This window comes from Porphyromonas uenonis 60-3, from assembly GCF_000174775.1.
GTDB lineage: Bacteria > Bacteroidota > Bacteroidia > Bacteroidales > Porphyromonadaceae > Porphyromonas > Porphyromonas uenonis_A.
The window spans coordinates 1-57,671 of sequence record NZ_ACLR01000123.1; the positions used below are offsets into that span (position 1 = coordinate 1).

48 protein-coding genes, 1 tRNA gene and 1 pseudogene (1 of these 50 running past the window's edge) are annotated in these 57,671 nt (G+C 52.2%); 37 read left to right on the plus strand and 13 right to left on the minus strand.

Annotated elements, in window-relative coordinates; translation table 11 throughout:
* Positions 1-446 precede the first annotated feature (446 nt).
* The 24 genes and pseudogenes from PORUE0001_RS04070 to PORUE0001_RS04180 all read left to right on the plus strand — a co-directional run bounded on the left by PORUE0001_RS04070 (position 447) and on the right by PORUE0001_RS04180 (position 26,778).
* On the plus strand, positions 447-1,613 hold the full coding sequence (locus PORUE0001_RS04070; RefSeq protein WP_007365274.1) for an NAD(P) transhydrogenase subunit alpha: 1,167 nt from the start codon (positions 447-449) through the stop codon (positions 1,611-1,613).
* Between the two features lie 147 nt (positions 1,614-1,760).
* On the plus strand, positions 1,761-2,069 hold the full coding sequence (locus PORUE0001_RS04075; protein WP_007365250.1) for an NAD(P) transhydrogenase subunit alpha: 309 nt from the start codon (positions 1,761-1,763) through the stop codon (positions 2,067-2,069).
* Positions 2,066-4,609, plus strand: a complete 2,544-nt coding sequence (locus tag PORUE0001_RS04080) for an NAD(P)(+) transhydrogenase (Re/Si-specific) subunit beta (protein ID WP_007365234.1) — start codon at positions 2,066-2,068, stop codon at positions 4,607-4,609. Before PORUE0001_RS04075 ends, PORUE0001_RS04080 begins: the two co-directional genes overlap by 4 nt.
* A gap of 219 nt (positions 4,610-4,828) precedes the next feature.
* Positions 4,829-5,611 carry a Rossmann-like and DUF2520 domain-containing protein gene (locus tag PORUE0001_RS04085; RefSeq protein WP_007365273.1) on the plus strand — a complete coding sequence of 261 codons (783 nt, stop codon included), beginning with the start codon at positions 4,829-4,831 and terminating at the stop codon, positions 5,609-5,611.
* Entirely contained in the window at positions 5,608-6,189 is a 582-nt protein-coding gene (locus tag PORUE0001_RS04090; protein ID WP_007365249.1) for a Maf-like protein, read from the plus strand. Before PORUE0001_RS04085 ends, PORUE0001_RS04090 begins: the two co-directional genes overlap by 4 nt.
* A 497-nt stretch (positions 6,190-6,686) precedes the next feature.
* Positions 6,687-6,815 (plus strand): annotated as a pseudogene (locus PORUE0001_RS10030) (NAD-dependent epimerase/dehydratase family protein); the annotation flags it as partial.
* Positions 6,816-6,854: 39 nt separating this feature from the next.
* Positions 6,855-8,177, plus strand: coding sequence for a nucleotide sugar dehydrogenase (locus PORUE0001_RS04095; RefSeq protein WP_007365239.1), 1,323 nt, complete (start codon positions 6,855-6,857; stop codon positions 8,175-8,177).
* A 31-nt stretch (positions 8,178-8,208) separates the two neighbouring features.
* Positions 8,209-9,285 carry an NAD-dependent epimerase/dehydratase family protein gene (locus tag PORUE0001_RS04100; RefSeq protein WP_007365307.1) on the plus strand — a complete coding sequence of 359 codons (1,077 nt, stop codon included), beginning with the start codon at positions 8,209-8,211 and terminating at the stop codon, positions 9,283-9,285.
* Between the two features lie 37 nt (positions 9,286-9,322).
* Positions 9,323-10,366: a RimK family alpha-L-glutamate ligase gene (locus PORUE0001_RS04105; protein WP_007365302.1), complete on the plus strand. Its 1,044-nt coding sequence runs from the start codon at positions 9,323-9,325 to the stop codon at positions 10,364-10,366.
* Positions 10,363-11,259 carry an arginase gene (locus PORUE0001_RS04110; protein ID WP_007365243.1) on the plus strand — a complete coding sequence of 299 codons (897 nt, stop codon included), beginning with the start codon at positions 10,363-10,365 and terminating at the stop codon, positions 11,257-11,259. Before PORUE0001_RS04105 ends, PORUE0001_RS04110 begins: the two co-directional genes overlap by 4 nt.
* A 47-nt stretch (positions 11,260-11,306) precedes the next feature.
* Complete coding sequence (locus PORUE0001_RS04115; RefSeq protein WP_007365306.1) at positions 11,307-12,554, plus strand: oligosaccharide flippase family protein; 1,248 nt, start codon at positions 11,307-11,309, stop codon at positions 12,552-12,554.
* A gap of 254 nt (positions 12,555-12,808) precedes the next feature.
* The gene (locus tag PORUE0001_RS04120; RefSeq protein ID WP_262498090.1) at positions 12,809-13,279 is read left to right on the plus strand and encodes an HU family DNA-binding protein; all 471 of its coding nucleotides are present in this window, start codon (positions 12,809-12,811) and stop codon (positions 13,277-13,279) included.
* 181 nt (positions 13,280-13,460) lie between these two features.
* Positions 13,461-13,919, plus strand: coding sequence for a serine O-acetyltransferase (locus PORUE0001_RS04125; RefSeq protein WP_007365227.1), 459 nt, complete (start codon positions 13,461-13,463; stop codon positions 13,917-13,919).
* A 57-nt stretch (positions 13,920-13,976) separates the two neighbouring features.
* Positions 13,977-15,188, plus strand: coding sequence for a hypothetical protein (locus PORUE0001_RS04130; protein ID WP_007365219.1), 1,212 nt, complete (start codon positions 13,977-13,979; stop codon positions 15,186-15,188).
* Positions 15,185-16,312, plus strand: coding sequence for a glycosyltransferase (locus PORUE0001_RS04135; protein ID WP_039865578.1), 1,128 nt, complete (start codon positions 15,185-15,187; stop codon positions 16,310-16,312). The genes PORUE0001_RS04130 and PORUE0001_RS04135 overlap by 4 nt, the downstream gene beginning before the upstream one ends.
* A gap of 3 nt (positions 16,313-16,315) precedes the next feature.
* Complete coding sequence (locus PORUE0001_RS04140) at positions 16,316-17,473, plus strand: glycosyltransferase family 4 protein (RefSeq protein WP_007365280.1); 1,158 nt, start codon at positions 16,316-16,318, stop codon at positions 17,471-17,473.
* A 77-nt stretch (positions 17,474-17,550) separates the two neighbouring features.
* On the plus strand, positions 17,551-18,162 hold the full coding sequence (locus PORUE0001_RS04145) for a sugar transferase (RefSeq protein WP_007365286.1): 612 nt from the start codon (positions 17,551-17,553) through the stop codon (positions 18,160-18,162).
* Between the two features lie 7 nt (positions 18,163-18,169).
* Positions 18,170-18,817: an acetyltransferase gene (locus PORUE0001_RS04150; protein ID WP_039865580.1), complete on the plus strand. Its 648-nt coding sequence runs from the start codon at positions 18,170-18,172 to the stop codon at positions 18,815-18,817.
* An 822-nt stretch (positions 18,818-19,639) separates the two neighbouring features.
* On the plus strand, positions 19,640-20,785 hold the full coding sequence (locus tag PORUE0001_RS04155; RefSeq protein ID WP_007365265.1) for a DegT/DnrJ/EryC1/StrS family aminotransferase: 1,146 nt from the start codon (positions 19,640-19,642) through the stop codon (positions 20,783-20,785).
* 38 nt (positions 20,786-20,823) lie between these two features.
* Entirely contained in the window at positions 20,824-21,975 is a 1,152-nt protein-coding gene (locus PORUE0001_RS04160; protein ID WP_007365300.1) for an isochorismate synthase, read from the plus strand.
* A 25-nt stretch (positions 21,976-22,000) separates the two neighbouring features.
* The gene (gene menD / locus PORUE0001_RS04165) at positions 22,001-23,719 is read left to right on the plus strand and encodes a 2-succinyl-5-enolpyruvyl-6-hydroxy-3-cyclohexene-1-carboxylic-acid synthase (protein ID WP_007365214.1); all 1,719 of its coding nucleotides are present in this window, start codon (positions 22,001-22,003) and stop codon (positions 23,717-23,719) included.
* Positions 23,716-24,546, plus strand: a complete 831-nt coding sequence (menB, locus tag PORUE0001_RS04170) for a 1,4-dihydroxy-2-naphthoyl-CoA synthase (RefSeq protein WP_007365282.1) — start codon at positions 23,716-23,718, stop codon at positions 24,544-24,546. Before menD ends, menB begins: the two co-directional genes overlap by 4 nt.
* 6 nt (positions 24,547-24,552) lie before the next feature.
* A complete protein-coding gene (locus PORUE0001_RS04175) occupies positions 24,553-25,659 on the plus strand; it encodes an o-succinylbenzoate synthase (RefSeq protein ID WP_007365268.1) in 1,107 nt (368 codons plus the stop codon).
* 30 nt (positions 25,660-25,689) lie between these two features.
* On the plus strand, positions 25,690-26,778 hold the full coding sequence (locus PORUE0001_RS04180) for an AMP-binding protein (RefSeq protein WP_007365270.1): 1,089 nt from the start codon (positions 25,690-25,692) through the stop codon (positions 26,776-26,778).
* A gap of 97 nt (positions 26,779-26,875) precedes the next feature.
* On the opposite strand, the gene PORUE0001_RS04185 is transcribed toward PORUE0001_RS04180, so the two are convergent.
* Both PORUE0001_RS04185 and glyA read right to left on the minus strand, forming a co-directional pair.
* Positions 26,876-28,519, minus strand: coding sequence for a fumarate hydratase (locus PORUE0001_RS04185; RefSeq protein WP_007365253.1), 1,644 nt, complete (start codon positions 28,517-28,519; stop codon positions 26,876-26,878).
* 175 nt (positions 28,520-28,694) lie between these two features.
* A complete protein-coding gene (gene glyA, locus PORUE0001_RS04190) occupies positions 28,695-29,975 on the minus strand; it encodes a serine hydroxymethyltransferase (RefSeq protein ID WP_007365246.1) in 1,281 nt (426 codons plus the stop codon).
* Between the two features lie 209 nt (positions 29,976-30,184).
* Between glyA and PORUE0001_RS04195 the strand changes: the two genes are divergently transcribed.
* Both PORUE0001_RS04195 and PORUE0001_RS04200 read left to right on the plus strand, forming a co-directional pair.
* On the plus strand, positions 30,185-31,276 hold the full coding sequence (locus PORUE0001_RS04195) for a PCMD domain-containing protein (protein ID WP_007365218.1): 1,092 nt from the start codon (positions 30,185-30,187) through the stop codon (positions 31,274-31,276).
* A 12-nt stretch (positions 31,277-31,288) separates the two neighbouring features.
* A complete protein-coding gene (locus PORUE0001_RS04200) occupies positions 31,289-32,047 on the plus strand; it encodes a porin family protein (protein WP_007365208.1) in 759 nt (252 codons plus the stop codon).
* A gap of 399 nt (positions 32,048-32,446) precedes the next feature.
* On the opposite strand, the gene PORUE0001_RS04205 is transcribed toward PORUE0001_RS04200, so the two are convergent.
* Complete coding sequence (locus PORUE0001_RS04205) at positions 32,447-33,073, minus strand: hypothetical protein (RefSeq protein WP_007365225.1); 627 nt, start codon at positions 33,071-33,073, stop codon at positions 32,447-32,449.
* 280 nt (positions 33,074-33,353) lie between these two features.
* Here PORUE0001_RS04205 and PORUE0001_RS04210 point away from each other — a divergent pair, with 280 nt between their 5' ends.
* From PORUE0001_RS04210 to PORUE0001_RS04235, 7 genes are all read left to right on the plus strand, one after another.
* On the plus strand, positions 33,354-34,946 hold the full coding sequence (locus PORUE0001_RS04210; protein WP_007365283.1) for a lipopolysaccharide biosynthesis protein: 1,593 nt from the start codon (positions 33,354-33,356) through the stop codon (positions 34,944-34,946).
* 4 nt (positions 34,947-34,950) lie between these two features.
* Entirely contained in the window at positions 34,951-36,060 is a 1,110-nt protein-coding gene (locus tag PORUE0001_RS04215) for a polysaccharide pyruvyl transferase family protein (protein ID WP_007365259.1), read from the plus strand.
* A 191-nt stretch (positions 36,061-36,251) separates the two neighbouring features.
* Complete coding sequence (locus tag PORUE0001_RS04220) at positions 36,252-37,073, plus strand: polysaccharide biosynthesis/export family protein (protein ID WP_039865610.1); 822 nt, start codon at positions 36,252-36,254, stop codon at positions 37,071-37,073.
* A gap of 47 nt (positions 37,074-37,120) precedes the next feature.
* Complete coding sequence (locus PORUE0001_RS04225) at positions 37,121-38,821, plus strand: GumC family protein (RefSeq protein ID WP_007365264.1); 1,701 nt, start codon at positions 37,121-37,123, stop codon at positions 38,819-38,821.
* A gap of 50 nt (positions 38,822-38,871) precedes the next feature.
* Entirely contained in the window at positions 38,872-39,606 is a 735-nt protein-coding gene (locus PORUE0001_RS10850) for a CpsD/CapB family tyrosine-protein kinase (RefSeq protein WP_007365313.1), read from the plus strand.
* A gap of 36 nt (positions 39,607-39,642) precedes the next feature.
* Positions 39,643-40,389 (plus strand): tyrosine-protein phosphatase, encoded by a 747-nt coding sequence (locus PORUE0001_RS04230; protein WP_007365207.1) that lies wholly within the window; start codon positions 39,643-39,645, stop codon positions 40,387-40,389.
* A 38-nt stretch (positions 40,390-40,427) separates the two neighbouring features.
* On the plus strand, positions 40,428-42,455 hold the full coding sequence (locus tag PORUE0001_RS04235) for a UDP-N-acetylglucosamine 4,6-dehydratase family protein (protein WP_039865587.1): 2,028 nt from the start codon (positions 40,428-40,430) through the stop codon (positions 42,453-42,455).
* A gap of 42 nt (positions 42,456-42,497) precedes the next feature.
* Here the strand turns inward: PORUE0001_RS04235 and PORUE0001_RS04240 are convergent, their stop codons facing one another.
* The 10 genes from PORUE0001_RS04240 to PORUE0001_RS04280 all read right to left on the minus strand — a co-directional run bounded on the left by PORUE0001_RS04240 (position 42,498) and on the right by PORUE0001_RS04280 (position 54,549).
* Entirely contained in the window at positions 42,498-43,034 is a 537-nt protein-coding gene (locus PORUE0001_RS04240) for a shikimate kinase (protein WP_007365314.1), read from the minus strand.
* Positions 43,031-45,082: an HD family phosphohydrolase gene (locus PORUE0001_RS04245; protein WP_039865588.1), complete on the minus strand. Its 2,052-nt coding sequence runs from the start codon at positions 45,080-45,082 to the stop codon at positions 43,031-43,033. Before PORUE0001_RS04245 ends, PORUE0001_RS04240 begins: the two co-directional genes overlap by 4 nt.
* A 607-nt stretch (positions 45,083-45,689) precedes the next feature.
* Positions 45,690-46,514: a translation elongation factor Ts gene (gene tsf / locus PORUE0001_RS04250; RefSeq protein ID WP_007365248.1), complete on the minus strand. Its 825-nt coding sequence runs from the start codon at positions 46,512-46,514 to the stop codon at positions 45,690-45,692.
* Positions 46,515-46,525: 11 nt separating this feature from the next.
* Positions 46,526-47,419, minus strand: coding sequence for a 30S ribosomal protein S2 (gene rpsB / locus PORUE0001_RS04255; protein WP_007365206.1), 894 nt, complete (start codon positions 47,417-47,419; stop codon positions 46,526-46,528).
* A 224-nt stretch (positions 47,420-47,643) separates the two neighbouring features.
* Positions 47,644-48,030 carry a 30S ribosomal protein S9 gene (gene rpsI / locus PORUE0001_RS04260; protein ID WP_007365266.1) on the minus strand — a complete coding sequence of 129 codons (387 nt, stop codon included), beginning with the start codon at positions 48,028-48,030 and terminating at the stop codon, positions 47,644-47,646.
* A gap of 14 nt (positions 48,031-48,044) precedes the next feature.
* Positions 48,045-48,500 carry a 50S ribosomal protein L13 gene (gene rplM, locus PORUE0001_RS04265; protein WP_007365291.1) on the minus strand — a complete coding sequence of 152 codons (456 nt, stop codon included), beginning with the start codon at positions 48,498-48,500 and terminating at the stop codon, positions 48,045-48,047.
* Positions 48,501-48,540: 40 nt separating this feature from the next.
* Entirely contained in the window at positions 48,541-48,708 is a 168-nt protein-coding gene (locus PORUE0001_RS10580) for a hypothetical protein (protein ID WP_157750194.1), read from the minus strand.
* 183 nt (positions 48,709-48,891) lie between these two features.
* Complete coding sequence (gene ppdK, locus PORUE0001_RS04270; RefSeq protein WP_007365236.1) at positions 48,892-51,621, minus strand: pyruvate, phosphate dikinase; 2,730 nt, start codon at positions 51,619-51,621, stop codon at positions 48,892-48,894.
* Between the two features lie 407 nt (positions 51,622-52,028).
* Positions 52,029-52,102, minus strand: a tRNA-His gene (locus PORUE0001_RS04275).
* 134 nt (positions 52,103-52,236) lie between these two features.
* Positions 52,237-54,549, minus strand: a complete 2,313-nt coding sequence (locus tag PORUE0001_RS04280; protein WP_007365238.1) for a carboxypeptidase-like regulatory domain-containing protein — start codon at positions 54,547-54,549, stop codon at positions 52,237-52,239.
* Between the two features lie 500 nt (positions 54,550-55,049).
* Here PORUE0001_RS04280 and PORUE0001_RS04285 point away from each other — a divergent pair, with 500 nt between their 5' ends.
* The 4 genes in view from PORUE0001_RS04285 to secG are tightly spaced (at most 24 nt apart) and all read left to right on the plus strand, a layout consistent with a single transcriptional unit that may run on beyond the window.
* On the plus strand, positions 55,050-56,267 hold the full coding sequence (locus PORUE0001_RS04285) for a sigma-54 interaction domain-containing protein (RefSeq protein WP_007365289.1): 1,218 nt from the start codon (positions 55,050-55,052) through the stop codon (positions 56,265-56,267).
* A complete protein-coding gene (locus PORUE0001_RS04290; protein ID WP_007365294.1) occupies positions 56,254-56,775 on the plus strand; it encodes an LptE family protein in 522 nt (173 codons plus the stop codon). Before PORUE0001_RS04285 ends, PORUE0001_RS04290 begins: the two co-directional genes overlap by 14 nt.
* Positions 56,776-56,783: 8 nt before the next feature.
* Positions 56,784-57,494: a hypothetical protein gene (locus tag PORUE0001_RS04295; protein ID WP_039865611.1), complete on the plus strand. Its 711-nt coding sequence runs from the start codon at positions 56,784-56,786 to the stop codon at positions 57,492-57,494.
* Positions 57,495-57,518: 24 nt separating this feature from the next.
* Positions 57,519-57,671, plus strand: partial view of a preprotein translocase subunit SecG gene (gene secG, locus PORUE0001_RS04300; protein ID WP_007365254.1) — the 5' end (the start) only. Its footprint extends 243 nt past the window's final position; only the first 153 of its 396 coding nucleotides appear in the window; the start codon lies at positions 57,519-57,521; its stop codon lies beyond the right edge, outside the window.

A 57,671-nucleotide genomic window follows, 5' to 3' on the forward strand; every position in this document is an offset into this window, starting at 1 on the left:
CGGTCCTAAGCTCTAATTGAGCTGACTCATAACTAATAAGCAGAGGTCCCACTCTCCCGTGAGTGAGACCTCTGTTTTTTTGCAAAAAAAGAGAATAGCGTTTTCCAAAAAACCGTAGACATTGTAATACCAATGCGGGACTTACTTTTGGAAAACGCTACCCTCACTGCAAAGGTAGCAAATATGTTTGACACAAGCGTCACGGCTGTGTTGCTGATCAGGGCTAAACATTTGGATCTTGTAGCTTTAACGGAAGCGAACGCCCTCTCACTCAACATGATCCGAACGCTCCGTCGGCTTGAACGTAAGATTTGCGGGGTGCGCTCTTGTGACTTTGAAGTTAAGTGTGTATATTTGCGAAATGAAGGGGTGCAGGTGCGATACGGATGTTTTCGCAGGTAACCCACATTAGGCAGAAGACTATTCATTCACTACACATTTGAACTATGATAATAGGCGTACCTAAAGAAATTATGCACGATGAGGCTCGCGTAGCAGCGAGCCCCGAAGCAGTCAAGCAGTATGTCGCTGATGGACACACTGTACTATTTGAGCGTGGAGCTGGCGAAGGCGCAGCATATCACGACGAGGACTATCAGGCAGCTGGCGCTGAGCTGATACAAGGGCCAGAGGAGATCTTCCGCCGCGCGGAGATCATCATCAAGGTCAAGGAGCCACTCTTCAACGAGCAGCTCGGCAAGCATGAGATCGACATGATGCACAAGGGGCAGTACCTCATCACTTTCATTCACCCCGCCTCTCCAGTGAACCATGACATGGTACGCAAGATGGCTGCGCAGGGTGTCATCGGTCTCACCCTCGATGGTGTGCCTCGTATCTCTCGTGCGCAAAACCTTGATGCCCTCACCTCTATGAGTACTTGCGCGGGCTACAAGGGTATCCTGATGGCTGCCAACGATCTCTCTTTCTTCATGCCACAGATGTTTACCGCTGTCGGTAAGATCGACCCCGCCAAGGTGCTCGTCATCGGTGTCGGCGTAGCTGGTCTACAGGCACTCGCTACGGCTCGTCGTCTAGGCTGTATCACTTACGCAGCTGATATCCGTCCCGCAGCGTCTGAGCAGGCAACGAGTCTAGGTGCTAAGCCTATTGATCTAGGCATTCCCGCTGACAAAGCTGTCGCTCCCGGTGGCTATGCGCTACACCTAAGCCCTGAGCTACTAGAGCATGAACGCAAGGTGCTAGCTGATCACGTCAAGGACATGGACGTCATCTTCTGTAGCGCCCTCGTACCAGGCAAGATCGCTCCCGTAGTCATCACCGAGGAGATGGTCAAGTCGATGAAGCCCGGCTCTGTCATCGTTGATATCGCTATCGATCAGGGTGGTAACTGCGCTATCACGACTCCAGGCGAGCGTGACGTCAAGCACCACGTGGTCATCGAAGGTATCAAGAATATTCCCGGTATGCTTCCACAGAGCGCTACCTGGATGTTCTCGCAAAACATGTACAACCTCGTCAAGTACCTCGTCAAGGATGGCAAGATGCACCTTGATATGAGTGATCAGATCACCTCTTCTATCGTCGTCACGACCGAGGCTGGTGAGATCATCCACGAGGGTACTCTCGAGGCTATGGGACTCAAGAAGTAGCCTAGATTGAAGGAACTTGACTTCCCGCCCACTTTCTAGAGGTTAGACGTCAGAGTATATGATCCTAATGGGTCGTACTCTGGCTTCTAACCTCTACTTTCTCAATATCTAACCTCTTATCTCTAATCTCTAACCTCTAATCTCTCAATGAACCCACTGATCCTCGTCGCCATCTTCCTTGTGGCGACCTTCGTCGGCTACAAGCTCATCAGCAATGTGCCTAGCTTGTTGCACACCCCCCTCATGTCAGGGATGAACGCCCTGAGTGGCGTCACCATCACGGGAGCGCTCGCAGCCACTGCCACAGCTATCATAGCTCCAGACGGTAGTCTCTTCCAGCAAATCTTTGGAGTCGTAGCCGTCATCCTCGCCACCATCAATGTCGTCGGGGGCTTTGGCGTGACCAACCGCATGCTCCGTATGTTTACCAAAAACAAGAAAGGAGGCAAGGCATGAATACACTCATAGAGATCTCTAATCCCGTCTACTACGTCATCTGCGGGATCCTCAGCATACTCGTGCTCGCTGGCATCGCCATGATGAGCAAGGTCAAGAGCGCCGCTCGTGGTAACGCGCTCAGTGCTACCGCCATGGGACTAGGCGTCATCGTCACGCTTCTCAAGCTACAGGTCGTCACCTTCCCCTGGCTCATCGCAGGCATCCTCATCGGTGGTATCATCGGTGTCATACTCTACACACGAGTCAAGATGATTCAGATGCCCCAGATGGTGGCTCTGCTCAACGGTATCGGCGGTGGCGCTTCGGCGCTCGTCGGTGCTTTGACACTCTTCCAGCTTGAGGACAACGTACACTTCACGCTGGTCACCGCTTTCCTCGCAATCATCATCGGTATGCTCACCCTCGTCGGGAGCCTCGTCGCAGCGGGCAAGCTACATAGAGTACTGCCTCAGAAGTCGGTTGTCTGGCCGTTTCACAACGTAGCCACCTCGCTCACACTCGTCGTCGCCGTCTTCTTCCTACTCATCGGCACGATCAACTACCAGATGCCTACTGCCCTCCTCTACGCTATGATCGGCACGATGCTCTTCAGCGCGCTCTTCGGGCTTTACTTCTCCATACGTGTGGGTGGTGCCGACATGCCGATCACCATCAGCCTGCTCAACTCCCTGAGCGGTGTGGCTGGTGCGATCGCTGGTATGGCCATTGGCGACATCTTCCTTGTCGCTGTCGGTGGTGTCGTTGGCGCTTCGGGCCTCCTCCTCACGCAGATCATGTGCCGTGCGATGAACCGCTCGCTCATCAATATCCTCATCCCTCACGGCAAGGCAAAAGCTCCCGCCAAGCCTGCCACAGCTACCACAAAAGCTCCCGCTGCGCCTCAGCCTAAGCAAGAAAGCTCTCCTATCGACCAAGCTGTTGCGATGCTCCGTGGCGCTAAGCGCGTCATCATCGTGCCGGGCTACGGTATGGCTCTAGCACAAGCGCAGCAGGAGGTCAAGCAGTTGGCCGACAAGCTCGCTCGAAACGGTGCCGAAGTCAAGTACGCCATCCACCCTGTCGCTGGTCGTATGCCAGGACATATGAACGTGCTCCTCGCTGAGGCTAATGTAGACTACGATAGTCTCTACGAGATGGAGGCGATCAACGATCAGTTTGCCAATACCGATGCCGTTATCGTCATCGGGGCCAACGACGTCCTCAACCCTGCCGCCCGCAATGCCGAGGGGACGCCTATCTATGGTATGCCTGTCCTCAATGTGGATCAGGCGAAGCAGGTCATCATCTGCAACTTTGACCTCAAGCCTGGCTACGCTGGCGTCGAGAACCCGCTCTACAGCCGTGGCGAGGGCGTAGCCCTTTGTCTAGGCGATGCTAAGGCTACGATCGATCAGATCCTCTCTGGGCTGGACAGCTCCGCAGCTACCGCACAGCCCGCTAGCAGCAGTTCTGCTAGCGATCCTATTTCACAGGCTGCCGGCATGCTCCGTGGCGCTAAGCGCGTCATCATCGTGCCGGGCTACGGTATGGCTCTAGCACAAGCGCAGCAGGAGGTCAAGCAGCTCGCAGACAAGCTCGCTCGAAACGGTGCCGAGGTCAAGTACGCTATCCACCCTGTCGCTGGTCGTATGCCAGGACATATGAACGTACTCCTTGCTGAGGCCAATGTAGACTACGACAGTCTCTACGAAATGGAGGCAATCAACGATCAGTTTGCCAATACCGATGCCGTTATCGTCATCGGAGCCAACGACGTCCTCAACCCTGCCGCCCGCAATGCTGAGGGAACACCTATCTACGGTATGCCAGTCCTCAACGTGGATCAGGCGAAGCAGGTCATCATCTGCAACTACGACCTCAAACCTGGCTACGCTGGCGTCGAGAACCCGCTCTACAGCCGTGGCGAAGGCGTAGCCCTTTGCCTAGGCGATGCTAAGGCTACGCTCTCCAACCTGATGGATCGTTTGGATCATGCGGAGAGTGCTCCCGCAGCCCCCGCCGCCTCGTCAGCTACCAGCACAGCGACACCACTACAGTCTGCCACCGAGGTCCTGCACAATGCTAAGCGCGTCATCATCGTGCCGGGCTACGGTATGGCTCTAGCACAAGCGCAACAGGAGGTCAAGCAGTTGGCTGACAAGCTCGCTCGAAACGGTGCCGAAGTCAAGTACGCCATCCACCCTGTCGCTGGTCGTATGCCGGGACATATGAACGTCCTCCTCGCTGAGGCTAATGTAGACTACGATAGTCTCTACGAGATGGAGGCGATCAACGATCAGTTTGCCAATACCGATGCCGTTATCGTCATCGGGGCCAACGACGTCCTCAACCCCGCTGCGCGCAATGCTGAGGGAACGCCTATCTACGGTATGCCAGTCCTCAATGTGGATCAGGCGAAGCAGGTAATCATCTGCAACTACGACCTCAAACCTGGCTACGCTGGTGTCGAGAACCCGCTCTACAGCCGTAGCGAGGGTGTGACACTACTCATCGGTGATGCCAAGAAAACGCTCAGCGACCTGATCGACACGCTCTAATCGGCGACTTTCGTTGAGCCAGCTAACGGGCTCCTAAATACTCTCCATGGAGGCAATCGCACATTCCTCCGTGGAGAGTTTTGTAATTCGAGATTGTCCGTTAGCTAGTGCCACTAGGAACAAACCTCTAATCTCTAAAGTCTAACCTCTAACTTCTAAAGTCTAACCTCTAACCTCTAATTTCGTACCTTTGACACACCGCTCTATAGTTGATACTCCATGAAAGTCGTACTCATAGGCTCAGGAGGCGTAGCCACCTCCATAGCAGCTGCACTGGCGAGCCACGCCTCCACATCGCTTTGCGGCATTTACAGCCGTCAGCTAGCCCATGCCGAGGCGCTCCGTAAGCGCTTCGCACTCACCTGCCCTGTCACTGATAGTCTGCGACAGCTTCCCCTAGCCGACCTCTACATCATCGCCGTCAGCGACCAAGCCATCGCCGAGGTCGCCACGGCTCTGCCACCGCTAGACGGCTTGGTCGTCCACACCTCCGCCGTGACCCCCATCGACTGCCTCAGCGGACAACGCACCTACGGAGTCTGGTACCCGTTCAATAGCTTTGCCAAGGAGGTTGTCGTTCCCTTCGAGGGGCAAAAGGTTCTTTACCAGCTCGCCTCTGACGAGGGTTTGACCACCCTACAGCAGTGGAACGAACTTCTGCAGGTTGAGGCGATCCCCTCCACACTGGACCAACGGCTCTGGCTACACCTCGCGGGCGTGCTCGCCTCCAACTGTACCAATCGCCTTTACACCCTCTCGCACCGTCTGCTGACTCAGGCGGGTCTCCCCACCGATCTGCTCCATGGGCTCATCCTGCGCACCGCCTCGAAGGCGACCACGATAGATCCTTACGTAGCGCAGACGGGACCCGCCCGCCGGCACGACCTAGAGACCATCGCTCGCCACCGTGCACTACTCGAGCAATTGCCCGAATCGCAGCAAGAGGTATCGCAACTTTACAACCTATTCACCGAAGCCATCCTAGACGACTACCCACTATGAAAACTTACCGCTGGATCCTTGGTTCCCAATCGCCACGGCGCAAAGAGCTCCTCGCCACGCTTGGCCACCCCTTTGAGATACGCACCATCGAGGGACACAGCGAGGCTTACCCTGACACGCTACCTCTCGAAGAGGTGCCGCGCTATCTCTCCCAACTCAAAGCGGAGCAGCTACGACCCACACTACAAGCCGACGAACTGCTCATCACGGCAGACACGGTCGTCCTCCTCGACGGGCAAATCCTCGGCAAGCCTCACGACCTGGACGACGCACGACGTATGCTACGCCTCCTAAGCGGTCGCCAGCATGAGGTCGTCTCGGGCGTTTCGCTCACCACGACCGAGTGGCAGCGCTCCTTCGCGAGCCACACGCTGGTCACCTTCGCACAGCTCACGGACAGCGAGATAGACCACTACGTAGCGCACTACCAGCCACTCGACAAAGCGGGCGCTTACGGCATACAGGAGTGGATCGGCTACATCGGCGTCTCGCACATCGAGGGCTCCTTCTACAACGTCATGGGGCTCCCCGTGCAGCGCCTCTACCGCGAGCTACAAGACGCCGCCCTCCTCCCGTAGTTGGCGGTTGGCGGTTAGCTGTTGGCTGTTGGCTACGGGCACTAGTGCCACTAGAGCTACTAGCTCTTCCCTCTTCCCTCTCTCCTCCCCCCTCTAATCTCTAATCTCTTCCCTCTAACCTCTAACCTCTCCCCTCTAATCTCTAACCTCTAACCTCTAATCTCTTCCCTCTCCCCCCAAATCTCTCCCCTCGGTAGGAAATCCGAAATCTCCAGCGAGCAAATGAATTTTCTTCACGGAACCGGGAAATAAAAGTTCGGAAGAATGAAATGAAACTTCGGAAGAAAGATTTCGAAGTTCCGAAGAATTTTTTCGTTTCTCCGTGGATAATTAGCGATCTCCACCGAGGAATCCTTCGATTTCCTCCAGTGGTGCCTTTGAGGAGCTCATCTTCACGATGCCTCAGCTCTATGCGAATACCCCTGATTGCCCCAAAATATGTACATTTGCATTCAGATGTCAGAATGACCTCTTTCGGCCCCCATCTTTACACAAACATGAAACTACTAATCACTGGCGGAGCAGGATTCATAGGCTCTAACCTCTGCGAACACTTTCTCCGCGAGGGACACACCGTACGCTGTCTCGACAACTTCGCAACGGGCAAACCCGCCAATATCCTCCCCTAATACGCTTATATAGTAGATAAAAACCGTAGCACTACCATGAAGTCTATCGATGATATTAAAATTGCAGTCGCAGGAACAGGCTATGTGGGAATGAGTATTGCCACGTTGCTCTCTCAGCACCACCACGTCTCCGCTGTAGATGTTATACCAGAAAAGGTGGAAAAGATCAACAACAGGATCTCGCCTCTCCAAGATGATTATATAGAGAAGTTTTTTGCAGAAGAAAACCTACATCTAGACGCTACCCTGGATGGGAAAACAGCTTATTCAGATGCTGACTTTATTGTTATAGCTACACCCACCAATTACGATCCTGTAAAGAACTCTTTCGATACCAGCCGTGTGGAGGAGGTTATTGACCTCATACTCGAAGTAAACCCTCGAGCCATTATGGTTATCAAGTCCACTGTCCCTGTTGGCTACACGCGAAGTCTCTACATAAAGTATGCAAAAAAGGGCGTAAAGAGCCTCAACTTACTCTTTTGTCCAGAGTTCCTCCGCGAGAGCAAAGCTCTCTACGACAATCTCTATCCTAGTCGTATTATCGTTGGCTATCCCAAACTTATTAAGGGATTAGAGTACGAAGAGGAGAATAGAGCTATTATGTCAACCTGCGATGTAGCAATGATGAAAGAGGCAGCAGAAATCTTTGCAAGACTACTTCAGGAAGGTGCCATTAAGAAAGACATTCCCACTATCTATATGGGGCTAAAGGAAGCAGAAGCAGTTAAACTCTTTGCCAATACTTACCTAGCTTTACGCGTTAGCTTCTTCAATGAGCTAGATACATATGCCGAGTTGAAGGGGCTTGATACGCTGTCAATCATTGAAGGTGTAGGGCTTGACCCACGTATTGGATCTCACTATAATAACCCTTCCTTTGGTTATGGCGGTTACTGCCTACCTAAAGACACTAAGCAACTCCTAGCCAATTACACGGATGTACCGCAAAATATGATGACTGCTATTGTGGAAAGTAATCGAACTCGAAAGGACTTCATTGCTAATCAAATTCTCAAAAAGGCGGGATATTACGACTACGATGGTGACGCCTTTGATCCTGAAAGAGAGAAAAAGTGTGTAGTGGGGGTTTATAGATTGACAATGAAGACTGGAAGTGATAACTTTAGACACTCATCTATTCAAGGCGTGATGAAGAGGATAAAGGCGAAAGGTGCTGACATCATTATCTATGAACCTACTTTAGAAGATGGAACGACCTTTTTTGGTAGCCTTGTTGTCAATGACTTAGAGGAGTTCAAGAGAAAGTCCTCTACTATAATAGCCAATCGGTATGACAGTCAATTAAGTGATGTCTATGACAAAATCTATACTAGAGATTTATACCATCGAGATTAACAACAAGTGCTGATTCGCTACGACAAAGAGTATGTTAGATTATAATTTAGAATTAACCAGTAGAACAGTCTTAGTCACTGGAGTAGCTGGTTTTATCGGGGGGGCTTTGGCGAAGAGATTGCTCAATGATTTCGTCTCCATCAAGATAATAGGTGTAGATAACCTCACTTCCTACTATGATATAAGACTAAAAAAGGAGCGATTGAAGGATTTGATTGAATACGGAGATAGGTTCGTTTTCATTGAAGCCTCTATTGCTAACAAGGAAGTGGTAGAGCAATTATTTGCACAATATCGCCCCTCTGTCGTAGTCAACTTAGCTGCTCAAGCTGGAGTACGATATAGTATTTCGCATCCTGATACTTATATTGAGAGCAATCTCATTGGCTTTTTCAATATTCTAGAGGCTTGTAGGCACAGCTATGATGGGCTGAAGTCTGGAGTGGATCATCTGATTTATGCCTCTTCTTCTAGTGTTTATGGATCTAATACTAAAGTTCCATATAGTGTAGATGACAAGGTAGACAACCCTGTGAGCCTATACGCAGCAACGAAAAAAAGCAACGAACTGATGGCACACGCTTACAGTAAGCTCTTTAATATCCCTGCCACGGGATTGCGATTCTTTACGGTTTATGGTCCTTGTGGGCGTCCCGATATGGCCTACTTCGGGTTTACTGAGACATTACTAAATGACGGCACTATACAGATCTTTAACTATGGTAATTGCAAGCGAGACTTTACCTATATAGATGATATCGTCGAGGGCATTATTCGCATTATGCGACATGCTCCAGAGAGGAAGGTCGGAGAGGATGGGCTACCCATTCCTCCCTATAAGGTGTATAACATTGGCAATAACAATCCCGAAAACCTATTGGACTTCGTTCAGACACTGCAGGAAGAACTTGTCAAGGCGAGGGCTTTGCCGAGGGATTATGATTTCGCAGCCCATACAAAGCTTGTCCCCATGCAGCCTGGAGATGTTCCGATTACCTATGCCGACACAACTCCTCTAGAGGAAGATTTTGGATTTAAGCCCAATACGTCTCTAAGAGAGGGATTGAGAGCTTTTGTCCAGTGGTATGTAAAGTCCCATCTAGAGTAAGCTAGTAATTGCAACTACATTATTATATAGAAGCCATATGAAGATAGCTATAGCAAACTGCAAAGGCAGCTACTCCGACCACTGGATTGAGTACTGCAAGGAACACAACATCGCTTACAAAGCGATCAACCCATACGACACAGACATCATTGAGCAGGTAAGTGATTGCGATGCGTTTATGTGGCATCACCTTCATTGGCACTACAGAGATGTCCTCTTCGCCAAGCAGCTCCTATTCTCCCTCGAGCAGGCCGGCAAGGTCGTCTTCCCCAACTTTAGAACAGGTTGGCACTTTGATGACAAGGTGGGGCAGAAGTACCTCTTTGAGGCTTTAGGGGTGCAAGCTGCCAAGTCATGGGTATTCTATGATAAGAAGAGTGCCTATGAGTGGATTGAGACGACAGACTTCCCTAAGGTGTTTAAGCTCAGAGGCGGAGCAGGCTCGGCCAATGTAAGGCTAGCACGCTCCGCTAAGCAGGCGAGGAGATTTGTTCGCAAGGCTTTCGGGCGGGGCTATCCCCCCTCTAATCCTCTCTTTTCTGCAAAGACCCAGTGGCAGAACTTCCTCAAGGGCAAAGGTCGCCTTTATGATGTCGCTAAGTACATTGCTCTCTATCTCTTCCCGAAGCTTAAGGGAGGACACTTACTGCCACGGCATAAGGGCTATGCTTACTTTCAAGAGTTTATCCCCAATGAAGGGTTTGACTATAGATTGGAGATCGCAAACAATAAGGCAATAGCTATGGTGCGTATGTGTAGAGAAGGTGACTTCAGAGCTTCTGGAGGGCATGATGATAGGTATGACGCATCTCTAATTCCGCAAGACGTTGTTGAGTTTGCCTTTGAGTGCTATGATAAACTAGAAGTACAGTCCGTAGCTCTCGACATTGTCAGAGAGAAGGAGTCTGGAGAGTTATATCTGATAGAAGTATCCTATTGCTACGGACTGGATGAGGATGAGTTTGAGCATGGATACTGGACTCGTGATGGAGAGCATCATCGTGAGCCGTTTAATGGCGTATACTGGATGATGGAAGAAGTTATCAAAGCTGTCTCGTATAGTAAAGAGGGTACAGCATGAAAACATTTGATGTCATAGGTTACCCCATCAACTTAGGTTGCGATAAAGATGGCAACGAGTTAACCCCGTCTATTCTTAGGCGGGATGGTTGCTATACCTCCGCTAAGCATCACGTAAATGACTTGGGTGACCTACCCTGCACGCCAAGAGCTGCTATTATAGAGGAGAAGTTTGCTTCACACCCTAAGATCAAGTATCTCAAGCCTATCTTAACTGCATCTCGCCCCTTAGCTGAGCGAGTTATGCATTCGATAGCGCAACAACATATTCCTCTATGTGTGGGAGGAGATCATGTGATGGCATTCGGTAGTATTGCTGGAGTTGGCTTAACTAAGGGAGCTGACAACTTTGCTGTCATCTATATCGATGCACACGGAGACTTCAACACGGAGATTACCTCAGGTACGGGCAATATGCACGGTATGCATCTCTCCTATCTTATGGGATATGGAGAGGCTGACATCGCTAATTTTTGGGGCGTAAGTCCGCTTTTAAAGCCTCAAAACATCTACTTCTTGGGAGCTAGAGCTCTAGATCCTGGGGAGATAGAGATGGCTGCTAAGCTCAATATGTACATCCGTAGCTCCGAGCAGCTCAACGCCTCAGATCCCGCAGAGGTTATCGTTGATATTCTCTCTGACATCAAGCGCAAAGGTATCGACCATATCCATCTCAGCTTTGATGTGGATGTGATTGACCCCGAGTATGCACCTGGCACAGGCGTACCTGAAAAAAAAGGTATCCCCCCCGCTCTCGCCTACACACTCATTAGGCTATGTATGCAGTCGGATCTTGTGAAGTCTGTAGACATTGTGGAGCTCAATGCCAACCTCGATCAAGGTCGTATCACAGAAAGGGCTATGCAACAAGTACTTAAGATAATCCTAGAGTAGATAGAATAGGGTGTGTAGTGTCCAGTAAATTAAACAATCAAGTAGCAGTGACTCCGTCAAGGATAAAGAAAGCTCTGAGTGAGGAGAACAAGGTAGTTGCGGGAAACTTCCTCTTTCTTTTTCTCTTGAAGGGGGTGGACTTTCTCATTCCACTTCTTACGTTGCCCTATCTATTGCGGGTGATTGGGGCTGATGGTTATGGGCAGATTATGTTTGTCCTTGCTTTGATCAACTACTTCCTCAGCTTTGCATACTATGGCTTTAGCCTTACAGGGACGAGATTTGTAGCGGCAAATAAGCACAGCAAGCACCGACTGCAGTACATCTACACGGTTGTCAACTCTACAAGAGCATTTCTTTGCCTCATATCCTCTCTACTCATAGTAATACTAGTGTTTACCATACCCTCATTTAGAGCGTATGCGACGCTATACATTCTATTCATTCCGATGATATGGGGCGGAGCTCTCCTAGCTGACTGGATGTATCAAGGCATTGAGCGGATGAAGTTCATCGCCCTCTTAAACACGGGGCTACGTCTTATCTTTCTTGTTGCGGTCTTTGCGTTCATACATGACAAGGGCGACCTTTGGATCTATCCGCTATCCCTCTCCCTCGCCTATATTGTGTGTGCTATCATTAGCCACTACCTGCTAAAACGTATATTGGGACTAAAGTTCAGATTGTGTCGCCTTAGGCATATCACGAGGATGCTAAAAGAGGACTTTCCTATCTTTGTTAATCAGTTTGTACCCACTCTGTACAACAATACGAGTGGCTTCATCCTAGGGCTGCTAGCACCGATCTCCACCGTGGGTATCTACTATGCCATTAGGAAGATTGCAGATATCTTCGTGACCTTGACCGACCTCTTCACAAGAGCCATCTTCCCCAATATTGTTCGTAACCATAGTCGCTTCCGAGTCTACAGCCGTAGTATGCTTGTCGTAGGCTTCGTGTACTGCTTAGCTCCTATCCTCTTGGCAAGACTTGTCTTCCTCTACCTCAATATGCCCCTTGAGGGAAACGTTGTGATTCTAGCTATATTAATGCTCGGGGTGCTTGGAATAGTATTCTATGATGTGTATGGCGTCAACTACCTCATCGCCAAAGGGCATGACAAGGCCGTAATGAGCAATACACTTATAGCCTCCCTGATATGCTTTGTGCTGGCTTATCCTATGATTCAGTATTTGGGCATCTTGGGGGCTGCAATCAATCTCTCCTTTGCAAGAGTCTTGATGGGTGGAGGGGTATTCCTCCAGTATAGGCGGAAGAAGTCCTTAGCAAGGTGACAGAGGTCGATGGCGATAAGTGTTGATAAGCTCCTAATGTAAAAGGATATTGCTATAATGGGAAATAGTTATCTTTGCAACGAAGTCGTGAAATACGACCCCAAAGAAGTCGTTAAGGAGACGATACTATCCTTATAGGAGACGATACTATCTACTCGAAGAGGATAGCAGGAAAAGTATTTCATAGAGTACCATTAACATTTTAACCATTTGATGCGATGATCAATTTTCAATTGAAGAGCCGATAGCTGAAAATCGGCAAACACAAGGGCAAGACGATGTACTATGCCCAAGCAGACAAAACACGTGTCATCCCCTTTGAGGAAGTCATCAAAGACATTGCTGAGATGAGTAGCCTCACGACAGGTGATGTGCGAAACGCTATCGACCGCCTAGCCTACTACCTCAAGCGTGAGCTCGCTGAGGGCAACACTGTCCAGCTCGGACAGATTGGTACCTTCAGAATGAATACTGCCAGCAAGTTTGTAGAGACACCCGAGGAGGTCAACGCCTCCATCCTCAAGGAGTCCAAAGTACAATTCGGACTCAGCTTCCATCTGAAGGAAGCGAAAGACAGCCTCCGTGTAGCGGTCTTCAACCCCTACACCCAAAAGAAATTAGGCAACGCAGGCACTGATCCCAACGCTGGTGGCGGAACAACCGACCCCAATGCAGGAGGTGGTAGCAACCCTGGGACTAACGAAGAAGACAATATCGGCATCTAGTCCCTAACGAAAGAAAAGCTCTCGGAGCCGTCTCCGAGAGCTTCCTTATAGCAAACTTAGAGTAACAATGAGTGATATGACAACACACCAATTGATATTATCAGATTTATATCGTTATACCGAGAGCCACTCTGTAAAAAGTTTTCTGAGACACCTTTTCTTGACTCCAGGCTTTCGATATATGACCTATATGAGGCTTGCGAGTAGCTACCGCAATGGCAAGGGGCTAAAAAAAATAGCATACTACTATTTACGCTTTAGAGTAATGATGCTGCAAAGGCGCTATGGGATACAGATTTCCCCATCTACTAGTATCGGTAAGGGATTCTATATTGGACACTTTGGAACTATTGTGGTCTCTCCTCTTGCTACAATTGGAGACAACGTCAACATTTCGCAAGGTGTAACTATAGGATACGCTAATAGGGGGGAAAGAAAAGGAGCCGCGACTATTGGCAACGAGGTCTACATAGGCCCAGGAGCAAAAATTGTAGGTAGGGTGACGATTGGAAATAATGTAGCTATTGGTGCTAATGCAGTGGTAACACACGATGTCCCTGATAATGCAGTAGTGGGTGGAGTCCCAGCAAGAATCATATCCTACGATGGGGCAATAGGCTACATCAATAGAAAAGTGTGATCTACAAATAGTGACATCCTGAGACCTCCTTAGCAATCACTTATTCACCAAAACACCATGAATATCAATACTGATATCCTCTTAGGAACCAACGTTGGCGATGTATTCGTCGGCTTTCTTACCATTGTATTTTGTGTCTTTTTTTATCGGCACCATCGCTTAAGAGATCGGAGATTCAACACTGTGCTGGCTCTGTTTATTCTAGAGCATATCACCTTCACACTGATTTACTATTTATATTCATTGCACAACATAGCAGATGCTACGGCATACTATGAGCGAGGTCTAGCATACTCGATAGATATGGGGTATACAGGGACTTCTATGGTTTACCTCATAGTGCATATATTGACTTCTTTGTTTGGTCTTAAATTCTTCGCCTTATATTGGCCATTTTCCCTTTGGGGATTGATGGGAATAACATGGCTTTTTAAGATTTGTATCTCCCTAAATGAAGGAAGGTGGAGTCGTTGGTTTTGGCTCTTCCTGCTTCCCAATATGCACTATTGGTCTGTAGCTATAGGCAAGGACAGCATTGCCTTTACTGGCGTAGTTGCCGTCATCTACTTGGTGTATTACAAGCGAGGATTTTTGAAAATGGCAATGCCCCTCATCTTGCTTTTTTTTATTCGTCCTCACATTCTCCTCTTTGGTCTAGTCGCCTACTTTGCTACTTTGATTTTATCTTCAAGTAAGGGAAATGCGATAAGAAAGATTTTCTTAAGTGCTATTGTCGCCACTATACTGATTTTAGCAGCACCCTTTCTCTCCACTTATATTGGCACAGAAGATGGTCAGGGGTTATCAGATCGCTTGATAGAGATGGAGTCTGCGACAGCTTCCTATTATGGTAATACTGGGTCAGATATAAATCTCCAAGGTCAAAACATTATTGTAAAGTGGGTGTCGTTTATGTTTCGTCCCTTCATATTTGAAGCACACAATATAACATCTGCGATGGCCTCCCTAGAAAACTCTATCTGGTTGGTTTTGTTTTTTCTAGTCGCTTACCGCTTTAAAAGCTGCCTTACTTCACTCAAGAACCATCGCTCGATGAAGGAGTTCTTGTGGTTTGCTTTTTACGGATTTTGGGTTAGCTCCCTTTTCCTTAGCTACTTAATTTACAACTTGGGACTCGCACAGAGAGAAAAGAACAACTTCTTTCCCTACTTTATGATTCTTCTAATCATAGTTTTGGCTAAATCTGCTAGCAATAAAAAAACTCTTCACAATCATACTTCATATCCTCTTAAGCCCACTTCACTATGAAGAAACTAACTATTTTCGCAATGTCAATGGGAGCAGGAGGAGCTGAAAAAGTAATTTCGCTCTTCCTGAAGGAGTTGATAAAAGATTACGAGGTAACTCTATTCCTATTCTATGACAGCATACATCATCCGATTCCCGATGGTGTAAAGATTATCTCGCTATACCCAAGCTCTCAAAACAATTGGTTGCGGAGACTCTGCAGTATCCCTAAGGGGATCTTAGCTTATGCCCGCTTTCTAAGGAAGACAAGACCAGATATATCGCTCTCCTTTCTCTATAGACCCAATGTCGTGTCAGGGATCTTAGCTCCCCTCTTCCCTCACATACGGTTTATAATTAGCGAACGCAACTATGCCTCTATAGAGTATGCCCGAGAGGGAGTAAAAGGATGGGCTGGCAGAGTGCTACTCCGATGGGCATACAATAGAGCAGATACGCTATTCTCTAACTCAGAGCATATCAACAAGGATCTCCGAGAGCACTTTCATCTCACATTACCTATGAGTGTAATCTATAATCCCATAGAACTGCCTAAAGAGCGACACAACGTTTCTCGGGAGTACCCGACTCGCATCGTATCTGTAGGAAGATTTTCCCCCATCAAGAACCATACTTTGCTATTTCAAGCGTTGCGTCACCTACCAGATCATAGGCTCACTATCTGGGGAGAAGGTGGCTTGCGCTCAGAGTACGAACGTACTCTGGCGGAGCTAGGTCTATCAGATCGTGTGTCACTACCTGGTAATACTAAGCATGTATTAGACGAGATCAAACAGGGCGAACTATTCGTCTTATCCTCTATATCGGAGGGGTTTCCCAACGTCCTGCTCGAAGCAATGAGCGTTGGCTTGCCCGTGATTGCTACCAACTGCTTGTCTGGACCGCTGGAAATGCTCAATGAAAATGAACCAATTGATATAGAACAAGGGGGCTTTGCTCTCGCAAAGTATGGTCTCATGATCAATGTCAGCGATACTAAAGGCCTCGTAAGTGCAGTGAATTATCTTTCAGATCACTATGAGCAAAGAAACTTCTACTCCCAAAAAGCTTTAGAAAGAGCAGAGCAATATACTCTACCATCTATATACAAGCAACTCAAAGCACTAATTGAAGAGCCTATCTAAGCTATGAAGATCCTACGCATCCTCACCTCCTCTATATCGTATCAGCTTATTAAGGGGCAACTGAAATATATGAGTGATAATGGCTACGAAGTAGTAGGGGTGAGCGGTCTACCCGAAGAACGTGCAAATGAAGCTTCAATAAGAGAGGGGATAAAGACCGTGATTACTCCTCACCTCGTACGTTCTATCTCTATCTCAAATGATGTAAGAGCTCTCTTTGAGTTGATTAAGCTCATCAGAAGGGAAAAACCTGATGTAGTCCATGCAAATACCCCTAAGGCATCTCTCCTTGGCATAACTGCTGCTTGGTGGTGTCGCGTACCACATCGCATCTATACGGTGACTGGGCTCCGCTTCCAAACGGCAAAGGGCTTCTTTCGCTGGCTGCTTATCACTATGGAGCGTATCACCTGTCGCTTCAGTACCAAAGTAATCCCAGAGGGCGATGGGGTGGCAAAGACACTGCTTGACGAGCATATTACAAGGAAGCCTCTTAAAAAGCTGCACAATGGGAACATTAACGGAATTGACTTGGCATACTATGATGAGAGTGCCATACCTATAAGCTTGCTGAGTCAAGCTAAGTCTGAGACGAGCTTCTCTGAGGAGAGCTTCACCTTTATCTTTGTGGGACGGATCGTGAGAGATAAGGGGATCTGTGAGCTGGTGGAGGCGTTCACCCGTCTGCAACAAGAACATCCCGAAGCTCGCTTGCTACTTGTAGGCAACTTCGAGCAGGAGCTAGACCCACTACCTGAGGATGTCTATCATACGATACAGAGTCACCCAGCTATCTACTGTGCAGGGTGGCAAAATGATGTGCGCCCTTGGTTTGCCGTAGCTGATGCACTGGCTTTCCCCTCCTATCGGGAGGGCTTTCCCAATGTTGTAATGCAAGCTGGTGCTATGGGTCTCCCCTGCGTTGTCTCCGACATCAATGGTTGCAACGAAATCATCATAGAGGGAGAGAATGGGCTGATCATTCCGTCTCACGATGCAGTAGCACTATATCAGACCATGAAGCGTATGATTGAGGATAAAGCTCTCTACACACACTGCCAGCAGAACGCTCGCCCTCTGATCGCCTCTCGCTATAAGCAGGAGGATGTATGGCAGGCAACGCTGGAGATGTATCGAAGCTTGACAGGGGATGCTAAGTAGCCACTTCGCGTAGATTTTAGACTATAACAGTTCGCATAGGAAGCGTTATCTTTGTAGTGGCTCGAGCCTGCCTAATAATGAATATGATCTATAGAAAGTATATCAAGCGCATATTGGACTTCATAGGAGCTCTCATTATGCTGATTGTGCTGTCGCCACTGCTACTGGTGGTGACGGTGTGGCTGCACTTTGCTAATAAGGGTGCAGGTCCGTTCTTCACGCAGGAGCGCCCAGGCAAGGACGAGCGAATCTTTAAGCTCTACAAGTTCAAGAGTATGACCGATGAGCGAGATGCGGAGGGCAATCTGCTTCCCGATGGGGAGCGACTTACGTCTGTTGGTCGCTTCATCCGCAAGACCTCGCTCGATGAGCTGCCTCAACTGTGGAATGTTCTCAAGGGAGATATGTCTTTTATCGGACCACGACCACTCTTGGTACAGTATCTACCTCTATATAGTGCATCACAACGGCGCCGCCACAAAGAGAGGCCTGGCATTACGGGCTGGGCACAAGTGTCTGGTCGTAATGCGATAAGCTGGGAGAGAAAGTTCGCCCTGGACGTTTGGTACGTAGATCATCTCTCTTTTCGTCTTGACTGTATTATTATATGGCGTACCGTTGTCAAGGTCTTGAGAAAAGAGGGGATCAGCTCTGCTAGCTGTGACACCATGGAGCCATTTGAAGGATAGAGAGACTATGAAGGATATTGTAATAATCGGAGCTGGAGGACTGGGGCGAGAGATCTTAGGACTTATACAATCTGTTAATAAGGAGGAGCCTCGGTGGCGTGTCAAGGGATTTTACGATGATGGTGCGGAATGCGGAAAGCTTATTCATGGACTACCCATACTGGGCAAAGTGGAGGATCTCAACGCTCAGCAAGAGTCTCTTGATGTAGCAATCGCTATTGGCGACTCAAGCACAAGACGCAAAGTCTATGACGGACTTAACAAGCAGCACCTCTCATTTCCTGCGCTGATCAGTCCTGATGCTACGATCCTAGACGAGAGGAGTGTCTCTATTGGTGAGGGCGTTCTCTGCTGTGCTGGGACGATCCTCACCTGTGATATAACTATTGGTGCTTTTACGCTGCTGAACCTGTGCTGTACGGTCGGGCATGACGCTGTCATAGAGCCTTTCTGCTCTTTTATGCCTTCAGTAAACATCTCTGGAGAGACTCATATCGGAGCGGAAGTCTACATGGGTACAAGCTCTTCGATCATCAATCGTATCTCCATAGGAAAAAACACAACGATAGGAGCAGGTGCTGTAGTGACAAAAGACATTCCTGCAGACTGCGTTGTTGTGGGGTGTCCCGCTCGTCCTATCAAGTTTAAATCATAGACAGCTTATAGTATCTCTTAACCACATCTGTAAGACCAACTTCATAAGTGTGGGGAGCTGTTGGCTGTTGGCTGTTGGCAGTTGAAGGGGGGCGGTCGTTTCTCTGGAGACTTTCTTCACTAGATAATAGACTTGAGAGCCTACTCATCGTTTCCTATATAATAAGGTAGCGGGGGGGGGACGTTGGTCGGAGGATACGTCTGACGGGCTCTTCCTCCCACTAGCCTAGACTACACAACGAATATCGTGTAGTAGTTGGTGTATGCCAACTGTAGGGGTGGTGTGGAGCTTGTGTCCTACAAGTTTGGATCAGTTGTGGCGTCGCTCTTCTTTGCGATCTGTTGAGACATTTGCATGTTGTAGCATGATGATGGGGGCACCTGAGCGCAGCGTCTACGGTCTGCGTTATTACCTTTGCACTGTCATTGACAATGTAAAGAGATCCATTTGGAGACTATTGCATAAAGGCGAATCGCTGTGTTGCTTTCGGGATTCGGCTTCGTTCACATACGGAGGTATGCTCCCTTCAGACCTCACCCTCAGCGCCTTGCGCTTCATCCTTTCTGCAAAGTCAGGACAATCTTGCAAGCAAGATTGTGAGACTGTTGACTTTTGCAACAGTTTCATTTGCGTTGAGTATGTATGTCTTACAAGCCACCGAGGGATCCTCTCATCTGCATGTCATATCAGGCACCCGATGAATTGTGATCATCACCTTGCTGGATGTCACGTGAAGATGGAGCGAGAGTCTTAGGACCACAAAGCTTGAGGTAAGCCCCTTTTTCATTACATTTGTAGGCAACTAAATCAGAGCTAACAAGTATGGCGCAGAAGAAGATTTGGCTCTCACTCGCTGAGATGGGAGGACGAGAGCAGGAGTTTATACAAGAGGCGTTTGACACCAATTGGGTGGTGCCTCTGGGACCTAATGTCAATGGCTTCGAGGAGGACTTGACTCGCTACCTCGGAGCGCCAGGCAAGCATGTCGTAGCACTCAGCGCTGGCACGGCTGCTCTGCACTTAGGACTGGTCATGCTGGGCGTGGGGCGTGATGATGAGGTGATCTGTCAGAGCTTTACCTTTGCTGCCTCGGCCAACCCGATTACTTATCAGGGGGCTAAGCCTATATTCGTTGATAGCGAGCCTGACACGTGGAACATGTCCCCCACGCTACTACGTCAAGCTATCGAGGATCGCATCGCTCAGACGGGACACAAGCCTAAGGCGATCATACCCGTTCATCTGTATGGCATGCCCGCTAAGATGGACGAGATACTGGCGATCGCTGAGGAGTACGACATCCCTGTCCTAGAGGATGCTGCTGAGGCGCTCGGATCTGAGTATAAGGGGCGCAAGTGCGGTACGCTAGGTCGCTACGGAGCGCTCTCTTTCAATGGCAATAAGATGATTACCACGTCGGGTGGTGGAGCTTTGGTTTGTCCTAGTGAAGAAGCGGCTAGGCGTGTCCTCTTTTACGCAACGCAGGCTCGTGACAATGCGCCACACTATCAGCACACGCACATCGGCTATAACTACCGCCTGAGCAATATATCGGCGGGGATAGGCCGTGGGCAGATGCTCGTCCTTGATGAGCATGTGGCTAAGCGTCGGCACAACCACGCCCGCTACTGCGCCCTGCTGGCTGACTGCCCTGGTGTCGAGGTGAAGTGCGCCCCCACGGAGGAGTACGATAGCAACTACTGGCTTAGCTGCGTCTTAGTGGATCCTGAGAAAGCGGGCTTCACCCGTGAGGATCTGAGACTCCGACTAGAGGCTGAGGCTATCGAGAGCCGTCCGCTATGGAAGCCGATGCACCTGCAGCCAGTCTTTGCCGAGGCGCCTCGCTATGTCGATGGTACAAGTGAGCGACTCTTTGACCGTGGGCTCTGCCTGCCTAGTGGTACACTGGTGACGGAGGAGGATTTGCAGCGCATTGTCGCAGTGATCCGAGAGCTGGGCAAGAGGTAAAAGGGTTTGCCCCCAGGCACTCGACGGAGGTAAATGCTGTGCTGAGTAAGAGATCTCATAAGGAGCTAAAAGGTAGGAGCTGTAGTTGTGACGAACTGGTCACGCTGGTGGCGGAGCGAATGAATCGTCGTGCACCTTTCGCCTGCTTTCGCCTACCTGGCGAAGGTCGTACGGTGCATGAGATTGGGCTACAGAACGAGGCTAGGGCTGTGGCGACTACGACTGAGGAGCTGAGAGAGTGGAAGAAGCATTTGGCGGGCTTTCTGATGGCACCCTTTGCGGTGACGATCGAGACGCCGATGCTCTGGATCGAAGAGGAGCAGGGGAAGCAAGGGGCAAGCGTGCTACAGCTTGCGGCATGTGATGAGGCAGAGCTAGAGAGCTTTCCGCCTGTGGCTCCGATACCGCAGGCTTTACCCGATAGTTACCGTGTTACTTTCGCTCGCTTTATGGAGCATCTGCAGGACGGGATGGCGGAGAAGCTTGTCTTGGCGCACCTTGTCGAACTGCCCAGCATCGCTACGGCACAAGTGGTTGGCGCCTTTGACAAAGCCTTGACACACTACCCGAATGCTTTCGTGTCGCTCTGCTACACGCCTCAGTCGGGGCTGTGGCTCTGCGCCACGCCAGAGATGCTCCTCCGAGGGGACGGTGCCGACTGGCAGACGGTGGCACTGGCTGGGACGATGCCTCGGCAGGCGGATGGCGAGCCGTCCGTCTGGAGTGAGAAGAATCGGCGGGAGCATCACTATGTACAGCGCTTCATCGGAGAGCTACTGGAGCAGGAGGGGATTCCCTACCAGGCGCTTGATGTGGAGACGACAACGACGGGGCAGTTACAACATTTGCAGGCTCGCTTCGCTTTGCAACTCCCCGAGGGTTACGCGCCGATTACCTTGGCGGAGCGTCTTCACCCCACGCCAGCCGTCTGTGGCACGCCCCAGCGAGTGGCGCAACGTCTGATCCTCGAGGAGGAGTCTGCAGAGCGCTCTTACTATGCAGGCTTTCTGGGGTGGTACGAGCCTGAGCGACGGGTTGATCTCTTTGTCCAGATACGCTGTCTGCAATTGCTTCCCGAGCAAGCTCTACGGCTCTATGCGGGAGGCGGCATCGTGCGTGGATCAAGCCTCGAGAGCGAATGGCAGGAGGTCCTGCACAAGCTCTCGGCAATACATAGTCTTATAAGGTAAAGGAGGAAGGAGCGCAATGATACCGATGGATGATCTTGTGATCAGCGAACTAATCGCTCTGCTTCAAGCACACGGTGTGCGTGACGTGGTGCTCTGCCCTGGCAGTCGCAATGCGCCACTCGTGCATGCACTCAGCCACTACCTCACGAGGGCGACCTGTCACTCGATCATCGATGAGCGCAGCGCTGGCTTCTACGCCCTTGGCTTGGCACTCGCCACGCATAGAGAGGTCGTGGTCTGCTGCACCTCTGGCACGGCGGTAGCAAACCTTCACCCAGCAGTCGCTGAGGCTTACTATCAGGGTGTCCCGCTGGTTATCCTATCGGCCGATAGACCCGAGCGATGGATCGGGCAGTGGGCTGGGCAAACGCTTCCTCAGCCAGGACTCTTCGGCTCACTGGTGCGCAAAGCGGTACAGCTCCCCGAGCCACACACCGATGAGGAGCGGTGGTACTGCAACCGTCTAATCAACGAGGCGCTCCTCGTAGCGCTGGCTCCGCTCCCAGGTCCCGTGCAGATCAATGTCCCGATCAGCGACCCGAGCGTATCTTTGCTTCCGCCAACTCCAGCAGAGCAACAGTCTGATCCAAGCGATAGACGACCCATCGGAATGCAGTCAGGACGCCATATCAAGCAGTGCTGTCCGTGTGGTGTGGATGCGCAGGCGGTCAAGCCGTTGCTAGAGAGGCTCGCCACGTTCGAGCGCAAGATGATATTGGTAGGACAGGAGAGTTGGACAGCTACGACTAGCGCAGGGGCGGTCTTTCCGCAAAGCTTGCGGGAGCAGTTCCTCTGCATCGGCGAGTCGCTCTCCAATAGGCCCGTGACAATCTGTTCGCTCGATGCGCTCCTAGCGTCTCTCAGCGAGGCGGATCGACGAGCCCTGCAGCCTGACCTGCTGATCACCCTCGGCGGGCATATCGTCTCCAACAAGATAAAGCAGTACTTGCGCAACTATCCGCCACGGGAGACGTGGCACCTGTCGCCTGATCCCAGTGTGGTGGATCTCTTTTGCAGTCTCACCGAGCTGATCACAGCTCCTGTCGGGCCATTCCTTGAAATAATGGCGCAGGGCTTGGCTGGTCACGCTAGCTCTCCCTACGCCCTTCAGTGGCGGGAGCGAATTGATCGGCTGCCGTCACCGACGCCACGCTACAGTTCTCTGGCCGTGGTGGGAAACCTTCTGAATCAGCTCCCCGAAGAGCCCTGCGTGTTACACCTGGCGAACAGTTCGTCGGTGCGCTATGCGGAGCTTTTCCGCAAGCCTCGTCGGCTTCTCACGCTTTGCAATCGAGGCACCAGTGGCATAGAGGGCTCGCTCTCGACCGCCTTAGGCTTTGCCCGCCAGAGAACCGAGGAGCGCCACTTCATCGTTATCGGGGACTTGAGCTTCTTCTACGATCTCAATGCGCTGGGGCTCCCCGAGGTGGGGAGCAACGTGCGGGTGCTCCTGCTCAACAACCAGCGAGGGAGCATCTTCCAGAGCCTGCCGACCTTAGAGATGGACCCGCTGTCGCGACGCTACATCACCGCCGAGCATCAGCTGCAAGCGCAGGGCTGGGCGGAGAGCTGTGGCTGGGAGTACCTATCGGTGCACGAGGCGGGCGAGCTGGAGGAGACGATGGCTTACTTCGTCGGACCCGCCAAGCGTCCCCGCATCCTCGAGGCTTTCGTCTCCTCAGAGGATGAGATCGCCGAACTACAGACCTATTTCAAGCAATTACAACCAAGAGAAGAGTTATGAGTGAAAAGAACCAAAGGGTGTGGAAGCCCCTCAAAGCGTACGAAGATATCCTCTTTGACTACTACAACGGCATCGCTCGCATCACGATCAATCGTGAGCGCTACCGCAACGCCTTTACGCCAACTACGACGGCCGAGATGAGCGACGCTCTGCGCATCTGTCGTGAGGATCAGAGCATCAACGTGGTGGTCCTGACGGGCGCTGGCGACAAAGCGTTTTGCTCTGGCGGAGATCAAAACGTCAAGGGTCGGGGTGGCTACATTGGCAAGGACGGCGTGCCTCGCCTGAGCGTCCTAGACGTGCAGAAGCAGATCCGCAGTATCCCCAAGCCAGTCATCGCTGCGGTCAATGGTTACGCCATCGGTGGCGGACATGTCCTCCACGTGGTGTGCGACCTCTCGATCGCTTCGGAGAATGCTATCTTCGGGCAGACGGGACCCCGTGTGGGTAGCTTTGATGCGGGCTTTGGTTCCTCTTATCTGGCTCGTGTCGTAGGACAAAAGAAGGCGCGTGAGATATGGTTCCTCTGCCGCCAATACTCCGCTCAGGAGGCTCTCGACATGGGGCTGGTCAACAAAGTGGTGCCTCTCGACCAACTAGAAGATGAGTACGTGCAGTGGGCAGAAGAGATGATGCTGCTGAGTCCGCTCGCCCTTCGCATGATCAAGGCGGGTCTCAATGCCGAGCTGGACGGTCAGGCAGGTATCCAAGAGCTGGCGGGCGATGCGACGCTCCTCTACTACCTCACGGACGAAGCGCAGGAGGGTAAGAACGCTTTCCTGGAGAAGCGCAAGCCCAACTTTGAGCAGTACCCTAAGTTTCCCTAGCGACCGATGTCACCACACGAGAGCATCCTTCACCTCCCTGCACTGCTGCCACAGATAGCTGAGCGACTGACCATTAGCGTGGAGCCGTACACCCTGCGCTTCCGTCGCCCCGCCAAGACCTCCCGTGGCGAGTACGAGACGAAGCGGGTCTACTACCTACGCCTCCAGAGCCTTGAGCAGGCAGGTCATGTGGGCTGTGGCGAGTGCGCCCCGATGCCTCAACTCAGTTGCGATGATCTGCCCAACTATCAGGCTGTACTGGAGCAGCTGGTGGGTCAGATGGCGCAAGCTCCCGATCGGTTTGACGTGGCTTCGCTACGCCCCTACCCTTCCATCGCTTTTGGCTTAGCCACTGCGATTAACAGCTTCATCGCTGCTGGCCACAGTAGTGAGGAGGGGTCGGAAAAGCCCTTTTGCGATACCCCTTTCACCCGTGGCGAGCTGGGTATCCCGATCAATGGGTTGATCTGGATGGGCGACAAAGCCTATATGTACGAGCAGATCAAAGCTAAGCTAGCGCAAGGCTTCCGATGCTTGAAGCTTAAGATCGGCGGAATAGACTTTTCCGAAGAGCTAGAGCTACTCCGCTACGTGCGGCAGCACTTCTCTCCTGAGGAGATGGAGCTGAGGGTGGATGCCAACGGAGCGTTTGCCCCAGAGGTGGCTTTGGAGCGGCTGAAAAGGCTGAGCGACTTTCGACTACACTCCATCGAGCAGCCGATCCCTGCGAGCGATCAATGGGACGAGCTGGCCAAGCTCACGGCAGCGTCGCCACTCCCCATAGCGCTCGACGAGGAGCTCATCGGGATCCACAGCCGAGAGCGCAAGGCGCAACTACTAGACGAGGGCAAGCCGCACTACATCATCCTCAAGCCGTCGCTTCATAGCGGGGTCGATGAGTGGATCGAGCTTGCCGAGGAGCGAGGCATCGGCTGGTGGGCAACCTCAGCGCTGGAGTCAAACGTGGGGCTTAGCGCCATCGCTCAGTGGGTCAGCCAGTACCCGATCGTCCGCCCGCAAGGGCTTGGCACAGGAGCTCTCTATCTCAACAACACCCCCTCCACGCTACGACTCGTAGGCGACCAGATGTTTTTTAGAGAGGTTAGAGATTAGAGGTTAGAGGTACTAACCTATCCCCCGCCCATGTCCGAGCACCTATATATAGACAGCGCACGAGTAGATGCCGAGAGCTTAGAGCCGTTCGCCCGAGGGCTAGCACCCGAGCGGAGAGCGGTGCTAGGGCCACTGCTCACCTTCCTCAGGGAGTGGTGGAGCGAAGAGGAGTATGTGCCCGTCCAAACCTCCGGCTCGACTGGCACGCCCAAACGGCTTCAGCTAGCGAAGCTTGCCATGCGACGTAGCGGACTCAGGAGCAACCGCTACTTCCAGATCCAAGCGGGCAAGCGTCTCCTCCTCGCCATGGACCTCCGCTACATAGGCGCTAAGATGATGGTGGTGCGTGCCTTACTCGCAGGAGCCGAGCTGGTCGTGGTGCCACCTTCGAGCCATCCACTAGCGACGCTCAGCGTGGCACCTCAGTTCGTCTCCCTCGTCCCCCTACAGCTACACCACACCCTGGAGGTACCAGCGGAGCGTGAACTGCTCAGTCGGGCTGAGCAACTGATCATCGGAGGCGGAGCCATTCATCCCGCTGTGGAGGCGCAGCTCAGTGCGCTCCCCGTGGCCGCTTTCGCCACTTATGGCATGACCGAGACCATCTCGCACATCGCACTGAGACGGCTCAACGGACCTCACGTCTCGCCTCTCTTCTATCCCCTCAAGGGGGTTCACCTCACCCAGGGCACCGAAGGCGAGCTCATCATTGAGGATCGGCTGCTTTACCCCGATGGCCCGAGCCTCACGACCCATGATCTCGTCGAGCTACACCCCGATGGTGGCTTTACCATCGTAGGGCGATCCGACAACATCATCAACAGTGGCGGAATCAAGATAAGCCCCGAGCCAATTGAGCGAAAACTCGCCGAGGCTCTAGATAGACCGCTCGTCATCAGCTGGATAGCCGATGCCGCTCTAGGGCAAAAGCTGGTACTCGTACTAGAAGGCGACAGCCTCTCCGAAAGCTTTATGGAGACACTCGCTGAAGCCTGCCAACAGCTCCTACCATCCTACCACCGCCCCAAAGAGATCCGTCTCGTGTCTCACTTGCCACACAATGACAATGGCAAGCTCGATCGCCAAGCCCTCCAAAGGCTACTCCTCACCTCCAAGTAGATTTCCTCACTCCTCAAACTCAAGAAGAGTAGGAACGCACTAGTCCGTGTGTTCCTACTCTTCTTTATTTATTCAGCGGTGACGCTGCGCCGTGTAGCTAGCCACGAGGACAGCCAGCGCACTGTCTGATCTGCTGGAAGAAGTCGTTGCCCTTGTCATCAACCAGGATGAACGCAGGGAAGTTTTCCACCTCTATGCGCCAGATCGCCTCCATGCCTAGCTCGGGATACTCGAGGCACTCGACACGCTTGATGCTCTCCTGCGCTAGGATCGCTGCGGGGCCACCGATGCTACCGAGGTAAAAGCCACCATGTGCCTTGCAAGCATCCGTAACCTGCTGACTACGATTGCCCTTGGCTATCATAATGAGGCTACCGCCATGGCTTTGGAAGAGATCAACATAGGGATCCATACGGCCCGCAGTGGTGGGACCGAAAGAGCCACTCGGCATCCCCTCAGGGGTCTTGGCGGGACCAGCGTAGTAGATCGGGTGATCCTTGATGTACTGAGGTAGCTCCTCGCCACGATCCAGGCGCTCCTTGAGCTTCGCGTGAGCTATGTCACGACCCACGACGATAGTGCCAGATAGAGAGAGACGGGTAGAGACAGGATACTGGCTCAGTTGCTTGCGTATCTCGTCCATCGGGCGGTTGAGGTCCACCTTCACGACCTCGCCCTCGGTGCCGTGGCGCATCGATTCGGGGATGAGCCGTGCGGGATGCTTCTCCAGCCGCTCGATCCAGAGTCCATCCTTATTGATCTTAGCCCGCACGTTGCGATCGGCGGAGCAACTCACACCTAGTCCGACAGGACAAGAAGCTCCGTGGCGTGGCATGCGGATCACACGTATGTCATGGGCGAAATACTTACCGCCAAACTGCGCTCCAAGACCAATCTCGTGGGTTGCCTCCAGGAGGCGCTGCTCCATCTCTAGATCACGGAAAGCGTGTCCCAGCTCGTTGCCCTTGGTCGGTAGCTCGTCGTAGTACTTAGCACTGGCGAGCTTGACCGTCTTGAGGTTGGCCTCTGCCGAGGTGCCTCCGATAACGAAAGCAATGTGATAAGGCGGGCAGGCGGCAGTACCTAGCGAACGCATCTTCTCAACTAAGAAGGGGAAGAGCCTCTCCTCCGTGAGTAGTGCTTTGGTCTCCTGATAGAGGTAAGTCTTATTGGCAGATCCACCTCCCTTAGCGATAAAGAGGAACTTATACTCATCGCCCTCGGTCGCCATCAAGTCGATCTGTGCAGGAAGGTTGCACCCTGTATTGACCTCACGGTACATATCAAGGGGCGCATTTTGCGAATAGCGGAGGTTGTAGCGCGTGTAGGTGTCGTAGACGCCGTGCGAGAGGTACTCCTCGTCGCAAGCACCAGTCCAGACGTTTTGACCTTTCTTACCCAAGATGATGGCGGTACCAGTGTCTTGGCAGAAGGGGAGCTGCCCCAGAGCGCTCACCTCGGCATTGCGCAGGAAGGTGAGAGCGACAAACTTATCATTGTCCGAAGCCTCTGGGTCGGACAGTATCGATGCGACCTGCTCCTGATGAGCGGGACGTAGGTAGAAGGCTACATCGTGCATAGCACGCTCCGCAAGTATGCGTAGCGCCTCAGGCTCGACCTGGAGCATCTGGTGACCATTGCAGTCGACCGTGTGCACGTAGTCAGAGGTGATTAACTCGTACTCAGTCCGATCGGGTCCTACGGGATACATCGGCTGGTACTTAAACGGTGGTGTGGGCATCTCTCGTGTGTCGGTTAAGTGTGTGTACGGAGCCTGCCAACGGATTGGTCAGACTCAAATAGTGGAAAAAGCAAGAGACTGAGTGCTAGGGTCTGCTTCTTAGAAGTCTAAGTGCGCGTTCCCCCTGCATTCAGTCTCTATCAGGTTAAGAGGCATGGCCTCTGTGAAGTTTATCTTACCAAGCAAAGATAGGTAGTGGAGACATCATCTCGTTGACCTCCTTACGCACCTTAGCTATCTCAGCCTCGTTCTCAGGATCGCGCAGTACGCGGTCGATGAGCTCGACGATGTATGGCATCTTGTCCTCCTTGACACCACGCGTCGTGATAGCGGGCGTACCCACACGGATACCAGAGGTCTGGAATGCAGAGCGTGAGTCGAAGGGAACCATGTTCTTATTGACCGTGATGTCAGCACGTACGAGTGCGTTCTCAGCCACCTTACCCGTTAGGTCAGGGTACTTAGAGCGTAGGTCGATGAGGAGGCAGTGATTATCCGTACCGCCAGAGATACAGTTGTAGCCCATCTTGACGAAAGCCTCGCCAAGCGCCTTAGCGTTCTTCATCACCTGCTTCTGATACTCCTTAAATGAAGGATCAAGAGCCTCACCAAAGGCAACAGCCTTAGCAGCGATGACATGCTCTAGCGGACCACCCTGGATGCCAGGGAAGACAGCCGAGTTGAGTAGCTGAGACATCATCTTGACAGCGCCCTTAGGTGTCTTGAGACCCCAAGGATTCTCAAAGTCCTTACCCATGAGGATGATACCACCACGAGGACCACGTAGAGTCTTGTGCGTCGTAGAGGTGACGATGTGAGCATACTTGACTGGGTTCTCGAGTAGGCCAGCAGCGATCAGACCAGCGGGGTGAGCCATGTCAACCATAAAGATAGCACCGATCTCGTCAGCTACCTTGCGGAAGCGTGCGTAGTCCCACTCGCGGCAGTAAGCCGATCCACCAGCGATGATGAGCTTAGGCTTGTGCTGGCGAGCTAGCTGCTCCATCTCGTCGTAGTCGACCGTACCAGTCTCCTTGCTCAGGTTGTAACCTATAGGATTGTAGAGGATACCAGAGCTATTAACAGGCGAACCGTGTGAGAGGTGACCACCGTGGTCTAGGTTTAGACCCATGAAAGTGTCGCCTGGCTTGAGGCAGGTGAAGAGGACTGCCATGTTTGCCTGAGCACCTGAGTGTGGCTGCACGTTGGCATACTCAGCGCCAAAGAGCTTCTTAACACGCTCTATAGCTAGGCTTTCAGACTTGTCCACGACCTCGCAACCGCCGTAGTAACGCTTGCCAGGGTATCCCTCAGCGTACTTGTTGGTCATACAGCTACCCATAGCCTGCATGACCTCATCGCTGACAAAGTTCTCAGAGGCGATCAGCTCAATGCCCTTTTGCTGACGCTGATGCTCCTGTTCGATCAGATCAAAGATTTCTTGGTCTCTTTTCATTCTATGTGAAATTAAATACGTTAGTCGTCATACATCGGGTGTGCACAGCCCCCGCCCCTCTAGCGCGAGCGGTGGCTCACACAATTCTCTCGCAAAGATAACAATAATATCTGAGCTAGGACAATCTTGGCGCCAGCAATCTGCAGATACCTGGCTATATAAGTGGAAATAATTACCTTTGTCGCATCTTAGTGTAAACTCAGTACGATATGAAACGAACCTACTGGACCCTCAGTCTACTCTTTGCCTTGTCACTCCTCATGACGATGAGTTGTAGTGGCGAAGATCCTATCAAGGCTAAGCGTATCGCCATCGAGAACGGCACCTACAAGCCCAACCCGAAGCCAAACCCCAACCCAGAGCCCAACCCTAACCCCAATCCAGAGCCGAATCCCAATCCAGATCCGAACCCCAACCCCAATCCTAATCCCAATCCCAATCCAGATCCAAACCCTAATCCCAATCCGAATCCGAACCCTAATCCAAACCCTAATCCAGAGCCAAAGCCAGAGAAGAAGACTCAGGAGATTACCTTCACCTTTGACGAGTGGGCAAGTCCTAGAGCAGAAGCATCCTATCTAATGCCGGTAGAGAAGTCTCTGCCTAAGGTTTTGGCTGGAGACCCCTTCTGGGAGGCAGTTAGTAATGTAGGCGCAGCTTGGGTCGGCATAAGCAAACCCGAAGGCTACCCCATACACCCACTCACTAAGGGACGTACTGGTCAAGCCCTAGAGGCGATGACTATCAAAGGGAAGAGAGTCTTCGGTTTCGGTAGCCACATCATTGCAGGAGCCCTCTACAGTGGACTGTTTGCAAAAGACCTTATGATGAGTAAGCCTCTCGAATGCACACAGTTCGGTCAACCCGTCTTTGCTATACCTCTTTCTATCAAGGGGTACTATCAGTGGCTCCCTGGGGAGAAGCTAATAGATGGTTCCAAAGCCATCGCAAAAGAGATCAAGGGTAAGCAAGACAATGCCACCATCGCCTGCGTCTTCTACGACATATCGCAAGACAATAGCTACCTCAATGGTAAGACGCTCTACACAGACCCACGCATCTTAGCAAAAGTTCAGATCCACCCCACCCCCACGAAGGATGGTGCCTGGACACCTTTTGAAGGAAAGCTAGAGATTGTCCACGAGGCGGCCTACAAGCAGATAGACTTTCAGAAGGGCAAGTACCGCATGGTCCTCATCTTCTCGTCAAGTGCTGATGGGGATAAGTTCATCGGAGCCATCGGCAGTCGCCTACGTATTGACGACTTTACTGTGACACTCGGCATACCCACCCAGAAGTAACCCGCTACAGATATGACTACACGGCAACTACACCGAGGAGCTATCGGTCTCCTACTGGCACTCCTCACGACTCCCCTCCTGTGGGCACAAGCCTCTCAGGAGAGCAAAGACGACCTAGAGTTTGGTATCAAAGCTGGTCTCAATGTCGGAGCAACCACGCCACTACCCAAGCCTAAAGCGATCGACAAGATCTATACGTGGAATCCCCACATGAACATCGCCATCAAGGGATGGCTCTCCTACCACCTCCCCGACACTAAGGGGTGGCATCTAGACACCGGTCTAGAGATGGAGCGCAAGGGGATGTACGTCTGTACCCATGCCACTGATATGCGCATCAATATGGGCGAAGGTCAGGAAGCTGCGTGGGGACTCTTTACGGGCAATAACAGCACCGAGTTCATCAACTACTACCTCACGCTCCCGATGCTGGTCGCCTACCATACGACTAGTGACAAGTTTCGCATGCAGGTGGGCTTCTACCTCTCCTACCTGATGCAGCAGAGTTTTAAGGTGACACTCGATGGTGACGGCACGTTCAATGGTACACCCTTCCAGCCAGGGCATCTTATAGACCTCGACTTATCAGATCACTTCAACAAGCTAGATATGGGTGTACGGATAGGCTTCGACTACTTCTTTCATCAGCGACTTGGCTTGACCACACAGCTCAATATGAGCTTCGAGCCTGCTCTCGACAGGAGCTTTACGATGATGCCTTTCCCGCTCTACAATATCTACGCTTTTGCAGGCTTTGCCTACCGCATTTAGTCACTAGCGATCCACTAGCATCTATACAAAAACGCACGACCGTGTACCCTCTCGTAGGGATTCACGGTCGTGCGTTTGCTGTATCCTGCGCCAGGACTAACAAAGAGCCATAAAAAGCGCCCGACTCATCTTATCCTCCAAACGGTCTCCACGGAGGAATTTCGAGGCAGCGAGGGAGGAAAAGAAAATTCTCCACGGAACCGGGAAATAAAAGTTCGGAAGAATGAAATGAAACTTCGGAAGAAAGATTTCGAAGTTCCGATAAATTTTTCTACTCCTCGGTGCAGAAAGCAAACTCCCCACCGAGGAAATCACAAATTCCTCGTGGGGGTGGGTTGGAGGCTAGAAATTAGATGTTAGAATTTAGAGGTTAGAGCGAGATGGGTGACGAGAAGCCTCTCAGCCTTCACGCTTTATCTCGATGAGATATGGCTGTCCATAACCTGTATAAGCCCGTAGTTCGAAAGTCGCTGGGCCACCCGCTGCGACCGTGAAGGTCTTCGCATCGAAGTCAACCGTGATACCCTTTGGATTACCACTTACATTGAGTCCGAAGTTGCTATCACAGAGATTGCCCTCACGAACGACGTTTCCATCAAAGTCTGTAATATACATCGTCCCTATCACTTTACCAGTCCCGCCCTTCGAGGTGAACTGACTTGGCTCGGCTTTGAAAGAGAATCTCCATCCGCCACGCATTATGAGGATGGTCTGCTTACAGCCCTTACCCTTGCCACTGATGACCTCAGCTTCAATCTTAAAGGTCTTAGCATTTATACCCCCTCGGACAAAAAACTCATTGGGCCCATACACACAAGGCTCTATCTCAGAGGAATACTTCTCAAAGTGCAGCGTAAACTCTGAGTCCTCCAGCGGGGTCTCATGGAGTAGCTCTCCGCTGGGAGAGAGTTCTTGTAGCACTCCATAAACCTTCCCATAGCCTCCATCGCCTGAGAAGGAGTTGGGCGTGGCCGTAAACTTGGCCTTGAAGGTGTTCTCTTGTGGCTCCTGAGGAGTCGGTGGCACACAGTTACAGCAAGAAGTGGCTAGCAGCAAAAGTGCAAGAAGAGAAGCTGCGCATCTCATGTAGGTAATGGGCTTCATCATTGTTATAGGGTTTTAGTTTGTGGGTGTCTAGTGTCAAGGGTGTTACGCCTACAAATATATATAAATCATTCATAGAGCGCTACGTCCTTCGCATGAATTAGTCTAGGTGATGGGCGAAGTGGCTGGTCGTACGAATTCACTACCTTTGCAGTGGTGAGGCTGTCACAGGACGGTCGCACCCTCCTGCTCAGCAGATCCTATGGCACAAGAGCTACACGACCAGACTACCGATGCGCACACGATGCCATCGTCTCGCACGCAGCGTATCGCTCGCAATACGCTCTTCCTCTTCGTGCGTATGGCGGTGGTCACCCTACTCTCCCTCTATATTTCTAGGGTGCTCCTAGCAGCGCTCGGTGTGGAGGACTTCGGGGTTTATCAGGTGGTGGGGAGCTTGGTGACCGCCTTTGGCTTTGTCAATGGGGCGATGGTTGCCGCCACACAGCGCTTCTACTCCTACGAGCTGGGACGGGGCAACGACTCAGGCGTGGGGCGCGTCTACAGCGTCTCGATCGTGGTGCAGCTACTACTGATCCTGCTCATCTGCGCCGTGGCGATCCCCTTCGGTCTATGGTACGTGCCGAGCCATCTGGTGGCTCCGCCCGAGCGACTGACGGTGGCGCTGTGGATCTACTTTATCTCCTTGGGGACCTTCGTGGTCAACATGCTGCTCACCCCGTTTCAAAGTCTCATCGTCTCTCACGAGCGGATGAATCTCTTTGCCCTGCTCAGCATCGTGGACATCTCGCTACGACTGGGTGCCGTGCTACTCCTGAAGGCATACGCTGGCGACAAACTCCTCCTCTACCCTATCCTGCTCCTTGCCGTCAGTGGCGTGATGGCGCTCTGCTACGTGGGGTGCACGCGTAGGCTCTTTCGTCAGGTACACTTTCGCTGGGTACGGGACAGGTCGGCTTACCGAGAGATACTCTCCTACTCGGGGTGGAACCTCTTTGGCAATCTCGCTGCCGTGGCTCAGACGCAGGGTATCAACATCGTCTACAACTACTTCTTCGGTCCCGTTCTGAATGCAGCCTTTGGCATTGTCAACTCGGTGCGTGGTGCGCTCATTACCTTTGCCAATAACTATCAGATGGCGGCCAATCCGCAGATTATCAAGTCGTACGCTGCCGAGGAGTATGGCTACCTGCATAAGCTCATCTGCGCCAGTGCTAAGATATCCTACCTGCTGATGCTCTGCGTGGTGATCCCCTTTGCGCTAGACCTGGACCTACTGCTCCGTCTGTGGCTTGTCAAGCCACCTGCCTATGCGAGCCTACTACTCCAGTGGACGCTGATCGTACTGCTCATAGAGAGCCTCTCTGGTGCGCTCATGACGGGGATCCAAGCGACGGGGCGAGTACGCATTTACCAAGTAGTGGTCGGGGGCATGATCATCATGATCCTACCGCTCTCTATGCTGGCTTTCTGGTTGGGTGCCCCACCAGAGTACTCTATATACATTAATATATTGGTCTCCATAGCATGCCTAGCGGTACGACTGGTGCTCTCCTACAGATATCATGCTCTAGGCGTGGGCTACTACCTCAAGCGGGTGGTGCTACCTATCTTACCTCCGACCATCGTCATGCTAGTGGGGGCTTACCTCTATCGGCACCTGCTCCCCTACGTAGGCTCTATCTGGGGACTACTGGTGGCGTCTATCTTGCTTGGCGGATTGTGTGTCGTGGTCATCTTGACGCTCTCGCTGACTGTCGAAGAGCGACAACTCGTGAAGGGCTACCTGCATCTCTCCAAGAGGCGACAGGCTCCAAAGAACTTACCAAACTAAGACGATGACGACTAAACGAATCCATATACTGACCCACCCTCTAGGGGCTAACTATGGGGGTATCATGCAGGCCTATGCACTACAGCAAGCCTTGCGTCAGATGGACTACGAGCCTGTGACGCTGGACATACCTTTCGACCGTCGCTCTCGGCTAAGGCGATGGGCTGAGGCACAGGTTCGCACCGTCAAGCGGATCTCCTACGATCAGTCTATACGATCGGAGCGTGTCGTACTACAGCACACGTCACGCTTCGTACAGCAGCACATAACACTCTCGCCACCGCTACGCAGTGACGCACAGCTACGACAACACTACCGAAAGCAACCTGCTCATGCCTATGTCGTGGGGAGTGATCAGGTGTGGCGACAGGAGTTTGTCCCAATGCTGGACGACTACTTCCTCGGCTTTATTCCTGAGGCAGACCCAGTGCGACGCATAGCCTATGCGGCTTCCTTTGGAGTGGATCCGATAGACATAGCTCCTGAGCGGACGGCTCTCTACAGTGAGCTCTTGAGCCGCTTTGTGGCTATATCGGTGCGCGAGAGTTCGGCCGTGCCACTCTTAGCGCAACGGTTTGGCGCCACAGCTCAGTGGGTGCTGGACCCGACAATGCTCTTTACGAAGGAGGAGTACATTGACCAGCTTGGACTGCGGGAGGAGCCTTCGGGAGAAGTCTTCGCCTATATGCTGACACACACACCGCACAAGGAGGAGCTCGCACGGCAGATCGCTGAGTCGCATCATACGACGTACCACCTCTTCGCTCCGTGGCGCCACTGGACGAAGCGTGGACAAGAACTGGAGGCGTGCATCTTGCCTCCCGTAGAGAGGTGGCTTGAGGGGATCCTCAACGCTCAGTGCGTGGTGACGGACTCCTTCCACGGGGTCGCCTTCTCGCTCATCTTTGGCAAGCCTTTTGTCGCCATCGTCAACAACCATGGCGGTTGCAGTCGCTTTGACACCCTGATCAAGCTCTTCGATCTGGAGCACCATCAGGAGGGAGCGTATGAGTTGGTCAGCTCGCCTAAGTGCTATGATGTGAAAGCAATAGCACAGACCCTAGCACGCCATCGAATTACCTCCATAGGCTTCCTAGAAAGCGCCTTGCACTAACTAAACGGATTCGAGATTTACGCAAAAGGTCCTTGAATCAGTTATTATCCGTACCTTTGCTTTTATCTAAAAAACAAAAACCTATAGTAACTACTGGGGAGGGTATCTATCAAAGGAGGAGGCCAAAACACGCACGCCATACTCTTTTGGAGCGACCTCTCTGAATGACTATACAACGCATCTTCTATCAAATGAAACCTTTAGCTTGCACCCATCCACACGTCCTCGGAGGTCTCCTACTGGCTTGGATCTTTCTCCTTGCGACCTCCTGTGCATCACGCAAAGACGTTGTCTACCTGCAAGATGCGACAGCTGGAACTGTCTCTCAATATACTATCCCCGTCCCCCGTATCGTCAAGGGAGACATGCTGGGTATTACGGTCAACTCAAAGAATCGCGAGCTCTCGGAGCCTTTTAACCTACCTATGGTCGGATACTATAGCGCTTTCGGCATCTCAGCCTCTAATACGCAACAAGGCTATATAGTAGATGATGAGGGCTACATCTCTTTCCCTGGTCTGGGGCGTGTCCATGTGGATGGACTGACTCGCAACGAGCTCAACACGAAGATCGCTACGGAGCTACGCGACAAGGGTCTCCTCAATGACGCTACCGTCACCGTCTCGCTACTCAATGCGCAGATATCTGTACTCGGTGAAGTGGCTCACCCAGGGCGCTTCCCGATGGTGAGTGACCAGGTCTCTATCCTAGACGCTATCGCTATGGCGGGAGACCTAACCATACAGGGGCGCAGAGACAATGTACTGGTCATCCGAGAGGTCAACGGGGAGCGACACATCGTGGCTCACGACCTGCGTAGTGACAAGATATTTGACTCCCCCTGCTATTTCCTCCGTCAGGGAGATATCGTATATGTAGAGCCAAACGATGCTAAAGCGCAGACGGCTAGTATCAACCCCAATAACAATGTGGGGACCTGGCTCAGCGTCATCAGCACAGCGACCTCTCTGACCACCTTTGTCTTTACCATCGTAGCTAACCAGAGGAGATAAGTTCTTTCTGCGCTCACACCTACCACTTAGCACGGTTTATTTTTAGTATGGAATACGCTACAGATTCGATCCAGCAGGAGCCAGCACGCTCCCTAGAGGAGGCCAGTACGCTCTCTCTGCAAGACATCCTCATGATCCTGAAGGCCAACTGGCTCTTCATACTGCTATCACTCATCGTATGCCTGACTCTAGGATTCCTATATATCAAGTCCTCCCCGCATCAGTACAGTCGCTCGGCTAGCCTCTTGATCAAGAACGAGACGCCGATGAGCTCTGCTATGCAGCAACTGGCTCAGTTTGCAGGAGATAAGCACGCCTACAGCGATGACGTCTCCAATCAGATCATCATCCTAAGCACGGAGCGTGTCGTCAGCGAGACTGTACGACGTCTAGGTCTAGACGTGCAGTACCATTACAATGCTGGCCTACGAGAGAAAGACCTTTACAAGCAGTCGCCCGTCTCTATCCGCTTTGTCAATGCAGATCCAGATGAAAAGATTACACTCCGTGTCAAGCCAGACAAGGGATCTGACAGCCAAGTCATACTCTACGACATCAAGAGTTCGCTCGTAGGCAAGGTTCAGGAGCCTATCACGGCACCACTAGGTGACACCATAGCTACACCCATTGGTCAGGTAGTCGTAGAGGCAACACCATACTACAGCAACTTCCCTAGCTATGAGGTGCTGAAAGTGCAGAAAGAGAACTTTCACTCCATCGTGGATAGCTATATGAGATCTCTCCAAGTATCACTCCAGCAGAAAGATGCTTCCGTCATCAAGCTTACCATGCAGTCTAGCAATCCACAGCTCGCCGAGGACTTTCTCTCTACCCTCATCCTCGTCTACACAGAGCTAGAGCGCGAGGACAAGGTGAAGGTTGCTGAGAGCACCCAGCGCTTCGTCGATGACCGCCTAGCGATCATTAGCTCTGAGCTAGGACAGGTAGACGCTGAGATCGAAGGCTTCAAGCAGTCACAGCAGATCGCCGATATACAGGCCGAAGCTCAGGAATATATCAAGGGGCGCTCAGAGATCAAGACGCGTCTCGTCGAGCTCAACAATAGTATCTCCATCGCTCAGTTTGTCCGTGGACACCTCAAGGACAAGAATCAGATGGAGGCGCTCATACCCGCCAATGTGGGCATAGCCTCTCCTGCCATCGAAGCAGCTATCGCTAAGTACAACGAACTCCTACTCAAGCGTGACCAGCTACAGGCCAACTCCAGTAGCCAGAACCCGCTCGTCCAGGAGCTCAACACACAGCTTGCTGCTCAGAGGCTCTCTATCATCACCTCCATAGATAACCTCATATCGACCCTCGAAGTGGAGCGACAAGGTATACTCTCTGAGCAGTCTAGCTATAAGGGACGCATCACCTCCGTGCCTATGCAGGAGCGCATCGTAGGAAGCATCTACCGACAGCAGAAGATCAAGGAGGAGCTCTACCTCTTCCTCCTCAATGTACGGGAGCAAAACGCACTCTCCATAGAGTCGGCCGAGTCAAACGCACGACTCATCCAAGCACCCACAGGACCGGTCGCACCTGTCAGCCCTCGTGTCCCAATCATCATGCTGGCTGCGGGCCTGCTCGGACTGCTGATCCCAACGGCCATAATCTACATACGTAGCATCGCTAACAATAAGGTACGTGGCAAGGCTGATAGTAGAGCGCTACACGACTATACCTGTACTAGGAGAGGTGCCACACTACAAGGCCTCCAAGCACCACGTCAAGAGTACTGGTGAGCAGCTGAAGGATCAGCTCATCGGCCTGACACCAAAAGGAGCAGAGTGAGGTGATCGATCAGGCTTCACGAACGTTTGTCGTCGGGCGCCATCGGCGTAGTCTCGTCTCGGAGGCTTTCACCGTAATACGCTCCAACATCTCTTTCTTAGCGCCTGACAATGGAGCTCCTGTCAAGCGCATCCTAGTCACCTCCGCTATACCTGGATCGGGTAAGACCTTTACCTCGTCCAATCTAGCTCTAAGCTTAGCTCAGTCGGGCAAGCGGGTACTCCTCATAGATTGCGACATTCGCAAGAACACCCTCTCGAAAGCAATCGGTATGCACTGCAGAGGTCAACTAGGACTCTCCTCCTATCTCTCTGATGCTCGGATTACACCAGAGCAGATTATGTCTCCCTCGCTACAGACTGAGTCTCTCATCTTCCTTCCCAGTGGTCCCATACCTCCCAACCCTACCGAGCTACTTATGTCGCCACGCTTTGAGGAGCTTCTGCAGTATGCTGATGAAGCCTTTGACTATATCGTCATGGACACGATACCTGTCCTCAATCTTGCTGATACACGAGTCATCAGTCATCTGACCGACATTACGATCATGGTCGTTCGTGAGAATCACCTACCACGTCGTCTCCTCCACGAGCTGGAGGCGCTCTATCGTGATAAGCGACTCAAGGGACTATGCGTCGTACTCAATGATGCTGGAATAGGAGCCTCCGCCTATGGGTACGGCTACGGCAGTTATGGCTATGGCAGCTACGGTAGCTATGGCAGTGAAAAGGAGTAAGACGGTGTGTTAGTGCTACAATAAACAGATAGACACATGTGGTGGTTCACGAAGCATAAGAAAGTAGACATCATCTCTGCGGGCTGGCTCGAGGGGATGACAGACATACACTGTCACCTCGTCCCTGCTGTCGATGACGGAAGTCGCTCTCTTGAGGAGACCCACCAGCTCATTGAGACGATGCGCTCTATCGGCATCCAGCGTATCATCACCACACCACATATCTATAGGCGCTACCCTCACAACGATAGCAATACTCTCCAGCAGGAGCTAGAGCAATTGCTCCCAAAGCTGTCGGATATGAGGGTTCCTCTGATGCTAGGCGCTGAGCATATGCTGGACGAAGGCTTCGAGGCGCACCTGGACAAGCCTCTCCTCACACTAGGAGACAGCAAGTACCTGCTCGTAGAGACCTCATTCGTAGGAGCTCCTCTAGACCTCTATCGACTCATTCAATCAGTCATTGTGTCTGGAGCCATCCCTATGCTCGCACACCCAGAGCGATACCTCTATATGGATGATAAGACATACGACCACCTGCGAGGTGCAGGCTGTGCCTTCCAGCTCAATCTCTTCAGTCTCACGGGGATGTATGGAGAGCAGGTACAGCGACGCGCTCAGCAGCTCCTCGAGCGTGGGGTCTACAGCTTTGTAGGCACGGACACCCATCGGATAGAGCTCTTTCGCAGGACCATTTCATCTGCCAAGACCTATGCTAGATACGAAGATACTATACGCACACTTATAAAGAACAATGATACGCTCATAGCCACACACATGTGAGCCCCATCCCCAAAAACGACTAACAGCACTTGATCATTATGAAGACAAAAGTATTCCTACGGAAATGCTTAGGTAGTCGATATGTCAACTACCGCATCATCGCACTCATCGACTTACTGCTGAGTGTCATCGCTTCGCTGTCCGCTGTCTTCATCGCCAGCTACGCACTCCTGACGCTCACGGGGATCTACTTTCACGAGTCTGTGGCTGAGTATACAGGTATTGACCACCCAACTCTTTCATTTATCGTACTCTCGGGAGGGTTCTCTCTACTGATACTCCTACTCTTCCCAGTCTACAAGGGGATCATCCGTATCCGCACCTTCTCTTACGGCTTTAACTACCTCTGGCTCTCACTATGCAAGGCGCTCGTCCTTGGACTAACCTTAGGCGTACTATCTAGAGAGTGGCTCTTTGGAGTGGTATACTTCGCACTAGACACCCTCTTCACCCTCTTCTTCCTAACGGGCTTTAGGACTGTTGTGCAGTTCATCTGGAGCTTTGTCAATGGGGCGCCCTCGACAATGAGTCGCACGCCAGCTCTCATCTTCGGTGTTGACGACCGATCCTCGCAACTTGCCGACAAGCTCTCCAACTCCTATCAGGGCAAAGGGCTCTACGTCGTAGGCTTTGTCGAGACCAACCAACCGACCGAAAAGATGACCGTCGGAGGCAAACCAATCTTCTACACGCCAGACACCGTCGCCTTCTCTGCACTACTGGACAAGCACCATATCTCCGTCCTCCTCTTCTCTGGTTACGATGTGCTCCACGAGAATGCCACCTTTGCATCGATCTGCATAGACCGCAAGATTCGTCTCCTCGTTGATCAGGAGCCTCGACGCATACTCAACGTGGACAGTCGTCCGCCCATCGAGGAGATACAGATCGAGGACATACTGGGTCGTGAGTCCATCTTCCTCAACATGAAGCCTATCTCAGAGGCGCTGCACGACAAGACCATCCTCGTAACAGGAGCGACAGGCTCTATCGGCAGTGAGATAGTACGTCAGCTAGCTCGGCTTGAGCCTCAGATGATTGTGCTCTTTGACATAGCGGAGACACCTATGCACGAGTTGCGCCTAGAGCTACAACGTTGCTATCCGAGTGGTCACTTTGCCTATGTCATGGGAGACATACGCAATCCTCAGCGACTAGACTTTGTCATGCGCAAGTTTCACCCCGACAAAGTCTTTCATGCAGCAGCCTATAAGCACGTTCCGCTTATGGAGGAGAACCCCTGCGAGGCAGTCACAACCAATATCATCGGTACTTTCAACATTGCGAGCAAATGTCTCGAGCATGGTGTCGAGCAGATGGTCATGCTCTCAACGGACAAGGCGGTCAACCCCAGTAGCGTCATGGGAGCTACTAAGCGCTTCTGCGAAATGATCGTCCAGAGCTTAGACCTAGCCATCAAGCGTGGAGAGGTGCTAGCAGAGGTGCCGACACGCTTTGCGACGACACGCTTCGGCAACGTACTCAACTCGGCTGGCTCCGTCATCCCCACCTTCAAGCATCAATTGCAGCGTGGCGGACCACTGACAGTCACCGACCCTCGCATCGAGCGTTACTTTATGACCATCCCCGAGGCTAGCCAGCTAGTCCTAGAGGCCAGCATGCTCTCTCGCGGCGGTGAGGTCTTTGTCTTTGACATGGGCGACCTCGTCAAGATAGCTGACCTAGCCAAACGTATGATACAGCTAGCTGGCTACGAGCCTGACAAAGACATCAAGATCATCTACACAGGCCTACGTCCTGGAGAGAAGCTCTACGAGGAGACCATACACGACAAGGAGAAAGACCTCCCCACGGCACACAATAAGATACATATCGTACAGACCCGCGAGGAGGCCTTCGAACGGATTCGCCAGATGGTACAGCTCTTCAAGCGCCTCGCCCACGAGGGAGATGTCAATGGTGTCGTCTACCTCCTCAAGAAGGCCATCCCTGAGTACAAGAGTCTTAATAGCGATACCTTTGCCGCCTTCGAGCGTGGAGAGCAGATCCCCTTCAACCTAGAGGCAGAGCTAAACAATATAGCCACTGAGCTAGCACAAAACTAACGCATCGCCAGGCTCACAGCGAAAGCCCTGCGCAGGGAGCCGTTACGCCTTCAGACGCAGTTGCTGGGCTATCCAGCTAGCTATCTTCGCCTCGCTGTTGACACCATGCATGGCGAGAGCCTCCATATCGATCGTGTGATGAGCTCGGCTGTAGATAGGCTCACGCAGACGCATCGCCTCTGCGACATGCTGACGAAGCTCCTCGCCCGTAAGATGCGCTACAGAGGGACGGGTACGCTTCGTAAGCTCCAGTCGCTGAGCTAGCACCTCACTACTGTAGCGCAGGTAAAGCACCGTGCCACTCTCTAGTAGCATATCCATATTGTCGTGGTAAATAGGCAAGCCACCACCCGTAGCGATGACCGCATCATTGAGCCCCGCAATCTCCTCGAGGATCATCCGCTCTTTCTGGCGAAAGTAATCCTCGCCATGCAGCCGAAAGAGGTCAGACACCCGCTGACGAAAGCGACTCTCGATATAGATGTCTGTATCTACAAATTCATAGCCTAGTAGCTCCGCCAGCATACGACCTACGGTACTCTTGCCAGCACTCATGTAGCCGATCAGATAGATAGTCATCGCTTCAGCTCGGGGTAAGCAATACGTGAGTGATAGATAGTAGCAAGCTTCTCTGCAAAAACCTCCTTGATCGTCTGGATATCCCTAAAGGTCAGTGGCGTATCGTTGAGCAAGCCATCTGCAACGATCGCATCAATGATCTTATTGACATGGGCTATCAAGGTCTCCTTGCTCAGATCCTTAAGACTGCGACTACTCGCCTCGATAGCGTCCGCCAGCATCAGGATACCAGTCTCCTTAGTGTTTGGATTAGGACCAGGGTAGGTAAACTTGTCCGCATCGACCGTTTCGTCAGGATGGTCGTTACAGTACTGAGTGTAGAAATACTTCGTCATACCCCGTCCGTGGTGCATACGGATGAAGTCTTGGATCGCCTGCGGGAGGTTGTGTTTTTGCGCCATAGCTAGACCGTCCGTCACATGCTTGATGATGACCGCTGCGCTTTCTGTAGGAGTGAGTTGGTCGTGAGGATTGATCGCACCTTGATTCTCCGTAAAGTATGCCGCATTGCGCATCTTGCCTATGTCGTGGTAGAGAGCACCAGCACGTACTAGTCGAGCGTCCGCACCGATAGCCGTAGCCGCTTCACTCGCCAGGAGAGCCACCTGCATCGAGTGCTGGAAGGTGCCAGGTGCCTGCTCCGAGAGCTGTCGAGGCAAAGGCCTATTGACATCGCTCAGCTCCACGAGCGTTATGTTTGAGACATAGCCAAAGGCACGCTCGATAAGGTAGATGAGCAGATAGCTAAACATGTTGAAGATCAGGTTGAAGGAGAAGTAAAGCAGATTGCTCAGATCATTCCCCCCCAGGGCACCCCCCATCATCAGCGAGTAGCTACAAGTCATCACATTGTATATGACGAAGATGAGGAAAGTAGCACGGATGATCTGCGCTCGTGAGGAGAGCGACCGAAGGCTAAAGACAGCCACCAGACCAGCGACAAACTGTATCACGACAAACTCCAGCGGGAATGCTACATAGAGTGCACAGATCAGCACCGTCGTAAGAAAAGCATAGATAGCCGTACGAGACTCAAAGAAGGTACGCACCAGTATCGCCACCGAGACAAATGGAATCGCATAGACCCAAGCACCCAGTTCATTGCGAGCGAAGATGATCGTCAGGACCGCATAGATCAGTATCAGTAGCGAGAGGAAGAGCGTATTCTTGTACTCCTTGACAATCTGCGGCCGGTAGTAAAAGAGGAAGAACCACAACCCCAGTAGTAGCGAGACTATAATAAGGAAGGTACCCACACTCATCGGTAAGACCTGACGTAGATTGCTATCCTGCTGCTCCTCTGTGACACGGCGCAACGACTGCAAGATATCGTACTGATGCGGGCTAACTATCTCACCCTTGCCAATGATGCGCTCACCTTTTTGCACCACGCCCATAGACTTAGACAGGTTGCGCAGCTCATCATCAATCACCTGCTGTGTCTTAGCCTCATTAGGATAGACATTAACCTCGATATACTTGCTCGGGTCAAACTTACGGACGATTGACTTGCTCATCCCCTGAGGTAGCCTCTCAGTAGCTTGTTGATACGACTCCATAGGAGTCGAGAAGAGCGTCGTAGGCGTCAGGCGACTCACCTGATCAGCGCTCAGGAGCTTGACCTCCAGCACATCCTCCTGTCTAAGCTTAGAGGCCACCTCCTCCTCTATGATACCGTTACGATAAAGATCCTTAAGATAGTCACGCATATAGAAGTAGTAAGCATCGTCCGTTACCTCACCGCTCCACTTACTGCTCCAGTCCTCGTCCCACTTGCGTAGCATCTTACCCCCCACGACAGTATCTATCTGATAGTAAGGCAAGACCGTCTGGCGTGCGCTGTCACGCTCCCGCTGTATCATCTCGTCCGACTTGTAGATCGGGAAGGTAAAAGGCGCCACCAGCAGCTCATCGCCCGTCCACGGCTTACCCTCCACCACTTGATACTGAAAGGTCTCCTCGTCATGTGGTGAGAGTAGCGTGATAACCAGAGCCAGCAGGACAAAGGTCAGCAGGGCATACAGGTGCGTCGTCTTAAACTGTGTCATAGTCTTGTGTGCTAATGTGGAGGGAAGCCAACACTCTTCGTGGCAATATCTACCACAAAGGTACTCATTTATCTGACTGCAACGCTCTTTGAGCCGTGACGCTTGCTTGTCAAAAAAGGGAGCACTAGAGCTACTAGCCACACGAGTAGCCCTTGGTAGGGACGCACGATCTGTGCGTCCGTCCCCGTTACTCGTCTCGAGGCACTCCGACACCCTTCGAAGACTCCGACACCACACCCTCGAGGAAATCATCCATTTCATCGGGAGGAATTTCTGATTATCCACGGAGGTATCAAAAAATTCATCGGAACTTCGATTTCTTTCTTCCGAAGTTTCATTTCATTCTTCCGAACTTTTATTTCCCGGTTCCGTGGGGAATTTTCGTTTCCTCGTAAGCTATTGGCAGATTCCTCGCTGGAGATTATGTAGAGGGGAAAAAGTCTCGGTTGAATTTTGATGCGGAGTAGGTGCCGTTTTTATGGGAGGTGCGCTGAGTCGTGGCGCACTACAAACGAAGCCCCACACACCTCGAGAGATGTATGGGGCTTTCTCAATTAGGCTTCATAGCCTCCCACGGAGGGGCGACTACTTATCCTCAGTATTGGCTTTAGTCTTCGTTCAGATTGACACGCTTGAAGCCTGTAGCTGTCAGCGTCTTAGATGCGGTGTGCAGATAGCTCTGTACATCCATCTTGGGCTCACGTACGAAGGGCTGGTGTAGGAGTGTATTCTCCTTGTAGAACTTCTGGATGGAGCCCTCTACGATGCGCTCGCAGATAGCCTCTGGCTTGCCACTCTCACGAGCACGATCCATAGCGACCTTGCGCTCCTCCTCGAGGACATGAGCTGGTACGTCCTGCTCTGAGACTGAGACAGGATTCATCGATGCTACCTGCATAGCGATCTCACGACCCATCTCTGCGTCGATAGCCTCGTTGAAGGCAACGATAGCTGCCAGCTTATTGCCGAAGTGGATATAGGATGTGGTGTAGGGAGCCTTGAGGAACTCGTAGTTGCCTAGCTCCATCTTCTCACCCGTGCTACCGATGCGGTCGGTGATGTGATCTGATACCGCACGACCATCAGCTAGTGGGAGCTTGAGGAGATCCTCCTTGGTGGCGGGTTGCTCCTTCATAGCTACATCTAGGATCTGCTGTGTGAGGGAGATGTGCCCCTCGTTCTTAGCAACGAAGTCTGTCTCGCACTGGAGAGAGACGATGGCTGCAAAGCCCTCGCTATGTGCTGCTAGGACACAACCCTCGGTAGCTTCGCGGTCTGAACGCTTAGCTGCGACAGCCTTACCCTTGGCACGTATGATTTCGATAGCCTTCTCAAAGTCACCAGCTGTCTCGTTGAGTGCATTCTTGCAGTCAGAGAGACCTGCGCCAGTCATCTTACGAAGTTTCTTGATATCTTCTATTGTTACGCTCATGGTGTATCGTATTATTGTTGGTTAGCTGCTTCCTCATTAGCTGGAGCAGTCTCTTCAGCGGTCTGTGCGACCTCCTCTACGGTCTCGGGAGCCTCCTCGCTACGCTCTTCCTCAGCATTGGCTGGGCGGATACGCTCACGACGAGCGCCTGTGCGCTGGCGACGTCCTGAGGGTGCTAGCTCGGCAGCCTCCTCGGCCTCTTTCTCAGCCTTGATAGCCTTGTACTCAACCTGACCCTCGTTGATGGCCTGACACATGGCAGAGACGATGAGCTCAATAGCCTGTGTAGAGTCATCATTAGCTGGGATGACGTAGTCAATATCCCTGGGGTTGGCGTTGGTATCAACGATAGCGAAGACGGGGATACCTAGGCGCTGAGCCTCACGGATAGCGATATGCTCACGCATGACGTCTACGACGAAGAGTGCGTTGGGCAGACGGTTCATATCCCGGATAGAGCCAAGGTTCTTGTCTAGCTTAGCCTGCTGGCGGTCTAGCTGTAGGCGCTCACGCTTAGATAGGTTGTTGTAGGTGCCATCCTCACGCATCTTGTCGATCTGCCCCATCTTCTTGACGGCCTTGCGGATCGTGGGGAAGTTGGTGAGCATACCTCCTGGCCAACGCTCTGTGACGTAGGGCATCCCTACGCTCTTAGCGAGCTCAGCGATAGGCTCCTTAGCCTGGCGCTTGGTACCGACGAAGAGGATCTTCTTGCCGGAGCTGGCCATATTCTTGATGATCTCGGCACACTCGTCGATCTTAGCGACTGTCTTGTGCAGGTCGATGATGTGGATACCGTTGCGCTCCATGAAGATGTAGGGAGCCATGGCGGGGTTCCACTTGCGTGGCATGTGGCCGAAGTGTGCACCAGCCTCTAGGAGCTGGTCAAATGATACTAGTGACATAGTAGTCTCAGTGTTTTTTCGTTTACGTTCTTGTGTAATAAGCAATTGCAGGGTAGGGCGTCGGAGGTCTAGCCTTTCTAAGGTCTAACTTCTAAAGTCTAATCTCTAGTCCGCCATCGATGCAATTTAGATACTAAACGCGAAAGATCGTGCGGGGTGTGCCGTACCACAGGAGGAGCACCAGAATGGATCGTCCACACTGCGAGGGCATACCCCCAGCACCATCAACGCTTGCTGAATTGGAATCTCTTACGAGCCTTAGGACGACCTGGCTTCTTACGCTCTACGACACGTGGGTCGCGAGTTACGAGACCAGCAGCACGGAGTGCAGCCTTGTCCTCAGGATTGATCTTGATAAGCGCACGAGCGATACCAAGACGAGCAGCCTCGCTCTGACCCTTGAAGCCACCACCAGCGAGATTGATTCGGATGTCATACTTGTCAGCTACCTCAAGCTTGACGAGAGGCTGCTTGACAATAAACTGAAGTACAGAAGAGGGGAAGTAGCTGGCAATATCCTTCTTATTGATTGTGATCTTGCCTGAGCCCTCGGTGAGATATACGCGGGCTACCGCAGCCTTACGTCTACCTATAGCATTGATTTGTTCCATCGTTTACCGCGTATTTATTTATATGAATTGATATCAACCTTACGGGGCTGTACACCCTCCATAGTGTGGTCGGGACCGTCGAAGACCCGGACGTGCGTCAGCAGCTCAGCACCGAGCTTGTTCTTAGGGAGCATGCCCTTGAGGACCTTCTCAAAGAGCTTGCGAGAGCTCTTGTTTTGGAAGTCTCTTGGAGAGAACTCTCTCTGACCTCCAGGATAGCCTGAGAAGGTTAGGTAGCTAGGTGTGTCCCACTTATTGCCAGTGAGCTCGACCTTGTCGGCATTGATGATGATGACATTGTCGCCACAGTCTGCATGTGGTGTAAAGCAGGGCTTGTACTTGCCACGCAGTATCTTAGCAACAATAGAGCAGAGACGTCCGAGACGCTGCCCCTCGGCATCTACCACGAGCCACTCCTTCTGAGCTGACTCCTTGGTGGCGGATTGTGTTTTATAGCTTAATGTGTTCACGCTAATTGTTTGATTGGGATTAATACAAAAGGAGATCTCCCTAGGCGCAGGCTCCTCGAGCTCCCCGATTAGGACTGATCTTCAAGACGCAGTCGCCCTTGGGGCTGTCGTAAGGGATCTGTTCACCTGTCGGTAGGCTATCGATGGAGCGTGGACGCACTCCGTATAAACCGACACAGATGCCCGTGCGACGCTCTTGTGAGGTCAAAAGCTTGCACTGGTTATCTCGTTTCGATAATAATCAGCACCGCAAAGGTACAACTATTTTGCAAACTGACAATAAACTAGCCCGAAAGAAGAAAGCAACTCTCTAGAGGCTCCGACGAGGGAGCGACTCCTGAGAGTTGCTTTACTATATGTATAGCTTAGCGAGTGGGCTCGCCTGCGCTACTTACTTCTTGTCCTCAACGGCTGCACGAGCTGCTGCGAGGCGTGCGATGGGCACACGGAAGGGTGAGCAGCTGACGTAGTTGAGACCGACACGGTGGCAGAACTCTACGGATGAGGGATCACCACCATGCTCACCACAGATGCCGAGCTTGATCGTAGGCTTGGCTGAGCGACCCTTTTCGGCACCCATCTGTACCAACTGACCTACACCCCTCTGATCTAACTGCTGGAAGGGGTCTACCTTAAGGATCTTCTTATCTAGATAGGTCGGTAAGAATGTATTGACATCGTCACGAGAGTAGCCGAAGGTCATCTGCGTGAGGTCGTTCGTACCGAAGGAGAAGAAGTCAGCCTCCTTGCCAATCTCGTCAGCCGTTAGTGCTGCGCGTGGTACCTCGATCATAGTTCCTACGAGGAAGTCGATACGATCGCCCTGCTCCTTAAAGAGCGCCTCAGCGGTCTCACGGATCACACGTGCCTGCTGCTTGAACTCCTCGACGACACCGACGAGGGGTATCATAATCTCAGGATGCGTCTCGATGCCCTCCTTCTTGAGCTCCAGACAAGCGCCTAGGATAGCGCGCGTCTGCATCTCGGTGATCTCGGGATAAGTATTGCCAAGACGACAACCACGGTGTCCGAGCATTGGGTTCAGCTCGTGGAGCTGCTCGACGCGGTCATGGACGACCTTAGGCTCGACGCCCATAGCCTTTGCGAGCTCTACCTGACCGCTCTCGGTCTGAGGTACGAACTCGTGGAGAGGTGGATCTAGCAGACGAACGGTGACGGGAAGCCCCTTCATCGCACGGAAGATACCCTTGAAGTCCTCTGTCTGGATCGGTAGGAGCTTTGCCAAAGCCTTGCGACGACCCTCAGTGTCTGTAGCGAGGATCATCTCACGCATTGCCTTGATCTTGTTGTCCTCAAAGAACATGTGCTCCGTACGGCAGAGACCGATACCGACAGCGCCGAAGGCACGTGCCGTAGCAGCATCGTGAGGCGTATCAGCGTTGGTACGGACAGCGAGCTTGGAGTGCTTGTCGGCTAGCTCCATGAGCTGGCGGAAGTCAGCGTCCATCTCTGCAGCCTTGGTCTCAACCTGACCCTCGTAGATCTCACCCGTAGAGCCGTTGATCGAGATGAAGTCTCCCTCGCGAAGGACCTTATCATCGATGGTTACGGTGCGAGCCTTGTAGTCTACGATGAGCCCACCAGCACCTGTGATACAGCACTTACCCATACCACGAGCCACAACAGCTGCGTGTGAGGTCATACCGCCACGAGCCGTGAGGATACCCTGAGCCACGCTCATACCAGCGAGGTCCTCGGGCGAGGTCTCGATACGTACCATAATCACATTCTTGCCTTGCTCGTGCCAACTAGCAGCGTCATCAGCAAAGAATACGATCTGTCCTGTAGCTGCGCCTGGAGAAGCGGGCAAACCCTTGCTCAGTACCTTAGCAGACTGTAGCGCCTTCTTGTCAAAGACAGGGTGCAGTAGCTCATCAAGCTTAGCAGGCTCTACACGTAGTAGCGCCTCCTCCTCAGAGATCTGCTTGTCGCGAAGGAGATCCATAGCGATCTTGACCATCGCCTGACCCGTACGCTTACCATTACGTGTCTGGAGGAGCCAAAGCTTGCCCTCCTGTACGGTAAACTCAAGATCCTGCATGTCGTGATAGTGCTCCTCGAGCTTGTGCTGTATCGCATTTAGCTCTGCGTAGATATTGGGGAAGGTCTCCTCCATAGAGGGATACTGAGCCTTGCGAGTTGCCTCGTCAATGCCAGCACGCTCAGCCCAGCGGCGAGAGCCTTCTATTGTAATCTCTTGAGGCGTGCGGATACCAGCAACGACATCCTCACCCTGTGCATTGACGAGGTACTCACCGTTGAAGAGGTTTTCGCCAGTAGCCGCATCACGAGTGAAAGCCACACCCGTAGCAGATGTGTCGCCCATATTACCGAAGACCATCGCCTGTACGTTGACAGCGGTACCCCAATCATCGGGTATCCCCTCCATCTTACGGTAGAGGATCGCACGGTCATTCATCCATGAGCCGAAGACCGCCATGATAGCGCCCCAAAGCTGCTCGTATGGATCTGTGGGGAAGTCGTGACCCGTAGCCTTCATGACCGCAGCCTTGAAGCGCTTGACTAGGTCCTTGAGGTGGTCCGTGGTGAGCTCGTTGTCGAGCTTGACACCAGCCTCCTTCTTGACCTCCTCAATGATTGCCTCGAAGGGATCAATATCGTCCTTATTGACAGGCTTCATACCAAGTACGACATCGCCATACATCTGCACGAAGCGGCGGTAAGAGTCCCAAGCAAAGCGCTCGTTGCCACTCTTGCGAGCCAAGCCATCGACGACCGTATCGTTGAGACCGAGGTTGAGGATCGTGTCCATCATACCAGGCATCGAAGCTCTACTACCCGAGCGCACTGAGACGAGAAGAGGATTCTCTACATCGCCAAACTTAAAGCCCATGATGGTCTCGATATGCTTGACGGCAGCCATCAAGTCGTCCTTGAGGTCAGCTACGACAGCCTCACGGCCTCGCTCATAATACTCTGTACACACCTCAGTCGAGATAGTGAATCCTGGAGGAACTGGCACGCCTATGCGGTTCATCTCCGCTAGGTTAGCACCCTTACCACCGAGTAGATCTCTCATCTGAGCATTACCCTCGGCACTTCCATTGCCAAAGGTGTAGATTCTCTTCTTGTTCTTCATTGGGGAAATTATATTTGGTATTCTGTTCGTAATTAAGTAAGTGTAAGTAAGTGATTGAGCTGAGCGACCTCCACCACTGTGGTGGACACCCTAGACTGTCGTCATCTTGCTTAAGACAGACTGTCTCTAGTCTAGAAGACTAGTGAGTAAAGCGAAGATGCATCAGTCGCTCTAACGCCTCATAGTCTGCAAGGGGGCTACAAGACAACAATACGGTGCAAAGATAGTAAAAATCTCCGTGCCTACGACATTTCATCATTCGCCAATCTCACGTATTGCCCTCTCCTAAAGAAAAAAGGTTGCTAAGACTGATGCCTTAACAACCCTGAAAAACAAAATCGTTGAAGAAGAAAATTGATTGAAGATAAAAGTCGCTAGAGACTAGAGAGAATAAAACCAGCGACTAGGGTGACCAGTGGGATTCGAACCCACGACCCTCAGAACCACAATCTGATGCTCTAACCAGCTGAGCTATGATCACCATCTAGCAACCGTGACAAGAGCGACCACCTCGTCACTCCCGAGAGAAAAGTTCCCTCTCACGTTTGCTGTGCAAAGGTACACAATCTTTTTGAATCCCACAACACCCCCAGCGCAACCTCCCTGCGCATCGGGTTACTTGATGACACTCTCGTTGGAGTCCCTATTTTGGAGCGTGCGGTCGATGAGCTGAAGCTGCTTGCCGAAGTTTAGTCGCCAAGCCACCCCGACGGTCACCATGTTGCGGTTGTCCAGGATGTATACCCTACTCGTGCTAGGTATGACAGGCGACAATGTCTCGCTCTGGTACTCGGAGCCACGTGGCGTAAAGGGGAAGATACAGCTCGCATAGAAGCTCCAGTCACGATACTTGTAGAGAAGTATCAGACGGGAGGAGTTTTCGCCTAGAGACTTCGTATGCCCCGACAGCGTCCACTGCGGATGGACATAGTCGTAGCCGAGCGTCCACCCCTTGTAGCTCATCATCACGCTGACATCCCAGTATAGACTGTTAAGCTGGTAGGCGGCGACACCCGTGTGGGTGCGAAACATATCGTAGCGCACAGTCCCCTGTAGCGTTAGGAAGTTCCACAGATTGTTTAGTCCACCCTGCCAAGAGATGCTGTACTGGCGATTGAAGCGTCCATTCGTAGCACGGTTGAGGAAGTAACCGCCCGCCACATCGTAGGTCGCATCCCAGAGGATCGGTGCCCACGTATTATTTATGGAGAAGTCTAGATTGCTCGTGAAGAGCTTCGTCTGGTAATAGACACCGAAGCGGTTGTAAAGCGACTGAGCCGCCTTGAGATCCGGATTGCCACTCGTCCTCATAAGGTCGTCCACACGCTGCTGTACCCGCGAGAGCATACTCAGCGAAGGGAGCGTCGGCAGATAGGTAGACTTGAGGACAAGCGTCAGATGGTTGATTGGGCTGTAGAAGAGCGAGAGCGTACTCTGATTCCTCACAAAAAGCTTCTTATCAGTCGCATCCTGCACGACAAAGAGCTTGGCCCCCGTACCAATACTGTACTGCACCTTGCCGAGCTGTCCCTGGGCATTGGCAAAGAGGTAGCTGTTGTTTTCCAGTAGATTGTCCGTCATCTCGACATACTTATTGAGCGAGTAAGCAGTCGTATGCTGCAAGCCCGTGGCGAGCATGAAGTGACTGCTAAATGGGTGGTTGTATACCACCTCCCCGATGAGCGCTGTGCGACTCACATCGACAGCGTTCTGTACCTCACGCATCTGCCTAGCCATCTGATCCTGTAGCGAGAAGCTGTGCGTGCCGTGACTGTAGGAACCCACGAGATTCACCTCCAGCTTGCCCCCATTGCTCAGCATGTTGGCATAGTACAGGTCCAGTGCCGGCGTGTAGCTACGCTCCTTGACGCTAGACTCCCTATGGAAAGGATCGCTACCACTCTGCGCAATCTGCGAGACAGAGTTGCTATGATAGTTGACAAACTCATTGCGTAGCGTAGCGCTAAACTGCTGTCGCTCGCTGGGCTTATATAAATAGGAGAGGTTGAGGTTCTGAACCATATAGCCAAAGGGGCTAGCCTCAGGCGTCTCCGTACGGGTCAGCTCCTCGTGCGGAGCTATGTATTTCGTCTCTAAGTAGGCAAAGCGCTTGCGATAGTTTCGGAAGCCATTGTTGTAATCAAGCGTAAAGGAGTGAAGCCCCCGATCGTAGCGAGCCCCCAAAGCTCCATTGACAAAGCCCGTCGTCAGCGCCGACTCGACCTGCGTCCAGACAGAGCCACCCTGCAAACGCTCCTTGAGGATCACATTGACGATCCCCCCGATGCCCCGATCGGTGTAGCGTGCCGAGACCATGTCAGAGTACTCAATGCGTAGGATACGCTTGGGGTCTATGCTCTGCACATCTTCTATCGTGCGGGGCACGCCGTCTATCTGCCACTGCACCTCCCCGCCACGGATAGAGGCTTGCTTATTCATCAGGTCAATGGTCAGACCACGTAATTGCATCGTCTGTAGCAAGCTGAGAAAGTCCTGACTACGCGCCAACTCTGCCTGCTGTGGGAAGAGCAGCATCTTATCCACACGGCTTCGCTGCCCCTGCACCACTACCTGGTCGAGGAGCTGACTGTCCTCCGACATGTAGAGCGTGCCGAGAGCGATCACCCCTCGTGCATCGCCCGCTATCTGGATGGTCATCGGCGTGTAACCTATGCTACTGATGCGTAGCTCCCTAGCCACCTGCGGATCAGCCTGTAGGGCAAACTGCCCCTCGCTCTCCGTCGAGACGCCCGATGTGAGCTGTCCCTTATCGTCAAATAGCCCGACGCTAGCTCCGACGAGCGCAGTCGAGTCGCTACTAGCGAGCACTCGTCCCTGGATCGTGATGGTCTGCGCAGCCAGTGCGCCTGCCGTGATGAGGAGGAGCGCCATAGCTCCCAGTAAATGGGGGTAAATCTTGCTACTCATATGCGTGAAACGGATAAAAGTGAATTACGTTTAGTGTATCATTTTCTTAAAGACGATTCAGCAAGCCGATTGTTGCAGCGGGAAAAGTCGCATGGGGAGCCAGTTATCTCGCAAAACCCGCAACAAGATTCGATCCAGCACGACTAGTCTCCACGGAGGAAATCGCCAATAGCTCGCTGGGAAACAAAAATTCTCCACGGAGCCGGGAAATAAAAGTTCGGAAGAATGAAATGAAACTTCGGAAGAAGCAAATCAAAGTTCCGAAGATTTTTTTGTTTCCTCGCTGAGCAATTCCAAATGCCTACCGAGCCATTTCGCAAATTCCTTGACCCTCGCATTATTTAGTCTCCTCGAGTGTGTAACAAGTCGTGCCTTAGCCCGACAAATATTACTTTTTAACAACCTCTATTCCCCTCTCGCCAGACGGCTACCGCACGCCCCGTCGCCACCCTCCGCAACGAACAGCTCGTGGTATCGCTCATTTTAGTACCTTTGTCCCTATGAATGTGGATCTACAACAGGTGATGCAGCGCTTTGGCATCGTGGGACGCAATCCGAGCTTCCTACGAGCTATCGAGACGGCCGTACAGGTCGCCCCGACAGACCTATCTGTGCTGGTGACTGGCGAGAGCGGTGTCGGCAAGGAGTTCTTTCCCAAGATCATACATGCCTACAGCCTTCGTAAGCATCAGGGCTATGTGGCAGTCAACTGTGGCGCTATCCCCGAGGGCACGATAGACTCTGAGCTCTTCGGTCACCGCAAGGGCTCCTTTACTGGCGCTATCTCTGACCGCAAGGGTTACTTTGAGGAGGCGGACGGCGGCACCATATTCCTGGATGAGGTGGGAGAGCTACCGCTCGCCACGCAGGCTCGTCTGCTCCGCGTGCTGGAGTCGGGAGAGTTTATCCCTGTAGGTGCTAGCAAGCCACTCAAGACTGATGTGCGGGTGGTCGCTGCAACCAACGTCAATATACAAGAAGCGATCGCTCGTGGACGCTTTCGCGAAGACCTTTACTATCGTCTCAGTACGGTCCCCATTGTGGTTCCCCCACTACGTAAGCGACAGGAGGATATAGTCCTGCTCTTCAAGCTCTTTGCTTCGCTCAGTGCCGAGAAGAACCAGATCCCCATGCTAGAGATCACGCCTGAGGCGGAGGAGCTCTTGAGGCGCTACCCGTGGCCAGGCAACATACGTGAGCTACGCAACCTGACTGACCGCATCAGCATCTTAGAGTATGACCGTCATCTGACGGCTGAGGACCTCCGTGGCTACCTGCCTGACAAGACACAAGAGCTGAGCACTTCGCTGGTTCCTGTGGGACGCCAGTCGGAGGAGCGTAGCTTTGCCAATGAGCGGGAGATACTCTATCAGGTGCTTTTCGACATGAAGCGAGACATCACTTCGCTCAAGCAAACCATCGCCACGATGCGCCAGGAGCCTCATTACGAGCCGATTCACACGGCACTGGTACCTACTGATATGAAGCCTATGCACACCGAGGCTGAGGAGGTGACCGAGCCGGACAATGAGGTCGTGACGACACCTGTGGAGGAGCCTACCCTGCCAGACAAACCGATGACCATCGAAGAGGCGGAGCGCATACTCATCATGCGTGCCCTGGAGCGACACGGAGGCAATAAGACTGAGGCTGCCGAAGAGCTAAATATATCTCCACGCACGCTGTACCGCAAACTGCAGAGCTATGGGGAGGAGTAAGCTACTATATATAATAGGTGTCGTGATGCTCCTACTGATGGGGACGAGCTGCTCGATCAAGTATAAGTTCAATGGAGCCACCATTGACTACACGCGTATCAAGACGGTGACGATCGAGGACTTTCCCAATCAGGCACCGCTGGTCTATCCACCGTTGTCGCAGATGTTTTCGGAGCGACTGAGAGAGCAGTTCAGACGCAACACCCGTCTTGAACCAGTTCAAACGAATGGGGACTTGGTTCTTGAGGGCGCCATCGTAGGTTACGAGCTCACACCTATGGCTATGCAGGAGGATGCCCTCTCGGCGATGACACGCTTTACAATCACGGTCCGCGTCTCTTATACCAATATGGTGGAGGAGAAAAAGAGTTTCTCAGGACGCACCTTTACCTCTTCGCAAGAGTTTGACAGCAACAACCTCTTCTCAGACATTCAGGAGGGGCTAGCTAATGAGCTGATTGACGATCTTGTCAAGCAGATCTTTAACGCCACGGTAGAGGACTGGTGATGGAGACGATGACGATAGACGAGCTGAATAGGCTGACGGCGCACCCTGAGGAGCTTAGTCGCCACACGCTCTCGCCACTGGCTGAGCTGGTGGAGACCTATCCCTATGCGCAGAGCATCGTCATGCTTTACCTGCTCAACCTGTCTATCCTAGGCGACCTGCGCTATGAGGCGGAGCTACAACGCTGGGCACCCCACCTACCTAGTCGGGAGAAGCTCTACCTACTGGCACGACTACACATGCCCCTAGAGGACTTGACACCAGTGCTGGCACACGATCCGTCGGACTCCTTTGCCCTCGTAGACCAATATCTGCGCAAAGTGGCTGAGCGTGAGGGTCCTCTCTCGAACGATCTAGAGTATGACTCTGCGGAGGCTCTCCCCACGAAGGAGCGCACCCCAGACTATTTCTCCGCAGCGGAGTATGAGTCGGCGCCTTCAGATATGACACTCTCAGGGCTAATCCCCACAGACTCCGCCGAGAGCGAGCCTGCACCAGCCCCTGCCCCACAACCTATCGTGACGTCCTCTGACGAATCAGAGCCGAGCGATATGCTTTTCACCGAAACTCTAGCCTCCATCTACATCAAACAGGGGCATTACGAGCGCGCAAAGCAAATTATTGAGGGGCTAAGCTTGAAGTTTCCAGAAAAAATTAGTTACTTTGCAGTTCAATTGGACTTTCTTGAGAAGCTAATCGACAATGCTTCTCATTCATAAATACGCATTCATAGAATAGTAGACATGCAAATCTTTCTAACCATCCTGATCCTCATCGCAGCTATCCTGCTGATTCTCATCGTTATCGTCCAGAACTCTAAGGGCGGTGGTCTAGCAGCAGGCTTCGGCGAGAGCAATAAGTACATGGGGGTACGCAAGACGACCGACTTCCTCGAG

Coding starts and splice junctions, on each gene's coding strand:
- PORUE0001_RS04070 (WP_007365274.1), top strand. CDS start 447: ATGATAATAGGCGTACCTAAAGAAATTATGCACGATGAGGCTCGCGTA.
- PORUE0001_RS04075 (WP_007365250.1), top strand. CDS start 1,761: ATGAACCCACTGATCCTCGTCGCCATCTTCCTTGTGGCGACCTTCGTC.
- PORUE0001_RS04080 (WP_007365234.1), top strand. CDS start 2,066: ATGAATACACTCATAGAGATCTCTAATCCCGTCTACTACGTCATCTGC.
- PORUE0001_RS04085 (WP_007365273.1), top strand. CDS start 4,829: ATGAAAGTCGTACTCATAGGCTCAGGAGGCGTAGCCACCTCCATAGCA.
- PORUE0001_RS04090 (WP_007365249.1), top strand. CDS start 5,608: ATGAAAACTTACCGCTGGATCCTTGGTTCCCAATCGCCACGGCGCAAA.
- PORUE0001_RS04095 (WP_007365239.1), top strand. CDS start 6,855: ATGAAGTCTATCGATGATATTAAAATTGCAGTCGCAGGAACAGGCTAT.
- PORUE0001_RS04100 (WP_007365307.1), top strand. CDS start 8,209: ATGTTAGATTATAATTTAGAATTAACCAGTAGAACAGTCTTAGTCACT.
- PORUE0001_RS04105 (WP_007365302.1), top strand. CDS start 9,323: ATGAAGATAGCTATAGCAAACTGCAAAGGCAGCTACTCCGACCACTGG.
- PORUE0001_RS04110 (WP_007365243.1), top strand. CDS start 10,363: ATGAAAACATTTGATGTCATAGGTTACCCCATCAACTTAGGTTGCGAT.
- PORUE0001_RS04125 (WP_007365227.1), top strand. CDS start 13,461: ATGACCTATATGAGGCTTGCGAGTAGCTACCGCAATGGCAAGGGGCTA.
- PORUE0001_RS04130 (WP_007365219.1), top strand. CDS start 13,977: ATGAATATCAATACTGATATCCTCTTAGGAACCAACGTTGGCGATGTA.
- PORUE0001_RS04135 (WP_039865578.1), top strand. CDS start 15,185: ATGAAGAAACTAACTATTTTCGCAATGTCAATGGGAGCAGGAGGAGCT.
- PORUE0001_RS04140 (WP_007365280.1), top strand. CDS start 16,316: ATGAAGATCCTACGCATCCTCACCTCCTCTATATCGTATCAGCTTATT.
- PORUE0001_RS04145 (WP_007365286.1), top strand. CDS start 17,551: ATGAATATGATCTATAGAAAGTATATCAAGCGCATATTGGACTTCATA.
- PORUE0001_RS04150 (WP_039865580.1), top strand. CDS start 18,170: ATGAAGGATATTGTAATAATCGGAGCTGGAGGACTGGGGCGAGAGATC.
- PORUE0001_RS04155 (WP_007365265.1), top strand. CDS start 19,640: ATGGCGCAGAAGAAGATTTGGCTCTCACTCGCTGAGATGGGAGGACGA.
- menD (WP_007365214.1), top strand. CDS start 22,001: ATGGATGATCTTGTGATCAGCGAACTAATCGCTCTGCTTCAAGCACAC.
- menB (WP_007365282.1), top strand. CDS start 23,716: ATGAGTGAAAAGAACCAAAGGGTGTGGAAGCCCCTCAAAGCGTACGAA.
- PORUE0001_RS04175 (WP_007365268.1), top strand. CDS start 24,553: ATGTCACCACACGAGAGCATCCTTCACCTCCCTGCACTGCTGCCACAG.
- PORUE0001_RS04180 (WP_007365270.1), top strand. CDS start 25,690: ATGTCCGAGCACCTATATATAGACAGCGCACGAGTAGATGCCGAGAGC.
- PORUE0001_RS04185 (WP_007365253.1), bottom strand. CDS start 28,519: ATGCCCACACCACCGTTTAAGTACCAGCCGATGTATCCCGTAGGACCC.
- glyA (WP_007365246.1), bottom strand. CDS start 29,975: ATGAAAAGAGACCAAGAAATCTTTGATCTGATCGAACAGGAGCATCAG.
- PORUE0001_RS04195 (WP_007365218.1), top strand. CDS start 30,185: ATGAAACGAACCTACTGGACCCTCAGTCTACTCTTTGCCTTGTCACTC.
- PORUE0001_RS04200 (WP_007365208.1), top strand. CDS start 31,289: ATGACTACACGGCAACTACACCGAGGAGCTATCGGTCTCCTACTGGCA.
- PORUE0001_RS04210 (WP_007365283.1), top strand. CDS start 33,354: ATGGCACAAGAGCTACACGACCAGACTACCGATGCGCACACGATGCCA.
- PORUE0001_RS04215 (WP_007365259.1), top strand. CDS start 34,951: ATGACGACTAAACGAATCCATATACTGACCCACCCTCTAGGGGCTAAC.
- PORUE0001_RS04220 (WP_039865610.1), top strand. CDS start 36,252: ATGAAACCTTTAGCTTGCACCCATCCACACGTCCTCGGAGGTCTCCTA.
- PORUE0001_RS04225 (WP_007365264.1), top strand. CDS start 37,121: ATGGAATACGCTACAGATTCGATCCAGCAGGAGCCAGCACGCTCCCTA.
- PORUE0001_RS04230 (WP_007365207.1), top strand. CDS start 39,643: ATGTGGTGGTTCACGAAGCATAAGAAAGTAGACATCATCTCTGCGGGC.
- PORUE0001_RS04235 (WP_039865587.1), top strand. CDS start 40,428: ATGAAGACAAAAGTATTCCTACGGAAATGCTTAGGTAGTCGATATGTC.
- PORUE0001_RS04240 (WP_007365314.1), bottom strand. CDS start 43,034: ATGACTATCTATCTGATCGGCTACATGAGTGCTGGCAAGAGTACCGTA.
- PORUE0001_RS04245 (WP_039865588.1), bottom strand. CDS start 45,082: ATGACACAGTTTAAGACGACGCACCTGTATGCCCTGCTGACCTTTGTC.
- tsf (WP_007365248.1), bottom strand. CDS start 46,514: ATGAGCGTAACAATAGAAGATATCAAGAAACTTCGTAAGATGACTGGC.
- rpsB (WP_007365206.1), bottom strand. CDS start 47,419: ATGTCACTAGTATCATTTGACCAGCTCCTAGAGGCTGGTGCACACTTC.
- rpsI (WP_007365266.1), bottom strand. CDS start 48,030: ATGGAACAAATCAATGCTATAGGTAGACGTAAGGCTGCGGTAGCCCGC.
- ppdK (WP_007365236.1), bottom strand. CDS start 51,621: ATGAAGAACAAGAAGAGAATCTACACCTTTGGCAATGGAAGTGCCGAG.
- PORUE0001_RS04280 (WP_007365238.1), bottom strand. CDS start 54,549: ATGAGTAGCAAGATTTACCCCCATTTACTGGGAGCTATGGCGCTCCTC.
- PORUE0001_RS04285 (WP_007365289.1), top strand. CDS start 55,050: ATGAATGTGGATCTACAACAGGTGATGCAGCGCTTTGGCATCGTGGGA.
- PORUE0001_RS04290 (WP_007365294.1), top strand. CDS start 56,254: ATGGGGAGGAGTAAGCTACTATATATAATAGGTGTCGTGATGCTCCTA.
- PORUE0001_RS04295 (WP_039865611.1), top strand. CDS start 56,784: ATGACGATAGACGAGCTGAATAGGCTGACGGCGCACCCTGAGGAGCTT.